Annotated in this window: 56 protein-coding genes and 2 tRNA genes (2 of these 58 cut by a window edge); 26 read left to right on the top strand and 32 right to left on the bottom strand. The window is 63.6% G+C overall.

Annotated elements, in window-relative coordinates; all coding sequences use genetic code 11:
* A protein-coding gene (gene ctaD, locus C8N43_RS05035; protein ID WP_107844558.1) for a cytochrome c oxidase subunit I crosses the window boundary here: on the bottom strand, positions 1-429 show its beginning. 1,242 nt of this gene lie to the left of the window's left edge; only the first 429 of its 1,671 coding nucleotides appear in the window; the start codon lies at positions 427-429; its stop codon lies off the left edge, out of view.
* 244 nt (positions 430-673) lie between these two features.
* On the opposite strand from ctaD, the gene C8N43_RS05030 reads away from it, so the two are divergent.
* Complete coding sequence (locus tag C8N43_RS05030; RefSeq protein ID WP_107844557.1) at positions 674-1,645, top strand: UDP-glucuronic acid decarboxylase family protein; 972 nt, start codon at positions 674-676, stop codon at positions 1,643-1,645.
* Here the strand turns inward: C8N43_RS05030 and C8N43_RS05025 are convergent.
* Together C8N43_RS05025 and C8N43_RS05020 are read right to left on the bottom strand one after the other, a co-directional pair.
* Entirely contained in the window at positions 1,642-2,352 is a 711-nt protein-coding gene (locus tag C8N43_RS05025; RefSeq protein WP_107844556.1) for an anti-sigma factor, read from the bottom strand. The genes C8N43_RS05030 and C8N43_RS05025 overlap by 4 nt on opposite strands.
* Positions 2,349-2,891, bottom strand: a complete 543-nt coding sequence (locus C8N43_RS05020; protein ID WP_107846243.1) for a sigma-70 family RNA polymerase sigma factor — start codon at positions 2,889-2,891, stop codon at positions 2,349-2,351. The genes C8N43_RS05025 and C8N43_RS05020 overlap by 4 nt, the downstream gene beginning before the upstream one ends.
* Before the next feature lie 375 nt (positions 2,892-3,266).
* Here C8N43_RS05020 and C8N43_RS19555 point away from each other — a divergent pair, with 375 nt between their 5' ends.
* Both C8N43_RS19555 and C8N43_RS19550 read left to right on the top strand, forming a co-directional pair.
* Positions 3,267-3,416 (top strand): hypothetical protein, encoded by a 150-nt coding sequence (locus tag C8N43_RS19555; RefSeq protein ID WP_158269913.1) that lies wholly within the window; start codon positions 3,267-3,269, stop codon positions 3,414-3,416.
* Between the two features lie 39 nt (positions 3,417-3,455).
* Positions 3,456-3,632 (top strand): hypothetical protein, encoded by a 177-nt coding sequence (locus C8N43_RS19550; protein WP_158269912.1) that lies wholly within the window; start codon positions 3,456-3,458, stop codon positions 3,630-3,632.
* On the opposite strand, the gene lipB is transcribed toward C8N43_RS19550, so the two are convergent.
* Positions 3,629-4,276, bottom strand: a complete 648-nt coding sequence (lipB, locus tag C8N43_RS05015) for a lipoyl(octanoyl) transferase LipB (RefSeq protein ID WP_107844555.1) — start codon at positions 4,274-4,276, stop codon at positions 3,629-3,631. The genes C8N43_RS19550 and lipB overlap by 4 nt on opposite strands.
* A 119-nt stretch (positions 4,277-4,395) precedes the next feature.
* Between lipB and C8N43_RS05010 the strand changes: the two genes are divergently transcribed.
* The gene (locus C8N43_RS05010) at positions 4,396-5,775 is read left to right on the top strand and encodes a peptidoglycan-binding domain-containing protein (RefSeq protein WP_107844554.1); all 1,380 of its coding nucleotides are present in this window, start codon (positions 4,396-4,398) and stop codon (positions 5,773-5,775) included.
* A gap of 133 nt (positions 5,776-5,908) precedes the next feature.
* Positions 5,909-5,995: transfer RNA gene (locus tag C8N43_RS05005), tRNA-Leu, on the top strand.
* 17 nt (positions 5,996-6,012) lie between these two features.
* On the opposite strand, the gene C8N43_RS05000 is transcribed toward C8N43_RS05005, so the two are convergent.
* Positions 6,013-6,966 (bottom strand): autotransporter outer membrane beta-barrel domain-containing protein, encoded by a 954-nt coding sequence (locus C8N43_RS05000; protein WP_107844553.1) that lies wholly within the window; start codon positions 6,964-6,966, stop codon positions 6,013-6,015.
* A 250-nt stretch (positions 6,967-7,216) separates the two neighbouring features.
* Here C8N43_RS05000 and C8N43_RS04995 point away from each other — a divergent pair, with 250 nt between their 5' ends.
* On the top strand, positions 7,217-7,807 hold the full coding sequence (locus C8N43_RS04995; protein ID WP_107844552.1) for a Hint domain-containing protein: 591 nt from the start codon (positions 7,217-7,219) through the stop codon (positions 7,805-7,807).
* Here the strand turns inward: C8N43_RS04995 and C8N43_RS04990 are convergent.
* The 7 genes from C8N43_RS04990 to C8N43_RS04960 are packed head-to-tail and all read right to left on the bottom strand — an operon-like array spanning position 7,773 to position 14,179.
* Positions 7,773-8,702 carry an AEC family transporter gene (locus C8N43_RS04990; protein ID WP_107844551.1) on the bottom strand — a complete coding sequence of 310 codons (930 nt, stop codon included), beginning with the start codon at positions 8,700-8,702 and terminating at the stop codon, positions 7,773-7,775. The genes C8N43_RS04995 and C8N43_RS04990 overlap by 35 nt on opposite strands.
* 3 nt (positions 8,703-8,705) lie before the next feature.
* Complete coding sequence (locus C8N43_RS04985; protein ID WP_107844550.1) at positions 8,706-9,500, bottom strand: MBL fold metallo-hydrolase; 795 nt, start codon at positions 9,498-9,500, stop codon at positions 8,706-8,708.
* Entirely contained in the window at positions 9,497-10,282 is a 786-nt protein-coding gene (locus tag C8N43_RS04980) for a TatD family hydrolase (RefSeq protein WP_107844549.1), read from the bottom strand. The genes C8N43_RS04985 and C8N43_RS04980 overlap by 4 nt, the downstream gene beginning before the upstream one ends.
* Positions 10,283-10,292: 10 nt before the next feature.
* Positions 10,293-11,429, bottom strand: coding sequence for a DNA polymerase III subunit delta' (locus C8N43_RS04975; RefSeq protein WP_107844548.1), 1,137 nt, complete (start codon positions 11,427-11,429; stop codon positions 10,293-10,295).
* A complete protein-coding gene (gene tmk / locus C8N43_RS04970) occupies positions 11,426-12,052 on the bottom strand; it encodes a dTMP kinase (RefSeq protein WP_245912904.1) in 627 nt (208 codons plus the stop codon). The genes C8N43_RS04975 and tmk overlap by 4 nt, the downstream gene beginning before the upstream one ends.
* Complete coding sequence (locus tag C8N43_RS04965) at positions 12,049-13,218, bottom strand: D-alanyl-D-alanine carboxypeptidase family protein (RefSeq protein WP_107844547.1); 1,170 nt, start codon at positions 13,216-13,218, stop codon at positions 12,049-12,051. Before C8N43_RS04965 ends, tmk begins: the two co-directional genes overlap by 4 nt.
* A gap of 22 nt (positions 13,219-13,240) precedes the next feature.
* Complete coding sequence (locus C8N43_RS04960; RefSeq protein ID WP_107844546.1) at positions 13,241-14,179, bottom strand: SPOR domain-containing protein; 939 nt, start codon at positions 14,177-14,179, stop codon at positions 13,241-13,243.
* A 199-nt stretch (positions 14,180-14,378) separates the two neighbouring features.
* On the opposite strand from C8N43_RS04960, the gene C8N43_RS04955 reads away from it, so the two are divergent.
* Positions 14,379-14,468, top strand: a tRNA-Ser gene (locus C8N43_RS04955).
* On the opposite strand, the gene C8N43_RS04950 is transcribed toward C8N43_RS04955, so the two are convergent.
* A complete protein-coding gene (locus C8N43_RS04950; protein WP_107844545.1) occupies positions 14,469-15,284 on the bottom strand; it encodes a CE1 family esterase in 816 nt (271 codons plus the stop codon).
* Between the two features lie 92 nt (positions 15,285-15,376).
* On the bottom strand, positions 15,377-16,387 hold the full coding sequence (locus C8N43_RS04945; RefSeq protein ID WP_107844544.1) for a LacI family DNA-binding transcriptional regulator: 1,011 nt from the start codon (positions 16,385-16,387) through the stop codon (positions 15,377-15,379).
* Positions 16,388-16,568: 181 nt separating this feature from the next.
* Between C8N43_RS04945 and hisD the strand changes: the two genes are divergently transcribed.
* The 6 genes from hisD (at position 16,569) to C8N43_RS04915 (ending at position 21,879) form a co-directional block, all read left to right on the top strand.
* The gene (gene hisD, locus C8N43_RS04940) at positions 16,569-17,876 is read left to right on the top strand and encodes a histidinol dehydrogenase (protein ID WP_107844543.1); all 1,308 of its coding nucleotides are present in this window, start codon (positions 16,569-16,571) and stop codon (positions 17,874-17,876) included.
* Positions 17,877-17,880: 4 nt separating this feature from the next.
* Positions 17,881-18,642: an SDR family NAD(P)-dependent oxidoreductase gene (locus tag C8N43_RS04935; RefSeq protein WP_107846241.1), complete on the top strand. Its 762-nt coding sequence runs from the start codon at positions 17,881-17,883 to the stop codon at positions 18,640-18,642.
* Complete coding sequence (locus C8N43_RS04930; protein WP_107844542.1) at positions 18,639-19,619, top strand: zinc-dependent alcohol dehydrogenase; 981 nt, start codon at positions 18,639-18,641, stop codon at positions 19,617-19,619. The genes C8N43_RS04935 and C8N43_RS04930 overlap by 4 nt, the downstream gene beginning before the upstream one ends.
* A gap of 91 nt (positions 19,620-19,710) precedes the next feature.
* Positions 19,711-20,217: a sulfopyruvate decarboxylase subunit alpha gene (comD, locus tag C8N43_RS04925; protein ID WP_107844541.1), complete on the top strand. Its 507-nt coding sequence runs from the start codon at positions 19,711-19,713 to the stop codon at positions 20,215-20,217.
* A complete protein-coding gene (comE, locus tag C8N43_RS04920) occupies positions 20,214-20,768 on the top strand; it encodes a sulfopyruvate decarboxylase subunit beta (RefSeq protein WP_107844540.1) in 555 nt (184 codons plus the stop codon). Before comD ends, comE begins: the two co-directional genes overlap by 4 nt.
* A 4-nt stretch (positions 20,769-20,772) precedes the next feature.
* Positions 20,773-21,879 (top strand): alpha-hydroxy acid oxidase, encoded by a 1,107-nt coding sequence (locus C8N43_RS04915; protein ID WP_107844539.1) that lies wholly within the window; start codon positions 20,773-20,775, stop codon positions 21,877-21,879.
* 10 nt (positions 21,880-21,889) lie between these two features.
* Here the strand turns inward: C8N43_RS04915 and C8N43_RS04910 are convergent, their stop codons facing one another.
* From C8N43_RS04910 to C8N43_RS04900, 3 genes are read right to left on the bottom strand one after another with little or no spacing between them, the layout of a single operon-like run.
* A complete protein-coding gene (locus C8N43_RS04910) occupies positions 21,890-24,214 on the bottom strand; it encodes a hybrid sensor histidine kinase/response regulator (RefSeq protein WP_146174159.1) in 2,325 nt (774 codons plus the stop codon).
* Positions 24,202-24,519: a DUF1653 domain-containing protein gene (locus C8N43_RS04905; protein WP_107844537.1), complete on the bottom strand. Its 318-nt coding sequence runs from the start codon at positions 24,517-24,519 to the stop codon at positions 24,202-24,204. Before C8N43_RS04905 ends, C8N43_RS04910 begins: the two co-directional genes overlap by 13 nt.
* Positions 24,516-26,240: an adenosylcobalamin-dependent ribonucleoside-diphosphate reductase gene (locus C8N43_RS04900; protein ID WP_107844536.1), complete on the bottom strand. Its 1,725-nt coding sequence runs from the start codon at positions 26,238-26,240 to the stop codon at positions 24,516-24,518. The genes C8N43_RS04905 and C8N43_RS04900 overlap by 4 nt, the downstream gene beginning before the upstream one ends.
* Before the next feature lie 447 nt (positions 26,241-26,687).
* On the opposite strand from C8N43_RS04900, the gene C8N43_RS04895 reads away from it, so the two are divergent.
* On the top strand, positions 26,688-28,088 hold the full coding sequence (locus C8N43_RS04895) for a selenium-binding protein SBP56-related protein (protein WP_107844535.1): 1,401 nt from the start codon (positions 26,688-26,690) through the stop codon (positions 28,086-28,088).
* Positions 28,089-28,092: 4 nt separating this feature from the next.
* Positions 28,093-28,761, top strand: coding sequence for a hypothetical protein (locus C8N43_RS04890; RefSeq protein WP_107844534.1), 669 nt, complete (start codon positions 28,093-28,095; stop codon positions 28,759-28,761).
* 36 nt (positions 28,762-28,797) lie between these two features.
* Here the strand turns inward: C8N43_RS04890 and C8N43_RS04885 are convergent, their stop codons facing one another.
* The 3 genes from C8N43_RS04885 to C8N43_RS04875 all read right to left on the bottom strand — a co-directional run bounded on the left by C8N43_RS04885 (position 28,798) and on the right by C8N43_RS04875 (position 32,477).
* The gene (locus tag C8N43_RS04885) at positions 28,798-30,978 is read right to left on the bottom strand and encodes a xanthine dehydrogenase family protein molybdopterin-binding subunit (RefSeq protein ID WP_107844533.1); all 2,181 of its coding nucleotides are present in this window, start codon (positions 30,976-30,978) and stop codon (positions 28,798-28,800) included.
* 2 nt (positions 30,979-30,980) lie between these two features.
* A complete protein-coding gene (locus tag C8N43_RS04880) occupies positions 30,981-31,445 on the bottom strand; it encodes a (2Fe-2S)-binding protein (RefSeq protein WP_107844532.1) in 465 nt (154 codons plus the stop codon).
* 135 nt (positions 31,446-31,580) lie between these two features.
* Complete coding sequence (locus C8N43_RS04875; protein ID WP_107844531.1) at positions 31,581-32,477, bottom strand: sugar kinase; 897 nt, start codon at positions 32,475-32,477, stop codon at positions 31,581-31,583.
* A gap of 151 nt (positions 32,478-32,628) precedes the next feature.
* On the opposite strand from C8N43_RS04875, the gene C8N43_RS04870 reads away from it, so the two are divergent.
* The 5 genes from C8N43_RS04870 to C8N43_RS04850 all read left to right on the top strand — a co-directional run bounded on the left by C8N43_RS04870 (position 32,629) and on the right by C8N43_RS04850 (position 35,474).
* Complete coding sequence (locus C8N43_RS04870; RefSeq protein ID WP_107844530.1) at positions 32,629-32,937, top strand: cupin domain-containing protein; 309 nt, start codon at positions 32,629-32,631, stop codon at positions 32,935-32,937.
* Between the two features lie 16 nt (positions 32,938-32,953).
* Positions 32,954-33,778, top strand: a complete 825-nt coding sequence (gene kduI / locus C8N43_RS04865; RefSeq protein WP_107844529.1) for a 5-dehydro-4-deoxy-D-glucuronate isomerase — start codon at positions 32,954-32,956, stop codon at positions 33,776-33,778.
* Positions 33,775-34,503 carry a 2-dehydro-3-deoxy-D-gluconate 5-dehydrogenase KduD gene (kduD, locus tag C8N43_RS04860; protein WP_107844528.1) on the top strand — a complete coding sequence of 243 codons (729 nt, stop codon included), beginning with the start codon at positions 33,775-33,777 and terminating at the stop codon, positions 34,501-34,503. The genes kduI and kduD overlap by 4 nt, the downstream gene beginning before the upstream one ends.
* Positions 34,504-34,682: 179 nt before the next feature.
* Positions 34,683-35,006: an ArsR/SmtB family transcription factor gene (locus tag C8N43_RS04855; protein WP_107844527.1), complete on the top strand. Its 324-nt coding sequence runs from the start codon at positions 34,683-34,685 to the stop codon at positions 35,004-35,006.
* A gap of 3 nt (positions 35,007-35,009) precedes the next feature.
* Entirely contained in the window at positions 35,010-35,474 is a 465-nt protein-coding gene (locus C8N43_RS04850; RefSeq protein WP_107844526.1) for an SRPBCC domain-containing protein, read from the top strand.
* A 153-nt stretch (positions 35,475-35,627) separates the two neighbouring features.
* Here C8N43_RS04850 and C8N43_RS04845 read toward each other — a convergent pair whose 3' ends face one another.
* From C8N43_RS04845 to C8N43_RS04815, 7 genes are all read right to left on the bottom strand, one after another.
* Positions 35,628-36,140 (bottom strand): peroxiredoxin family protein, encoded by a 513-nt coding sequence (locus tag C8N43_RS04845; RefSeq protein ID WP_107844525.1) that lies wholly within the window; start codon positions 36,138-36,140, stop codon positions 35,628-35,630.
* A gap of 10 nt (positions 36,141-36,150) precedes the next feature.
* Entirely contained in the window at positions 36,151-36,894 is a 744-nt protein-coding gene (locus C8N43_RS04840; RefSeq protein WP_107844524.1) for an SDR family NAD(P)-dependent oxidoreductase, read from the bottom strand.
* A 21-nt stretch (positions 36,895-36,915) separates the two neighbouring features.
* Complete coding sequence (locus tag C8N43_RS04835) at positions 36,916-39,240, bottom strand: DUF4962 domain-containing protein (RefSeq protein ID WP_107846240.1); 2,325 nt, start codon at positions 39,238-39,240, stop codon at positions 36,916-36,918.
* Between the two features lie 88 nt (positions 39,241-39,328).
* Positions 39,329-40,891 carry an extracellular solute-binding protein gene (locus tag C8N43_RS04830; protein WP_107844523.1) on the bottom strand — a complete coding sequence of 521 codons (1,563 nt, stop codon included), beginning with the start codon at positions 40,889-40,891 and terminating at the stop codon, positions 39,329-39,331.
* 29 nt (positions 40,892-40,920) lie between these two features.
* Complete coding sequence (locus C8N43_RS04825; protein ID WP_107844522.1) at positions 40,921-41,802, bottom strand: carbohydrate ABC transporter permease; 882 nt, start codon at positions 41,800-41,802, stop codon at positions 40,921-40,923.
* 13 nt (positions 41,803-41,815) lie between these two features.
* Positions 41,816-42,769 carry an ABC transporter permease gene (locus tag C8N43_RS04820; protein ID WP_107844521.1) on the bottom strand — a complete coding sequence of 318 codons (954 nt, stop codon included), beginning with the start codon at positions 42,767-42,769 and terminating at the stop codon, positions 41,816-41,818.
* Positions 42,766-43,869, bottom strand: coding sequence for an ABC transporter ATP-binding protein (locus C8N43_RS04815; RefSeq protein ID WP_107844520.1), 1,104 nt, complete (start codon positions 43,867-43,869; stop codon positions 42,766-42,768). Before C8N43_RS04815 ends, C8N43_RS04820 begins: the two co-directional genes overlap by 4 nt.
* Positions 43,870-44,060: 191 nt before the next feature.
* Between C8N43_RS04815 and C8N43_RS04810 the strand changes: the two genes are divergently transcribed.
* The 6 genes from C8N43_RS04810 to C8N43_RS04785 all read left to right on the top strand — a co-directional run bounded on the left by C8N43_RS04810 (position 44,061) and on the right by C8N43_RS04785 (position 50,370).
* Positions 44,061-45,311, top strand: coding sequence for an enolase C-terminal domain-like protein (locus C8N43_RS04810; RefSeq protein WP_107844519.1), 1,251 nt, complete (start codon positions 44,061-44,063; stop codon positions 45,309-45,311).
* Positions 45,305-46,624 carry a hypothetical protein gene (locus C8N43_RS04805; RefSeq protein WP_107844518.1) on the top strand — a complete coding sequence of 440 codons (1,320 nt, stop codon included), beginning with the start codon at positions 45,305-45,307 and terminating at the stop codon, positions 46,622-46,624. Before C8N43_RS04810 ends, C8N43_RS04805 begins: the two co-directional genes overlap by 7 nt.
* 41 nt (positions 46,625-46,665) lie before the next feature.
* On the top strand, positions 46,666-47,349 hold the full coding sequence (locus tag C8N43_RS04800; protein WP_107844517.1) for a GntR family transcriptional regulator: 684 nt from the start codon (positions 46,666-46,668) through the stop codon (positions 47,347-47,349).
* A 173-nt stretch (positions 47,350-47,522) separates the two neighbouring features.
* On the top strand, positions 47,523-48,503 hold the full coding sequence (locus C8N43_RS04795) for a TRAP transporter substrate-binding protein (RefSeq protein WP_107844516.1): 981 nt from the start codon (positions 47,523-47,525) through the stop codon (positions 48,501-48,503).
* Between the two features lie 70 nt (positions 48,504-48,573).
* Positions 48,574-49,086, top strand: coding sequence for a TRAP transporter small permease (locus C8N43_RS04790; RefSeq protein ID WP_245912903.1), 513 nt, complete (start codon positions 48,574-48,576; stop codon positions 49,084-49,086).
* A gap of 3 nt (positions 49,087-49,089) precedes the next feature.
* The gene (locus C8N43_RS04785) at positions 49,090-50,370 is read left to right on the top strand and encodes a TRAP transporter large permease (RefSeq protein ID WP_107844515.1); all 1,281 of its coding nucleotides are present in this window, start codon (positions 49,090-49,092) and stop codon (positions 50,368-50,370) included.
* A gap of 226 nt (positions 50,371-50,596) precedes the next feature.
* Here the strand turns inward: C8N43_RS04785 and C8N43_RS04780 are convergent, their stop codons facing one another.
* The 5 genes from C8N43_RS04780 to C8N43_RS04760 all read right to left on the bottom strand — a co-directional run.
* Positions 50,597-51,397, bottom strand: coding sequence for a class I SAM-dependent methyltransferase (locus C8N43_RS04780; protein ID WP_158269911.1), 801 nt, complete (start codon positions 51,395-51,397; stop codon positions 50,597-50,599).
* A gap of 422 nt (positions 51,398-51,819) precedes the next feature.
* Positions 51,820-53,184, bottom strand: coding sequence for a TRAP transporter large permease (locus tag C8N43_RS04775; protein WP_245912902.1), 1,365 nt, complete (start codon positions 53,182-53,184; stop codon positions 51,820-51,822).
* Complete coding sequence (locus tag C8N43_RS04770; protein WP_107844512.1) at positions 53,148-53,777, bottom strand: TRAP transporter small permease subunit; 630 nt, start codon at positions 53,775-53,777, stop codon at positions 53,148-53,150. The genes C8N43_RS04775 and C8N43_RS04770 overlap by 37 nt, the downstream gene beginning before the upstream one ends.
* Before the next feature lie 116 nt (positions 53,778-53,893).
* On the bottom strand, positions 53,894-54,994 hold the full coding sequence (locus C8N43_RS04765) for a TRAP transporter substrate-binding protein (RefSeq protein ID WP_107844511.1): 1,101 nt from the start codon (positions 54,992-54,994) through the stop codon (positions 53,894-53,896).
* A 150-nt stretch (positions 54,995-55,144) separates the two neighbouring features.
* On the bottom strand, positions 55,145-55,300 hold the end of the coding sequence (locus C8N43_RS04760; protein WP_107844510.1) for a TerC family protein. Its footprint extends 513 nt past the window's final position; the window shows 156 of its 669 coding nt (coding positions 514-669); its start codon lies off the right edge, out of view — the gene reads right to left on this strand; it ends in the stop codon at positions 55,145-55,147.

Below are 55,300 nucleotides of genomic sequence, written 5' to 3'. Positions count from 1 at the left end.
AGCCAGCGAACAGCCAGCCACGTACATCCAGTAGGACAGGTTGTTCATCCGCGGGAACGCCATGTCAGGCGCGCCGATCTGCAGCGGCATGAAGTAGTTACCGAAGCCGCCAAACAGCGCCGGGATCACCACGAAGAACATCATGAGAATGCCGTGACCTGTGATCAAAACATTCCAAAGATGCCCGTTCGGGGTACAATCGGCCACGGCCGCGGCGGTGAAGCGCGCGCCTTCGAGGCACATGTATTGCACACCGGGCTCCATGAGCTCGAGGCGCATGTAGACGGTGAAGGCCACCGAGATGAAGCCCATCAGGCCTGCGGTGAAGAGGTACAGAATACCAATGTCTTTATGGTTGGTGGACATAAACCAACGGGTGAAGAACCCCCGCTCGTCGTGGTCATGTCCCTGAATGGCTGCGTCGGCCATGCGGTTCTCCCGTTTTTTGGTCGTCGGTTCGCCCGGAACCCGCCTGCAGCGCAGACTCATCCCGGCCATTTGACGCCCTTACTAAAGCGCCCGTGAGGCCTGCACAATGTTCCAACCTGCCGCAGGGGTGGAAAAAATGTCGCTGTCTGATTTCCCGCTTTCCTGGCGCGGTGTGGCTTGTAGTATCGCGGCCGAACCCGGAGTAGATATCTTACAAACTCCCCAGCAAAGGCAGCGGTCGCGGATGGCAAGGCTTTACGACACACGCAAACGCATTCTGGTCACCGGTGGCGCGGGATTTGTGGGCTCGCACCTGTGTGACCGGCTGCTCGCGCAAGGCCACGAGGTGCTGTGCGTCGACAATCTGTTCACCGGTTCGAAGCGCAATCTGGAGCATCTGCACAACCACCCGCGCATGGAGTTCATGCGCCATGACGTGACCTTTCCGCTCTATGTCGAAGTGGACGAGATCTACAATCTGGCCTGCCCCGCCAGCCCGGTGCACTATCAGCACGACCCGGTTCAGACGATCAAGACCTCCGTCATCGGCGCGATCAACACGCTGGGGCTGGCCAAGCGGCTGGGATGCCGGATCCTGCAGGCCTCGACCTCCGAAGTGTATGGCGACCCCAAAGTGCATCCGCAGACCGAGGATTACTGGGGCCATGTGAACCCGATCGGCGCGCGCTCGTGCTACGACGAGGGCAAGCGCGCCGCAGAGACCCTGTTCATGGACTACCACCGCCAGAACGGGGTGGAGGTCAAAATCGCGCGCATTTTCAACACCTACGGCCCGCGCATGCATCACGCAGACGGGCGGGTGGTGTCCAATTTCATCGTGCAGGCCTTGCGCGGCGAGGACATCACCGTGTTCGGCGAGGGCGATCAGACCCGCTCCTTTTGCTATGTCGATGATCTGGTGACGGGGCTGATCGCCTTGATGGAAAGTCCTGACGGCGTGACGGGACCGATCAATCTTGGCAATCCGGTGGAGTTCACCATCAGACAGCTTGCCGAAGAGGTGATCGCCCAAACCGGCAGCGGCTCGAAGATGGTGCAGCGCCCATTGCCGTCGGACGATCCGCAGCAGCGCAAGCCCGATATCTCAATGGCGCGGGCCGAACTGGGGTGGGAGCCGTCGGTGCCCCTGAAGGACGGGCTGACCCATACAATCGACTACTTCACGCAGCATTTGCGCGAGATAGAGCTGATTTAGATCTCCGTCACCCCACCCACGGCGAGCACGGCTCCCGTTGGCGCACCGGTCGGCGATCCGCCCGGCGGCTCGTCCGAGATTGCGAGCACCAGCCCCGCGACATCACCCGCAACTGCGTCGGGCAAACGGGTTCGCGCCTTTTCGCCTGCGGGCAGTACGCACAGCGAGACCGGCGGGGTGTCCCCGGCGATGGCCCAAAGCTCCAATACCCGGTCCGGGGCGGCGGCGCCCGCGGTGCGGGTCAATTGCAGATCACCGGTGCCCGCATCATAGACCGCCAGCAGGCGCAGGCTGCTGTCTTCGCTGGCGATTTCCGAGACGAAGAGCGCGCCGCGCTCTGTCTGCGACGGGGCGACGGGCGCTTGGTGCGTCACAAGCAGGATCGCAAGCACCGCTGCGGCGAAGGTAGCCCCCAGGCTGGTGGCACGCCAAAGCGACAGGCCGTCCCACAGGGAGCCGGGTGTCTGCGCTACGCCAAACAGATCGCTCATCAGCTTGCCCTTGAGCTTGCGCGACGGGCGTTCGGGCGCGATTTCATCTGACAGCGGTGCAAAATGCCCGACGGTCTCTGCCACGAAGGCTTCCAGCCTGCGGTCGTCGAACATACGCACCTCGAACGCGGCTTCTTCCTTGGCGGGCAGAAGCCGCAAGGCATATTCGGCCGCAAGAACGCGGTCGTCATCGGTCAGGGGGGCGGTGGTGCTCATTGGGTCATACACTCTCTGAGACTGATCAGGCTGCGGCGCAGCCAGGTGCGCATCGTATTCAGCGGCACGTCAAACTGCGCCGCAAGATCGGCGTAGCTGAGGCCTTCCAGATAGGCGCCCCGGACGGCAATGCGCTTGTCCCCGTCCAGCTTCGAGAGGCAGCCCGCGATCTGGGAGGCATCACTGGACGCGATGGCCGCCTGTTCCGGCGTGGGGCCGGAGGCGGGTATCGTGTCCATCACATCCGAAATGTCGCCCTCGTCCTTCGTGGCGCGCAGCCGGTCGATGGCGGTGTTTCGTGCGATTGTGATTAACCAGGTCATGGGGCTCATTCCGTTTGAGGCGTATCTATCGGCGTATCGCCAGACCTTCATGAACGTCTCTTGCAGGACATCCTCGGCGCTGGCCTTGTCCTTCAACACACGAAGCGCGGTGCCCAAAAGTTTCGCGGAGGTCGCATCATAGAGGTCGGAAAACGCCGTGCGATCGCCCAGAGCAACCCGCGAAATCATCCGTTCGATGTCTGAAGTGTCAGTCATTTCAAAAGCTTCCGTCTTATTGTTCAACAATATTTCCAACGCGAGGATTTTTTCCGGTGCTCGGGGCTTTTCCCTTGAGGCGAGGTCAAGAGGCGCCGGAATGGCGAGGCTGGATGACGCTCGAGCCCGTTTCGATCAGTTCGTCCCAAAGTGTCTCGCTGCTCCATCGTGAACCTAGCCGGTTTCCGACCGCTCATAGACGTTGCATACGGCCAGTTGCTTAAGAAATTGGAAATATTGAGATTCTTAAATCGATTGAAAACAATTGGTTATCACAAAGTTCGGAAAACTCGCGGGTATCGCTGAAACTCATGGCTCGGCCGCTTCGTGTGTTCGGTCAGGGGCTGGAAAGACCAAACGACACGGAGACCCATGATGACCAAACTGATCCAGAACGTGGCCGAGATGCTTGCACCGGCCCCCGCAGCCCAGATGCCGCCCGTGCAGATTGAGGTGACGCAGCTGACGCGCCGCGAGATGGAAGATCTGTTCGCCCGCGAACTTGGCCGTATTCGCTTACACTGACCCCAGTCCGACCCCATGCAAGATATCGAGAGACCTCCCATGAGCCTTCTTGAAAAAGCCCGCCTGAACCGCCGCATCGCCCTTGAAGGCAAATCGTCCGGGCCCCGCACGCCCCGCGATGTCCGCCCGGTCCTGAAGGTGATTCTTGGCGGGGCGGCGCGCGCGCGGCAGCCTTCCGACTTCGATCCTGATCTCGGGATGCGCCTTGCGGCCTAGCCGAAGACCTCTTCGAAGCTTTGTTCGAGGGCGGCGTCGAGATCGGCCATGGTCACCGGCAGGCCGAGATCGACAAGCGATGTCACCCCGTGATCGGCGATCCCGCAGGGCACGATCCCGCTGAAATGGTCAAGGTCCGGCTCCACGTTGATCGAAAGCCCGTGGTAGCTGATCCATTTGCGCACGCGCACGCCGATGGCGGCGATCTTGTCCTCTGCCACGGTGCCGTCGGCAAGCGGCGGCTTCTCGGGTCGTGTGACCCAGACGCCGACGCGGCCTTCGCGGATTTCGCCGGTCACGTTGAACCTGTCGAGCGTGGCGATCACCCATGCTTCCAGCTGCTGGACGAATTTGCGCACGTCACGCCCGCGGGCGTTCAGGTCGAGCAGGACATAGGCCACGCGCTGCCCGGGCCCGTGGTAGGTGTATTGTCCGCCCCGGCGGGTCTGAAACACGTCAAAGCGGTCGGGGTCGACCAGATCGGCCCGGTTGGCCGAGGTTCCGGCGGTATAGAGCGGCGGGTGCTCGACCAGCCAGACGCATTCCGGCGCATCGCCCGCATGGATCGCAGCCACGCGGGCTTCCATCCAGTCGACGGCCTGCGGGTAGCCCGTCAGCCCCTCTGATCTGATCCATTCCACCATAAAAACTTGCCCTGAGCGCCCAAAATCTGGGCAGTTCTCACGCCTTTTTCCCTAGGTCAACTTGCCACACCCATGCTAGCCTGCGGCTAGATTGAGTATAGCGTATTCGGAGGAAATGCATGTTTTTGAAAAACTTTACAATGGCTTGTGCCGCCGCGGCCCTGATCTCGGTGCCGGCGAGTCGGGCGCAGGCGGACGGGCGTGATTTCGCCGCGGGAATCGTCGCGGGCGTTGTCGGATCGGCCATCGTGCGCAACGCAGGCAAGCAAAAGCGCGTCGTGCGGCAGAAAACCTACACCAAGAAACGCGCCACCGTGCCGTCCTATGTCCGGCAAGAGCGTCGCGATATCCAAAACGCGCTGAACTACTTCGGCTTCCCTGCGGGGACGCCCGACGGTGTGCTGGGCAAGCGGTCCCGCGCCGCGATCTCGAACTACCAGGTCCACATGGGCTACCCGGCCACCGGGCAGCTGACGGACTACGAGAAGAACTTCCTGCTGCAATCCCATAACCGCGCCCTTGCGGGTGGGGCGGCGACCAACCAGGCGATTGCGGCGAGCCCCACCGGGCCGCGCGGCCTGCTGATCACCTATCGCAACGAGGCGGCGGGCATCGTGCCCACGGCCCCGGCGGCGCCGGTGCCGACCACCACCGTGGTCGTGGCCCCGCAGCCGCAGCAATTGCAGCCGCAGGTGCTCAACGGCACGACGACGACCACGACGACCGTCACCGCCGTAGCGGGCGCGGCAGGAGCAGCAGCCGGTGCAGCCACGGCCCCGAGCGGCCTGCCGACCTTCCTCGGCCAGACCACGGCCGTTTCGCTGGCGTCTCATTGCAATCAGGTCTCGTTGCTGACTTCCACCAATGGCGGCTTCGCTACGGCGGACACCATGGTTGATGCGAACTTCGCCCTCAACGAGCAGTTCTGCCTCGCGCGCACTTACGCGGTCGCCGATGGCGAGCAGCTGGCAGCGAAAGTTCAAGGCGTGACCAAGGCCCAGATCGAAAGCCAGTGCGAAGGCCTCGCCCCTGCGCTCAAAGAGCATGTCGCGGCCCTGTCGCTGAAGCCGCACACCGCGGTGATGCAGGACGTCTCTGCCTTTGTGCTGCAAAGTGGCATGTCGCCCGCGCAGCTGACGGGCACGGCCAAGATCTGCCTCTCGGTGGGCTACACCACGGACAACATGGATGTGGCGCTCGGCTCGGCCCTGCTGCTGACCGTTCTTGGCCAGCAGGTCTATGGCGAGCTGATGGGGCATCACCTGTCGCAAGGCTTCGGAGCGTCCAAGCGGGCGGACCTGTCGCTGGCATGGTATGACATGGCGCTGACTGCCGTGGACAACGGCGCTGTGGCGGTTTTTGCCCCGGGTCAGCCCGAGCGCGGCACGCTGCTGCGCAAGGCGTCGATGAGCCTTGGTACGAATGGCGCGGCACTGAACGGTGGTCAGGCCACGGTGCAGCCCGCATCGGCCCTGCCGATCTTCAAGGTCGACCAGTAAGACATCACCGCGCATTGGCGCGGTTCGGGCCGGGGGAGCAGCGCTTCCCCGGCCTTTTTCGTGGGCCGCACTTTTTTGGCTTCACAAGGGCAGGGGGGCAGGCTATCACGCGCTCCACATCCCCCGATGATTTGCGGTCGTGGCGGAATTGGTAGACGCGCAGCGTTGAGGTCGCTGTTCTGTAACAAGAGTGAGGGTTCGAGTCCCTCCGACCGCACCAACCCCCGATATCTGAAGTCAGAACTGCCAGATGTAGCTGGCATTGGCCCCGACGGTTGTCGTGCCCTCGGACGTGTGGGTCGCATCCGCGCCCAGCGACCAGATGCCGGTGTCGCCCAGTATTGTCACCCCCGCGGTCACCCGCGGCGCGGTGAAGCTGGAGACCGTGCCGAACCCGTCATCGCTGCGGATATAGTCCAGCTCAAGCCCTGCCGTCGGAAGATACGTGCGCCCGCCGCGGTCCACCGGGTTGAAGAAGGCCGTCGCCCCGATCGTGGTCACAAAGCTTTCGATATTGCTGGCCGCGTAGCCTGTGCCGCCGCCATCGGTGAAAGCGGGCAGGTCCTCGCGCGAGGAGGCGACGGACAGAAACGGCGAGATTTCGGCCGCCTGCAACGGGAATGACGTGCTGATGGTCAGGTTACCGAAGAGCTTGTCGCCCGAAAAGCTGCCGCCATCGACGTCGTAATCCGGCTCGCCATAGGCGATGAAGCCGTCGAGGGCGATCCGCTCGCTGATCTGCGCCGAGAAGTAGGGACCGATGGAGAACCCGTCCGCTCCGACCCGCTGCCCCGTGGGCAGGGTCACGGTGGAGGTGTTATAGCCGCCGATCAGGCCCACCAGCACGGTGCCGGAGCCCAATATCGCATCTGCGCCGAAGAGCAGGCTCGTCGAGTCCCCCGAATACGTGCCGTTGATCTGCTTGCCATCGAGCGAACCCCAGGCAGAGCTGAGTCCGCCCCAGGTCGGCGCCTCGTTGCCCAGCGTCGCGTCCTGGCGCACGCCCGGTGCGCCCCCAAGCGCGCGGCGACGCTTTGCGATGGCATCGCGGTAGTGCTGGAATAGGGCCGGTGCGGTGCTTTCCCCGGCTTCTGACGGGGGGCTGACCAAAAGATCATTGGTCGATTGCGCCGCGGCTGCGAGCGGAAGGATGGCGAGAAGCGGCGAAAGGGTGAGTGCTGAAATACGCATGGGACCACCTGTCAATGAACAATGTGACTTAGGGTAACCCAGACGCGCGAAAACGCCTAACTGCGGGGCGGTTGATTGGCGCTTTCCTGCCTAGGGCCGGGTCGCACCTATCGTCGCGACAGGGGAAACAGAGCTTTTCCCGCAAGGGCGGATTTGCCTCATTCCTGCCTTATTTCATCGCCCTTGCCGCCCGATTGTGGCGGTAGGGATTTGTTCATTATTACCCCAGATAGTTGATTGGTCCTCTGCCATGTCTTCTCGCACCGTCCACATCTCGCCCCAAACCACGCTCCAGACCCGGCGCCATCTCAGGCCGGTGCCGTGCTTCGCGATGGGGACGCATATTCTGACGCCGATGGGTGACCGGCTGGTCCAGGACCTGCGCCCCGGTGATCTGGTGGAGACGCTCGATCATGGCGCGCAGCCAGTGCGGGGCACGAGCATGCGCAAGATCGAGGCCGATGGGCCGGACGCCCCGATCCGCTTCCGCGCGGGCACGTTGAACAACGAGCATGACCTGTGCGTCACTCCGGGCCACCGCATCCGCTTTGCGGGCTGGCAAGCCGATTTGTTGTTCGGCGAGTGGGAGGTGCTGGTGGAGGCCCGTGACTTCGTCAATGGCACCGACGTGACCCGCGAGGTGGTCGGCCCGGCGCGCTACCTGGCGCTGAGTTTCGACGCCCACCACATCATCTTCGCCGAACGGGTCCCGGTCGAGAGTGCGCAGCTGCGCGCGCCCACCGGCAAGCTCGCCTTTCCGCCCCTGCGCGAGCACGAGGCGCAGGTGCTGCTGCGCAGCTACCCCACTAAGGCAAAAGAGCCAGCCAGGCCCACAGGGTAAGCACCGAGCCCGCGGTCGAGATCAGCACCGCCGAGGCCGCGACGCGTTTTGCGACCCCGTACATATTGGCAAACACGTAGGCGTTGACGCCGGGCGCCATCGCGGAGATCAGCACGACCGAGCGGAAGGCTTCGGTGCTGAGCGCCGTGGCGCTGGCCATGCCCCAGGTCAGAACCGGCTGAACCACCAGCATCAGCACGCAGATCATCACCACGGGGCCGGTATCGCCTTCGATCTTGTAGCGCGCCAGCACGCCGCCCAGCCCGAAGATTGCGGCGGGCAGGGCCGCGCGGATCATCAGGTCGACCGCGTCGGTCAGCACGCCGGGCAGGGTGATCCCGCTCAGATTCACCGCAAAGCCCAGCAGGATGCCGATGATCAGCGCGTTGTGGGTGATCGCGCGCCAGACGTTGCGGGCCGTGGCCCACAGCCCGCCGCCCTGATTGCGCACGACCTCCATCACGGTGATCCCGATGCCGTAGCAGATCGGCGCGTTGACGGCGATGATGGCGTAGTTGGGCTGCAGCGCCTCCGGCCCATAGGCCCGCTCGGTGATCGGCAGGCCCAGCAGCACCGCGTTGGAGAACAGGCAGCAAAAGCCGATGGCGACGCAATCTTCCCACGGTCGGGCGAACAGCACACGCGCGCCGATTGTGCCAAGCCCGAACCCCGCCAGCGCGGGGCCGTAGTAGCTGGCGATCAGGCGCGGCTCGAAATAGGCGTCAAGCTCCAGATCGGCGATGCCGCGAAACAGCAGGCAGGGGATGGCGAAGCTTTGGGTGAATTTCATCAGCGCATCGGCGCCCTCGTCGGAGAACAGCCCCTGCTTGACCGCGACAAACCCGAAGCCAATGACCAGAAAGACCGGCAGGATGACCTCGAGCAGGGCGCCCATGATCTACGCGTCGACCTCGATCACCATCCCGTCATAGGCGGGGGTGATGTGGTCGGCGGTCTCGGCCTCCAGGGTCGCGTAGTCCAGATCGATATGCATGTTGGTGATCACCGCGCGCTTGGGCGCGAGCTTCTCGATCCAGCCCAAGGTGCGGTCGAGATGGGAATGGCTGGGGTGGGGTGCGCGGCGCAGGGCGTCCACGATGAACGTATCGAGCCCCTGCAGCGCGGCCCAGGTTTCGTCATAGAACTCGGCCACGTCGGGCAGATAGGCGGTGTTGCCGATCCGGAAGCCAAGCGCATCGATCGAGCCGTGATTGGCCTTGAACGGGGCCAGCGGGATGGTGCCGCCGGGGCCGTTGACCTCGACCAATCCCTTGATCGACTTCAGGGTCAGGATCGGCGGGTAGGGCGAGCCTTCGGGCTGCACGAACGCGTAGCCGAAGCGCGAGATCAGGTCGTTGGAAGTGTCCCCATCGGCCCAGACCCGCAGCCGCTCGCGCATGTTGAAGACTATCATGCGAAGATCATCGAGCCCGTGCACGTGGTCTGCATGGCTGTGGGTGTAGACGACGCCGTCCAACCGGCCGACCTCTGCGTCGAGCAGCTGCTGGCGCAGGTCGGGGGAGGTGTCGATAAGGACCGTCGTGGTGCCGTCCGGCCCGATCTGCTCGACCAGAAGCGAGCAGCGGCGACGCCGATTGCGCGGATTGTTCGGGTCGCAATCGCCCCAATGCCCGCCCAGGCGCGGCACGCCGCCCGACGAGCCGCAGCCGAGTATTGTGAAGCGGCGCTTCATGCCGCTTTCCAGAACAGCCGCGCGAAGTTGGCCTGCGTCTGGGCCGCGAAATCTGCGTAATCCATCCCAAACGCCTCTGCCGCGATGCGGGCGGTGTGGGCGGTATAGGCGGGCTCGTTGCGCTTGCCGCGATGGGGCGGGGGCGCGAGGTAGGGGGCGTCGGTCTCGACCAGGATGCGATCGCGCGGAGCGGCGGCGAAGATGTCGCGCAGATCCTGGCTTTTCGGGAAGGCGGCGATGCCGGACATGGACAGGTAGAACCCCAGATCGAGCGCCGCCTGCGCCAGCTCGGCCGAGGACGAGAAGCAATGCATGACGCACGTGTACGCGTCCTTGGCGTACTCTTCGGCCAGGATGCGGGCCATGTCGTAGTCGGCGGCGCGGGCATGGATGATGAGCGGCAGTTTGGTCTGGCGCGCGGCTTCGATATGGATGCGCAGGCTTTCCTGCTGCCGGTCCTTGCTCTCGACCGTGTAATAGTAGTCCAGCCCGGTCTCGCCGATGCCCACCATCTTGGGGTGCTGCGCAAGCGCGACCAGCTCGTCCACGGTCGCCATCGGCTCGTCCGCGGCGCTCATCGGGTGGGTGCCTGCGGCGTAGAAGACCGATGGGTGGGCCTCCGCGATGGCGCGCACCTGCGGCTCGAGCCGCAGCTTGGTGCAGATCGTGACCATCTTCGTCACGCCCGCGGCATGGGCGCGCGCGATGGTGTCGGGCAGCTCGTCCGCGAAATCCGGAAAGTCCAGATGGCAGTGGCTGTCGGTGATTTCGGGCGTGCTCATCTCTGCCTCGTCAGGCGGCAGTCTTGGCCGCCGTCTCGTTGATGGTAAGGACCATATCTAGGACCAGCGCGGCAGGGTCAAGATTGACCGCGCGCCCATGCTGCGCGCGCGCGGACAGATCGGCAGAGATCGTAGCCCAGCGGCGCGCGGCGTCCGCGTTGGGCGACAGGCGGGCGAGGGTCGCAAGTTCGCCTCTCGCGGCCTCGCTCAGCGGCAGACCCAGCCCCGCGCGCGCCAGGCGCGCCAGCAGCACGTCCACAAGTCGCAGCATCAGCTCGAACCGCGCCTCCTGACCGCGCGCGGCCGCCTTTTCGCCAAGCGCGATGGCGGCGGGGCGGTCGAGATCGGGCATGGTGCCGATCAAGGCGACCAGCTCGCCATAGACGTCGAGCCCGCCCAGATGGATCATGCGCAATGCCTCGCCCACGGATCCACCGGACAGTTCGGTCAGCGCCGAACTTTGCGCGGCATCGTCGGTACCCGCGGCACTCAGCGCCTGCGCCATATCCTGCGCGCCAAGCTGGGTGCAGCGCAGCTCGCGGCAGCGCGAGCGGATCGTCGGTAGAAGCCGAGAGGGCTGGTGGCTGATCAGAAACAGCAGCGCATCGGCCGGCGGCTCTTCGAGCACCTTCAGCAGCGCGTTGGCGGCAGAGACGTTCATCTCGTCGGCGGCGTCGACGATGACGATGCGCCGCCCGCCCTCGGTCGCGGAGAGCGAGAAGAAGCCCTTGAGCTTGCGCACCTCGTCAACGGTGATCTGCTGCTTGAACTTCTTCTTGTCCTCATCGTAGGGCCGCCGCAGCACGAACAGGCCCGGCTCCGACCCTGCGGCCATGCGGGCGGTGATCGGATGATCCGGTGCGATGTCGAGCGTCGTGGGCGGCGGCGGCGCGCCGAACATGTCATCGTCGCGGGCAGGGGGATTGGCCAGCAGGAAGCGCGCGAGCCGCCAGGCCAGCGTGGCCTTTCCCACCCCGCGCGGACCGGTGATCATCCACGCGTGGTGCAGCCGGTCGCCTGTGAAGGCGTCCAGAAACGCAGCCTCGGCGGCTCCTTGGCCGCGCAGCTCGCGGGTTTCGCGCGGGTGGGGTGCGCCGTCGATCTGGTCGGACTGCGGCAGCGCCTCGTCTGCGGGCACGACGCTCATCGCGCGGCCATGAACTGATCCACGACGCGCGCGATGTCCGCGCCCACCTCGGTCGCGCCGCGGGTGCCGTCGATGACACGTGCGCGGTCGGGGAAGTCCTCGGCCAGCCGCAGAAAGCCCGCGCGCAGCTTGCGCTGGAAGTCGATGCCGAACTCTTCGAACCGGTCTTCGCCGGAGCCGCGGGCAAGGCCGCGGGCCAGCGCCGCGTCCGGGTCCATGTCGATGATCAGGGTCAGGTCGGGCTCGCGCCCGATCATGCGGGCGTGCAAGTCATCCACAATGCCGCGCAACGCGCCGCGGGTGGCGCCCTGATAGACGCGGGTGCTGTCGGCAAAGCGGTCCGAGATCACGATCTCGTCGTTCTCCAGCGCGGGCTGAATGGTGCGTTCCAGATGATCTCGGCGGGCAGCCGTGAACAGCAGGATCTCGGTCTCGGCGGACCAGCGCCCCGGCTCGCCCTCGACCAGAAGGCGGCGGATGTCTTCGGCTCCGGGCGAGCCGCCGGGCTCGCGCGTCAGGCGCACGGTGTGGCCCTTGGCCTCCAACCGACCTGCCAGCAGACGCGACTGGGTTGACTTGCCAGAGCCGTCGATGCCTTCGAACGTAATGAAAATTCCGCTCAAAACAGTAAGGTCGCCTGGCCGGTCAGCTCGCGCAGCAGGGTTAGGGCGGCAGTGCGCACGCGGACCATAAAGCCGCCCGCGCTGACGCTTTCCGTGGCGACCAGATCATGGGTCGCATCCCCGATGCCTGGGACCGACACGATCAGTTCAGCCAGTTTGTCGCCCGCCTGAATAGGGGCCTCCAGCGGGCCGCGATAGGTGATCTTGGCCGACACGCCGTCCTTGCCCAGCACGGGGATCAGCACTTTGACGTCCTCGGTGGTCGCCAGCCCCACCTTGGCGACGGAGCCCATCCAGACCTCGGCTTCGGTCATGATCACGCCTTCTTCTGCGACCTGATGCTCGGCGAATTGGCGAAACGCCCAATTGGCGATGCGCTCGCTCTCCGACGCGCGCCCGTCTTGTGTATCAAGGCCGGAGAGCACGAAGACGATGCGGCGGGTGCCCTGCTTGGCGGAGCCGACAAGACCGTAGCCTGCTTCCTGCGTATGGCCGGTTTTCAGACCATCCGCGCCGATGTTGAGCTTCAGCAGCGGATTGCGGTTCAGCCGGTTGGCGGGTGCGCGGCCGTCATAGTCGAACGCGGTTTCGGCAAAGTAGCCGTAGTATTGCGGAAAGACTGTGATCAGCCGCTTGGCGAGGATCGCAAGATCACGGGTGGACATGCGCTGCCCATCGGCGGGCCAGCCATTGGCGTTGGCGAAGGTGGAGTTGGTCATGCCCAGCTCTTGGGCGCGCTCCGTCATCATCTGGGCGAAGCCGCGCTCGGTGCCGTCCGGGGAGATCGCCTCGCCGAGCACGGTGGAGGCGTCATTACCCGACAGAACGATCACACCGCGGATCAGCTCTTCAACCGTCGGGCGGTCCCGGGTGGTCAGAAACATCGTCGAGCCGCCATAGGATTGCGCCTGCTCGGACACCCGCAGGCTTTGATCGAGCGACAGGCGCCCGTCCTCGAGCGCCTCGAACACCATGTTGAGCGTCATCAGCTTCGACATGGACGCAGGCGGCAGCCGCATGTCGGCGTTTTTCTCCATCAGCGTCAGATCCGTCGACAGGTCCAGAACAATGGCCGATTTGGCCGATGTTTCAAAGGCCTGCGCGGCGAAGCTGATGTTGAATGCGGTGAGGAGGGCGGTGATGAGCGTGGCAGCGCGAAGGCCCATGGTGTCTCCTTTGGTGTGGTCTCTAGTTGGTCACGAAGTAGGCGTCGTTGAAGCCAAGCGCCTTGACCTTCTTGAGCAGTGTAGCACGTTCCGCGCTCGAGGTGGCAGGGCCCACGATGACGCGGTGGAAGGTCTTGCCCTGGCTTGAGCCCTTCTTGACGGTCGGCAGGATGCCGGAGCCGCGCAGGGAGGTGGCGGTGTTGTCTGCGTTCGCCTTGACCGAGAAAATGCCGATCTGGATGAACGGCTTGGCCAGGCTGCTGGTCTTGCGCGTGGGCGCAGGCGCGGGCGTCGCTGCGGCTGCGGCGGTCGTTACGGTCTCGCGCGGCAGGGGTGCTTCAGTCGTGCCGGGCGCAAGCGCCTCGGATTTGGCGATGGCGGCCTCTGCCTTGGCGATGGGGTCGAGCGATTGCGCTTCGATTGCATCGGGGGCTGGCAGGGCTTCACTCCCCTCGGGGTCCGATATCGGGGCCGAAGCGGCGGGTTGTGCGACCGGCACGGTTTCCGTGCGCAAGGCCACGACGCTCATCCGGGTGGGCTGGCCCGCGATCAGGCCCAGCGACTCCGCGGCGTCCGAGGACAGCTGCAGCTTCGGGCCTGGGTTGTCGCGTTCGCGGCGGAACAGCGCGCCGATAACGGTCTTGTTGTTGGACAGGTTGCGGATCACGACTCGCTCGGGGTCCTTGACGCCCGGATAGGCGACCCAGACGCCGCCCAGGCTCGGGCGTCCATCCCACAGGCCGTCCTCGTTGGCCTGGAACACGTCCGGCGCCTCGACCTCGCGCTCGATCAGATTGGCGCTGCCCAAGCCGCCTTCCGCCGGGGCGCTCGCCGCGCTGTCGGTGTCTTTTTTCTTCAGAAAGTCAAAGCCCTGGCCGTCCTCGCACGCTGCCAGCAGCGCCGTTGCGCCCAGCAGAATAACCGCCCGGCCGACCCGCGTCCTGATCAAGTGAATGCCCATTTCTATGCCCTCTGCCCGCCGCATCCTTGGGATGCTGTTATCGGCCCCCTGTTTTTGAGGTACCGTGTTTTTCGGCACATTAGTCAATAAAGCCGATTTTGCAAAGAGTCCGCGTGGGGCGTCGGCAAAAATGTGCGTGATTGCTTTGCGGTCATTGCGCTTTCAGAATCGAGCGGCGCCCGCTAAACGACACCGCGTCGGAGGAGTGGCAGAGTGGTTTAATGCACCGGTCTTGAAAACCGACGTAGGTGAAAGTCTACCGTGGGTTCGAATCCCACCTCCTCCGCCATCACGACCCGCGACGATTGCCTTCCAAAAACGCGCGGGCGCGCGCGGTCCAGCCTTGCGGCAATCCATGCCCGCCATCATGCACATCAAGCCGCACGGGCGCGCCGTTGCAGGACGCGTCCCAAAGGCGTGTGCGAAAAGTCGTGTCCATCTCGATGGCGTCCGGGTTGGTCCGGCATCCGTTCGCTGCCCGCGCGCGTTCCAAGATGTGCCACACGCTGCCCTGATGCCAGTCGCGGATGGCGCGGCCCTCGAACGGGACCTGCCCATCGGCGAAGCCGTGTATCTGCATCACCGGCAGCCCTTCGAGCCCTGCGCAGTCCGTCGGGTTCGGGCGACGCAGCGCGCCCGCGACGCTGACCATACCCGCCAGCCGCGCCCCTTCTTCGCAGGCCAAAAGCCACGCCATCGAGCCACCCGCCGAGAAACCGCCCGCGTAAACGCGTGAGAGATCGAGCGTCGCCCGGGTGCCAGCCGCCTCCAACGCCGCGAAGGTGAAGGCGACGTCATCGCGCGGCGCACCCGCGCGGGCAGGGTAGGAGCGCGGACCGTCAGCGCGGCGATATCCGTTCGGGGCCAGCACAGCGAAGCCATTGCGCAGGAAATCCCGCTCCAGCCCGCCGCCCCGATGGATCGACGCGCCATTGCCGCGGTGGCCGTGATACCAGATCAGCACCGGATGCGGGCCGGGACCGTCGGGCAGGCGCAGGTGGTAAGACCCGCCGTCGATCTCGCAAGGCGCTTCGGGGCCGCAATCCTGCGCCGCTGCGGGCAGGGCAAGAGAGATGGCGAGAGTTTTGAACAAAGAGCGGAGCATGGACGGGACCTGAAATTAAGGGGCGGTTGTGCGGCACCGTCGCGCCTCGCGGTGCGTGGGTCCAGTCACGATTTCGTCTTGCCCGCGAGGGGTCAACCGCCGGGCGGCGCTAAAGAGGCGCGCAGGCGCAGCTCTGTCGCTAGCTCCACCGAGGCGGGGATGCGCTTGTCTTCCACCATCTCCACCAGCACGCGCGCGGCCGCACGCCCCATGTCGCGGTGGGGCACATGCACGGTGGTCAGCGCGGGCGACGCGATCGTGGCGATCTCCAGATCATCGAACCCGGTGATCGAGACGTCGCACGGGACCTCGAGGCCGAGCTTTGCGGCGATCCCCATCGCGCCCACGGCCTGCACGTCATTGCCGCAGATCACCGCCGTTGGCCGGGGCGTGCGCGCCATCAAATCCTCAAACGCGGCGGCTCCGGTCTCGATCCCGTAATGCGTTTCCATGATCGGCACGGCGTCGGGGTCCATCCCCGCCGCGACCACCGCATCGCGCAGCCCCGCGACCCGTGCGGTGGCGCGGTCATTGCCGGCGCAAATGCCCGAGATCATCGCAAGCCGCCTGTGGCCTTGCGCGATCACTTCCGCCGTCACGGCGCGCATCGCCGCGCGGTTGTCGAACCCGACAGAGGGCAGGCGCGCGGTGGCGTCGAAAGACCACGCGACCAGCGTCGGGATGTTCTGCCGGGCTAGGAAGTCATAGACCGACGGGTCGCGCTCGTGCCCGATCAGCAAAAGCCCGTCCGCGCCGCGCGAGACCAGCGCGCGGATCTGCTCTTCCTCGATCTCGGGCGTGTAGGCGGAGCTTGCCACCAGCAGCGTGTAGCCGCTTTCGTGCAGGGCCTCTTGGAACGCCTGCAACCCGCGCGCGAAGATGGCGTTATCCATCGTCGGGATGATTGCGCCCATTGTGAAGCTGCGCTTGGCTGCCATGACGCGGGCGGCGAAATTCGGGGTGTAGCCCAGTGACTTGACCGCCTCCATCACCCGCTCGCGGGTTGCCTTCACCACCCGGTCGGGCGTGTTCAGGCACCGCGAGACGGTCGCGGTGGACACACCTGCCTTCTTGGCGACGTCATCAAGGGTCGGGGCGGCCATTCTTTCAGGTTTTCCGATGCGAAAATTCAATCTGGCTAAAGCCATAGCAGTAAATTCGCACGAATGCAGGCGAAAAATGTAAGCGCTTGCATTTATCATCAAACGCGCGGATATCTAGCACAAACGAATCTGGCGCAGCTTTGCATTCGATCACGTAGACCTTTGATAAAGGACCCCGCCCATGACCCGTGAATATCTCAAGAAAGCGACGCTGACGGCGAAGTCCGACGCCTCCGAGGTGCATGAGACCGTGCAAAACATCCTCGCCGATATCGAAACCGGCGGCGATGCAAAGGCGATGGAATACGCGGCCAAGTTCGACCGCTACGAGGGCAACGTGCTGCTGACGCGCGAAGAAATCGAAGCCGCCGCCGACCTGGTACCCGAGAAGCTGAAGGCCGATATCCGCTTCGCCCATGACAATGTGCGCCGCTTTGCCGAGCTGCAAAAGGGCACCATCGGCGATGTCGAGATGGAGATCAGCCCGGGCTTCGTCGCGGGCCAGAAGGTGATCCCGGTGGATGCGGCGGGCTGTTACGTGCCGGGCGGGCGTTACTCGCATATCGCATCGGCCATTATGACGGTGACCACGGCCAAGGTCGCGGGCTGCGGCCACATCACCGCCTGCTCGCCGCCGCGCCCCGGGGTGGGCGTCGCGCATGCGATCATCTATGCGGCGGATATCTGCGGCGCGGACAAGATCATGGCGATGGGCGGCGTTCAGGGCGTGGCCTCTATGACCTACGGCCTTTTTGGCCTGCCCAAGGCCAACATCCTGGTGGGGCCGGGCAACCAGTTCGTGGCCGAAGCCAAGCGCATCCTCTTTGGCCGCGTCGGCATCGACATGATCGCGGGCCCGACCGACAGCTTGATCCTGGCCGACAGCTCTGCTGACGCACATGTCGTCGCGACCGACCTCGTGTCGCAAGCGGAGCATGGCTACAACTCGCCTGTGTGGCTGGTCACCAATGACCGCACCTTGGCCGAGAAGGTGATGGAGCTGGTCCCGGGCATGATCGACGATCTGCCCGATGTGAACCGTGAAAACGCCTTCGCCGCGTGGCGCGACTATGCCGAGGTGATCGTCTGCGCCGACCGCGAAGACATGGCGAAATGCTCCGACGAATACGCGCCGGAGCACCTGACGGTGCAGGCCGAAGATCTCGATTGGTGGCTCGAGACGCTGACCTGCTACGGCTCGCTGTTCCTTGGTGAAGAGACGACCGTGTCCTATGGCGACAAGGCCACCGGCACGAACCACGTGCTGCCGACCTCTGGTGCGGCGAGCTACACGGGTGGCCTCAGCGTGCACAAATACATGAAGATCGTGACGTGGCAGCGCGCCACCCGCGAAGGCTCGCGCGACGTGGCGCAGGCCACCGCACGCATCTCGCGCCTCGAAGGGATGGAGGGCCACGCCCGCGCCGCCGATGTGCGTCTGGCCAAATATTTCCCTGGCGAAAACTTCGACCTGTCCGCCGATGGCTGACGCCATCCCCGATCCAAGGGCGCTGTTCGACCTGAGCGGTCGCGTCGCCTGTATCACCGGGGCAAGCTCCGGTTTGGGGCGCCGCGCCGCTGTGGCCTTGGCCGCCGCCGGTGCGCGTGTCGTGGGCGTGGCCCGCCGGGCGGAGGCGTTGGCGAGCCTGACCGATGAGATCGGGGAGACTGCCGCCGCCGTGCCTGCTGATGTGGCGGATCGGGACGGAATGCCGGAGCTGGTCAAAGCTGTCTCCGCCCCCTTCGGCGCGCCGGATATCGTGATCCACGCCGCAGGGGTGAACACCCGCCAGCCTGCCGACGACGTGACGCCCGACGGATGGGACCAGACGATCGCGCTCAACCTCGCCGCACCCTTCTTTCTCAGCCAGGCCATGGTGCCGGCGATGAAGCAGAAAGGCTGGGGGCGCATCGTCAATTTCGCGTCGCTGCAGACGACACGGGCCTTCCCGGGCGGTATCGCCTACGGGGCGAGCAAGGCGGGCATCGGGCAGCTGACCCGCGCCATGGCGGAAGCCTGGTCGCGCGACGGCATCACCGCCAACGCGATCGGACCGGGCTTCTTTCCGACCGAGCTGACCGCGGCGGTGTTTGACGATCCGGACCGCGCCGCGCGCAATGCCGCGCAGACTTGCGCCGGGCGCAATGGCCGGATGGAGGATATCGACGGACCACTTCTGTTCCTGTGCTCGGACGCCTCGGCCTATGTGACGGGGCAGGTTTTGATGGTCGACGGGGGGTTCACCGCGAAATGAAGGCGCTTGTGTATGACGGGATCGAAACGCTGGGCTTCCGCGACGTGGCGGATACGGCCCCGCGCGACGGCGAGCATCTGATCCGGGTGGAGGCGTCGGGCATCTGCGGCTCCGACATGCATGCGTATCTGGGCCATGACGCCCGCCGGCCCGCGCCGCTGATCCTGGGTCACGAGGCGGCTGGCACGATCATCGGGGGGGCGCGCGACGGCATGCGGGTCACAATCAACCCGCTGGTCACTTGCGACACCTGTGCGGCCTGCACATCCGGGCGCGAGAACCTGTGCGCAGAGCGCCAGATCATCTCCATGCCGCCCCGCGAAGGGGCGTTTGCGCAGTTCGTGGCGATGCCCGAGCGCAACCTCGTCGAAGTCCCCGCCGATGTGCCCTTTGGCAAAGCCGCGCTGGCCGAACCGCTCGCCGTCAGCTGGCACGCCGCGCGACTGGCGCTCGATGCGCTCCACCCGGCCATGGAGCGCCGTGCGCTCGTTCTTGGCGGTGGGTCGATTGGCCTTGCCGCGGCACTGGCATTGCAGGCGATGGGCGTCGAGGACGTCACCATTGCCGAGCCCAATGATGCGCGCTGCGCTTTCCTGGAGAGCCGCTGCGACCAGACCGCCCTAGCGACCGCAACGGGCCAGTTCCCGCTCGTCATCGACGCTGTGGGCTATGCCGCGACCCGCAAGACGGCGTCAGAGCTGGCGCAGCCCGGCGGCGTGATTGCCCATGTGGGTCTGGGCGAGGATGCAGGCGGGCTCGATATCCGCCGCATGACGCTGCAAGAGATCACGTTCATCGGCACCTACACCTATACAGCGCAGGATTTCCGCGACACGGCGCAGGCCATTTTCGATGGCCGCCTCGGTCCGCTCGACTGGACCGAAACGCGGCCCTTGTCCGACGGCGCCGCCGCCTTCAAGGACCTGCGCGAAGGCCGCGTCGCCGCCCCAAAGATCGTACTCACCCCATGGGCGTGAGACCTGTCACCATCCGCTTGCGCGCCCTCGCGCAGGCGGCCAAATACCACGCGTCGCCAAAGGGCGCTCCAACCAGAAAGGCTTCACATCCATGAATATCGACAAGAAGATCGCTGATGATCTTGTCGCCAATGATGTCTCCTTCGTCACCACCGTGCCCTGCAAGCAGCTGGCCGGTGTGATCGACGAGATCGAGAACCGCGACGATATCTTCCACATCCCGTCAAACAAGGAAGACGAGGGCATGGGGCTGTGCGCGGGTGCCTTCATGGGCGGCAAGCGTCCGGCCATCATCATGCAGAACACCGCCATCGGGGTGACGATCAACACGCTAGCGACGCTGACGCAGTATTACCGCATGCCGCTGCCGATGATCATCTCCTATCGTGGCGAGCTGCGCGAGCCGGTGGCCTGCCAGGTCGAAATGGCGGTGCACACCAAGGCGCTGCTGGCCCAGCTCAACATCCCGACCTACCACTTCCACTGGCAGAAGGATGTCGAGGAGTTCGACAACATCCTCAAATACACCTTCATGTGCAACAAGCCGGTCGCGATCCTGACCGACGCCAACTTCTGGGGAGGCTATGGCGACCAATGATCCGTTCTGAAATCCTGAAAGAAATCGCCCCGATCCTGCGCGACCAGCTGGTCGTCTGCAACATCGGCATCCCCAGCCAAGAGCTGCACGCCATAGACGACCAGCCCACCAATTTCTACATGTTGGGCACGATGGGGCTGGCCTCCAGCATCGGTCTGGGCCTCGCCCTGGCGCAGCCCAAGACGGTGATCGCCATTGATGGGGATGGTTCGGTCCTGACGAACCTCGGCACGTTGCCCACCATCGGGAACAACGCGCCGTCGAATTACATCCTGATGATCATCGACAACGGCTCCTACGGCTCGACCGGGGACCAGCCGACTTACACTGGCAAGAAGACCGATCTGGCTGGCATGGCCCGCGCTGCGGGCTGCGACAATGTCGTGGTGGTCCAGGACGTGGACACCGGCAAGGCCCTGCAAGAGGCCATTGACGGCGGCAAGGCCACCGTCATGGTCGTCAAATGCGACAGTGGCAACGCCAAGATGCCCGTGATCACCATGGATCCGGTGGTGATCAAGCACCGCTTCATGGAAGCGGTCAAAGCCTAAGCACATGGGGGCCGCCGCGCATATCCATTCCGTGGAGGATGCGCGGCGACTCGCCAAGCGGCGGTTGCCCTGGATGGTCTTTGACTACATCGACGGGGCCGCGGGCGGCGAGGGAGGTGCCGTCCGCAACCGCGCCGCGATGGATGCCGTGACGCTCACGCCGCGCATTCTGCGCGATGTCAGCGACCGGTCGCTATCGACCAAGATTTTCGGCACAGACGCCGCGCGGCCCTTCGGGATCGCGCCCATGGGCATGTGCAACCTGTCCGGCCCCGGCGCGGACCTGATGCTCGCGCGCCTCGCCGCGCAGTACAAGGTGCCCCACGGGGTCTCGACCGTGGCCTCGACGCCGATGGAGAAGATCATCGAGGTGGCCGAGGGCCACGCTTGGTTTCAGCTCTACTTCTCCGGCGACGGGGCAGGGACGTTCAAGCTGGTCGAGCGCGCTCGCGCTGCGGGCTACCAGACCCTAGTGCTGACCGTTGATGTGCCTGAGGTGGGCCGCCGCCCGCGCGAGCTGCGCCACGGCTTCAAGATGCCCTTCAAAATTGGCCCGTGGCAGTTCCTCGACTTCGCTTTGCACCCGCGCTGGTCGCTCGGATCGCTCGCGGCGGGCAAGCCGCAGATGGCGAATTTCGAGATGGACGGCTACGCGTTCGACCGGACCGAGAGCCGCGCGCGGGCGACGTGGGAGACGCTGGCGCGCCTGCGCGAGATGTGGCCGGGCAATCTCGTGGTCAAGGGCGTGCTCGATGTTGACGACGCGCGGCGGCTGAAATCCGAGGGGGTGGATGCGATCCAGGTCTCCAGCCACGGCGCGCGCCAACTCGAAAGCGCGCCCGCGCCGATCATCGCGCTGAAGACCATTCGCGAGGCCCTCGGGCCAGAATTTCCGTTGTTCTATGACAGCGGCCTGCGGTCCGGCGAAGATGTTCTGAAAGCGATCACCCAGGGGGCCGATTTTGCGTTCTTCGGCAGGGCCTTACAGTTCGCGATTGCGGCGGGTGGCGAGCCCGGCCTGCACAAGCTTTGGGATGTTTTGAGCGACGAGCTGAGCATCGCGATGGCACAGACCGGAATGACGCGGCTGGCGCGGGAGGCCAACGGCTGAAGCCCGCGCTTTACGCTTTCTGAGCGACCCGCGCGCCCGCGAGCACGTGCCGCAGCGCCTTGGAAATTGCACTGCGATCAAAGGGTTTCGCGATGAAGTTTGCGCCCAGCTCCTCGCCGCTGCTCGAGGCCAGCTGGTTTTCAGAGAACCCCGACATGAACAGGATATTTGCGCTGGGCTGGCGTGTCTTGAGCGCGCGGGCAAAGTCTACACCGCTCTTGCCGCCGGGCAGCAGGATGTCGACGAGATACAGATCGGCCTGCGGGTTGCGATGGGTCCACTCAAGCGCCTCGGCGGCGGTGTCGGATGTCGTGACGCTGTAGCCCAGCGAGCGCACCAGCTTGGAGACGGTCTCCTGCACGTGCTGGTTGTCTTCGAGGATGTGAATATGCTCATCCTGCCCAAGCGCGATCTCCGGCGGGGTCGGATTGGCGCGCGGTGTGGCGGCCACCTCTGCGCGGGGCAGGTAGATGGACACCGTTGTGCCGCGCCCCGGGACGCTGGTGATCCGGGTGTCTCCGCGGGACTGACGCGAGAAGCCCTGCACCATCGACAGGCCCAGCCCGCTGCCCTGGCCCACGCCCTTGGTGGTGTAGAACGGCTCGAACGCCTTTTGTACCTGCTCGGGGCTCATGCCCTTACCGGTGTCCGAGAAGGCGAGGACCACGTAATCGTGGCGCTCCAGCTCCAGCTCTGTTGCGCGGGCGATCTCCTGCGCTTCGGCGTTGCGGCAGGCGATGGTCAGGGTGCCGCCGCCCGGCATCGCGTCCCGCGCGTTCAGGGCAAGGTTGAGGATCGCGGTTTCCAGCTGCGTCGGGTCCGCGTGCACTGGCCACAGGTCAGGGGCGGCCTCGAAATCGACGGTCACCGTCTCGCTGATCGTGCGCAGGAAGGTCTTCTTCATCTCTGGCACCAGCTGGTGCAGATCGACGGCCTTGGGGATCAGCGTTTGCTGGCGGGCGAAGGCCAGCAGGTGCTTGGTCAGATCTGCCCCGCGTCGCACGGCGCTCACGATCTCGGCGGTCAACTCGTCATCGGAGCCCTGAAACTCCTTAAGCAGCTCGGCGTTTCCTTGAATAACGGTTAGCAAGTTATTGAAATCATGGGCGATACCGCCGGTGAGCTGGCCGATGGCCTCCATGCGTTGCGAGACCAGCAACGTGGCCTCCAGCGCCTTGCGCTCGGTGATGTCGGTCAGAAGGCCAACGGAGCGGATGGCCTTGCCGTGCTCGTCGGTGACGCATTTGCCCTGACAGTGATACCAACGGGCCTCGCCGGACTTGGTTACGAAGCGCATCTCGTGGGTCAGCGGCCTGGTGGGATGGGCCAGATGGTCGACGATCTTGGCCTCATAGGCCGCGACATCCTCTTCATGCAGGACGCTCGCGATCCGGTTGGCGCGCAAATGTTCGGTGAATTCTCCGCGCTCATACCCCAGCGCCTCGGTAAAGTTGGGCGACAGGAACAGGCGGTCCTCGACCACGTCCCAATCCCAGATTGCAGCGGTCTGGACGGCCAGCTCGAACCGCTCCTGCGAGATGCGCAGCTTGTCGGAGCTTTCGGCGACCGCGTGCTTGAGCCTTTCCTTCTCGCTCTCCTGCAAGGCGCGCAGGCGGACCCGTTCGGAGACATCCTCTTCCGTCAGGACGGTGACCGCATCGCCATTGACCGGGTCGCGTCCCATTCGGGCGGACAGCGCATGGGTGCGCAGACCGGCGGCGGTGCGCATCTCGGCCTCCCAATGGGCCAGCTCGTTGGAGCTTCCACAATTGAGCACCTTCTCGGCCAATGCAGGATCCCTGAACCGCGCCTGCAGCTGGGTCAGCCCGTCGTCGGATGACCCCGGCGCGCCGTAGCAGGCAAGCGCCGCCGGGTTCTGGGTCAGGACCTGCCCCTCCATCGAGAAGGTCGTCATCATCAGCGACGTGGCCCGTGCGGCCTCCAGCAGCCGCCACGTGTCGTCATTCGCATCGCGGCCCAAGAGCTGGACCAGTTCGATCAGGATGCCTTTGTAGGTGCCTTCGATCTCCACGGGCTGGAAGGACAAAATCACCGTCTGCGGCTCGCCTGAAGGGTAGAGCGTCCAGGTGTCATTGATCTGTCCATCGTCGGAGGCCAGCTCGACGATCTGGCGCAAGCGCTCGCGCACCGTCGCGCTGTCGGAGGAGAAGTCGCGCAGGCGCAACTCGTCCACGGACCCCGCCTTCCAAAACGCCAATCCTTGCGAATTGGCCCACCAGATCCCGTGCCGGTCCACATCGAAGATCCAGACCGGTGTCGAGAGCTTTTGCAACTGGCGCAGGTCCTGCGGACCCGCGAAGTTCAATCTTGCCAAACCACGTCTCTTTCCATTCTGCCTGGCCCGGGGTCCGGGCCGCGGGCTCGGGTTTGCACCGTGGTATCATCCAAAGGAGCAAAACGCCCATCATAAAATTCGGCGTGGTCGCGCACCCAGACCGTGCCATCGGGATCATCATAGATGACAACGGCGCTGCGGTCAGCCTCGAGCACGCCGTGGTGGATCACCCGGTAGAGCCCGCCCTTCTTGTGCCGATGGGTGGCTTGCCACGCCTGATCAGAGGTGATGGCGTGGGGGGCGGGCCCCCACACGCGGCTCAAAAGGGCCCGCAGACCGCTCATGCCGACAGCACCGATCCGGTGACCGCGTTGGGGCGGTAGGTCGTGCAGCCCTTGCAGCCGGTGGCATAGGCTTCGCGGTAGATATCCGCGAAGTCGTCGAACGCGATATCCTCGGGGCAGTTGACCGTCTTGGAAATCCCGCTGTCGATCCAGGTCTGCGCCGCCGCCTGAATGCGCAGATGATCGGCAGGGGCCAGTTGGGACACCGTGACGAACGCCTCCGTCAGGGGCGCGTCCCTGCCATGGATGCGGTGGTAGAGTGCGACGGCGTAATCCTCTATCACCTGACTGGAGATCGAGCCGTCGGCTTCGGTGATCTTGCGCGTGTAGGAGGTCGAGAAGATCGGCTCGATCCCAGAGGAGACATTGCCGCCCAGCATCGACGTGGTGCCGGTCGGCGCCACCGTCGTCAGGGTCGCATTGCGCAGACCGTGGGCCTTGATCGCCGCGCGCACGTCGGGGTCAAGCTGGCGGATGCAGTCCTGCGCCATGTGCATCTTGGCGTCATAAGCCGCGAAGGCACCGCGCGTCCGGGCCAGCTCGGCGGAGGCCAGATAAGCCGCGTTCGACAAGCTGCGCATCCATGTATCGACCAGCGCCACCGACGCATCGCTGCCATAGGGCACGCCCAGCATGATCAGCGCATCGGCCAGCCCGGTGACGCCAAGGCCGATGCGGCGCTTGGTCTGCGCCTCGATCCGCTGTTCCTCGACCGCGTAGCGCGACACGTCGAGCGTGTCGTCGAGCAGGTGAACGGCGACGCTTGTGAGCCGCTTCAGCTCTTCGAGGTCCATCCTTGCGGCAGGGGTGAACGGGTCGCGCACCAGTTTCGCCAGATTGATCGAGCTGAGCGGGCAGGTGCCATTGGGCGGCAGCGGCTGCTCGGCGCAGGAATTGGTGGCGCTGATCGTCTCGAGGTAGTTCAGCGGGTTCTTGGCATTGATGCGGTCGACGAAAAGGACCCCGGGCTCTGCGGCATCAAAGTTCTGGCGCATGATGGTCTGCCACAGTGCGCGCGCTTTGAGGCTGCGCACCGGCGCCCCGTCCCAGACCAGCTGCCAGTCGGCGTCCGCCTCGACCGCTGCCATGAAGGCGTCAGAGATCAGCACCGACAGGTTGAAGTTGCGCATCCGGGTGGGGTCGGACTTGGCGGTGATGAAATCTTCGATATCGGGGTGATCGACCCGCATCGTTGCCATCATCGCGCCGCGCCCCATGCCGGTGACCAGCATACGGCAGATTGCATCGCAGATATCCATCGCGGCCAGAGGTCCGGCGGCGGGGCAGTCGAGCCCTTTGACCAGCGTGCCCTTGGGTCGCAGCGTGGAGAAATCGAAGCCAAGCCCACCGCCCATCTTCATGGTCAGGGCGGCCTCCTTGAAGACATCCATCATGCCGTCGACGCTGTCGGGCAGGGACTTCATCACGAAGGTGTTGGACAGCGTCACGTCCCGCGCGGTGCCCGCACCCGACAGGATGCGCCCGGCGGGAAGCAATTTGAACTCATCCATCGCGTTGTAGAACAGCTTCTCGACGCCGGGGCGGTCTTGCGGGCGCTCCGCCTTGGCCAGCGCGCGCGCGACACGCAGCCAGGTGTCATGGACCGAATAGTCGACATCTCTGGCGGCGGTCTTGTACTGATATTTGGCTTGCCAGATCTGCTCGGCGATGGGCTGCTGGAAAACGGTGGATGATGGGGTGAATTCAGACGGATAGTACATTTTGGTTCCTCAAGATGACGTTTTGGATTCCCCAATGGCAATTGGAAGACAGCGCAAGCTCTCGAAATGTGCGCGGGGATACATTCAGATCAGGGTTCCGCCGTTAAGAATTGGTTAACGAATATGGCAGAGTGGCCAACCGAGCCGATTTGCGGGAAAAAACGGCCGAAAACGGTCGAAATTCGCTCGTTTGAGGTGGCGGACCGCGATGGGCGGGCGCGTTTGTGTTTGGCCGCCGACTCGCTTTTGGGCGGTCACCGCAGCCGCCGGGGTTTCTTTTTATTGCTGCGAAAGACATTCGTCGTTTAGGCTTCCCCAAGGGAAAGCGTCGGGGGGGAAGTCAGGCGGGGCGATTGATCGGTCCAAGGTCTGAAACACCGCCTCCCCACGCCCCCGCAATGACGACCCGGCCAACGGGCGCATCCATTTTCAAGGGAGAGATACACAATGAACCTAAGGCCCGATCCGACCTTCCACGCATCGCCCAAGCTTGCCATGCAGGCCCCGGTGGAGAATTTCGCCTTCACCGTCATGCTCAGCCCCGATGGCAGCAAGCCCGACGGCATTGCCGTGGTGGACCTGAAGCCCGGGTCCGACACGTATGGCGAGATCGTCCATCAGGTGATGGTGCCTAATCTGGGCGATGAGTTTCACCACTTTGGCTGGAACGCGTGCTCATCGTCGCTGTCGCCGCTCACGGGCCACGCTTTCCTCGAGCGCCGCTACCTGATCGTGCCGGGCATCCGCTCCAGCCGGGTCTACGTGATCGATGTGAAAGAGCCGCTGAAGGCCAAGATCCACAAGATCATCGAGCCCGAGGAAGTCTTCGAAAAAACCGGCTACTCCCGCCCGCACACGATCCATTGCGGCCCTGAAGGCATCTATGTCTCCACCCTGGGGGGCGGTGGCGAGGACGGCACCGACGGCCCGCCAGGCATCTTCATCATGGATTGCGAGACCTTCGACGTCATCGGCCGCTACGAGATGGACCGCGGCGAGCAGGACAAGCACTACGATTTCTGGTGGAACCTGCCGCAGGACTACATGGTCAGCTCCGAATGGGGCCTGCCGCCACAGTTCGAGAACGGCGTCGTGGCTGAGGACCTGTTGTCCAACAAATACGGCCACAAGATCCACTTCTGGAACCTGCGCGCCCGCAAGAACATCCAGACCATCGATCTGGGCGAGAACCACCAGATGGCGCTGGAAATCCGGCCGGCGCACGACCCGACCAAGTCATACGGGTTTTGCGGCGTTGTGGTGGATACGACAAACCTGCAAGGCTCGATCTTCACGTGGTGGCGTGATGATGATGGGACGTGGCAGGCCAAAAAGGTCATCACCATCGACCCGCGCCCCGAAAAGCCCGAGAACCTGCCGCCGCTCCTGCAAGGGTTCGAGGCCGTGCCGCCGCTGGTCACCGATATCGACCTGAGCCTGGACGACAAGTACCTCTACGTGGCCTGCTGGGGCCTGGGCGAGATGCACCAATACGATGTCTCCGACCCGATGAACCCGACGCTCGCCGGCAAGGTCGAGCTTGGCGGTATCGCTCGCGGCACCAAGCATCCGTCGGGCGGCGAGTTTGCCTACGGCCCGCAAATGGTCGAGGTCAGCCGAGACGGCAAGCGGGTCTACTGGACCAACTCGCTCTATTCGACATGGGACGATCAGTTCTACCCCGACGACGAGGGCGGGCAGATGGTGATGGCGAATGTGGGCGAGAATGGCGGGTTGGAGTTGGACAAGGACTTCTACATCAACTTCCCCGACGGCTACCGTTCCCACCAGATCCGGCTCGAGGGCGGGGACTGCTCAACCGACAGCTTCTGCTATCCGTCCGTCTGATTAAGTGGAAGATGTGACATCTGTGGCGGCCCTTTGGTGGGCCGTCATTTTTTCGGGGCTCTACCACGGCATCAACCCCGGCATGGGCTGGCCCTTGGCGGTCTCTGCCGCGCTGATGGAGCAGAAGGCGCGGGCGCTCCCGCGCGCGTTGGCGATGCTGGCGCTGGGCCATTTTCTGGCGATGATCGTGATCTTGCTGCCGTTCTCGCTGATGCTGGTGCTGGTGGAGTACGAGACACAGATCCGCATCGGCGCGGGCGTCATCGTCATCGCCATGGGTGTCTACCTGCTGATCAACCGCCGCCATCCGCGCTTTTTGGCGCGGGTGCATCCCGCGCGGCTGGCACTGTGGTCGTTTCTGGCCGCCATGGCACATGGGGCAGGGCTGATGCTGGTGCCGATCTTTTTGGGCATCTGCGCCATCGGGGTCGATGAGGTGGATCACCTCGCCGCCGAGAAGCTGATGGGCAACAACGTCGGCACGGCGTTCATCGTCGCGGCCTTGCACACCTTCGCCATGACGGTCGCAGGCGGCGTGATTGCGGTGATTATCTATCTCTGGCTGGGGCTGAAATTTCTGTCGAAGACCTGGTTCAACCTCGACATCATCTGGGCGCTGAGCCTGATCGTCGTGGGCGCCTTTGGCATCTACACAGCCTACAGCGGCCATTGAGGGACCCCGGGCGCATAGACCCGGAGCCCCAAGTTCTTACACGAAGGACACGCCGTTCTCGTTCATCGGCAGGCTGGCGATCCGCAGGTCGCTGCTGGCTGCAATCGCGTTGGCCAACGCCGGGGCGGCAGGCGGCGTGCCGGGCTCGCCGACGCCCGTGGGTGCCTCGGCAGATGGCATCACATGCACGTCGATTTGTGCGATGTCGCCAATGCGCAGCGGCTCGTAGTCGGGGAAGTTGAACTGGTCCACCGCGCCGCCCGTCAGCGTGATCTTGTCGCGCATGACGTGGCCGATGCCGTAGCCGATCCCGCCTTCCATCTGGGCCTTCACGATGTCGGGATTCACGGCGATGCCGCAATCGACCGCGCAGGTGACCTTCTCGATCTTCACGCCGTCCTCGGGGTTGCCGGAGATTTCCACGACCTCCGCCACATAAGAGCCGAAGGATTTGTGCACCGCTACGCCCTGACTGTGCCCGGCTGGGGCGTTGCCCCAATCGGCCATCTCGGCGGCCTTGCGCAGCACGGCGGCCTTGCGCGCCTGATCGGGCGCGTCGCCCGACAGGTAGCCAAGCCGGAACTCAACCGGGTCTGCGCCCGCGGCCTTGGCGGCCATGTCCATCATCACCTCCATCACATAGGCCGTGTGGGTGTGACCCACCGCCCGCCACCACAGCGTGCTGGTGGCCTTCTCGGTGTCGGTCAGGCCGAAATGCGCGGTCGGGATCATGTAGGGGCTGTCATATGTGCCCTCGACCGAGGAATGGTCGACCCCGTCATGCACCGCGAAGCTTTCAAACGGGGTGCCTTTCATGATCGACTGGCCCGCGACGCGGTGATCCCAGCCGACGATCTCGCCGCTCTCGTTCAAGCCGATGCGCACCTTGTGACCAAAGGCCGGGCGGTAGTAGCCAGAGCGCAGATCATCCTCGCGCGACCACACCAGCTTTACCGGCCGGGTGCGATCGGTCATCACGAAGGCAAGCCCCGCCTCGACCTGATAATCCGCCTCCGGCGTTGTGCGGCGCCCGAACGAGCCACCGGCCAGCATCGTGTTGATCTGGATCTTCTCCATCGGCAGCTCGAAGATTTGCGCCAGCGCCATGTGCGGCCCGGTGGGCATCTGCGCGCCGTCATGCAGGATCAGCCCGCCATCGGCGGTCTGCTCGATCGTGCAGTTGAGCGGCTCCATCGGGGCATGGGCGAGCAGGGGGAAGTAGAACGTCTGCTCCACCACCTGCGCGGCGCTGTCGATGGCTGCATTGACCGCCGCCACGTCGGCCTTGTTGACGTTGTAGGTGGGCTCTGCGTCCAGAGCGGCGCGGATTTCCGCCTCGATCTCATCGGAGCTGCGCGTCTCGGCGGCGGAGGTGTCCCATTCGATGTCGAGCATCATGCGGGCCTGCATCGCGGCCCACGTATTCTCGGCGTAGACCGCAACGCCTGCCTTGTTGGGCAGGACGGCGGACCGGATGTAGCCCTTGATGTCCTGCGCGCCGCTGTCATCGACGCTGACCGCCTGCGCGCCGCGCTGCTCGGGTCGTGCGATCATCGCGATCATCTGGTTGGGCAGGTAGACATCCATGGCGAACATCGCCTCACCGTTGCCCTTGATGGCACTGTCGAGGCGGCGCACATCGGGGTTGCCGATCAGCCGGAACTCGGACGGGTCCTTCAGGCGCGGCTCTGCCGGGGCCTCAAGCTGGGCGGCGGCGGCGACAAAATCGCCCATCGGCGCTTGCGCATCGGGGCCGCGGACCACGCCGTTCTCAAGGCTAAGGGTGGAGACATCCGCGCCCCAGTCATTGGCGGCGGCCTGCAGGATCATCTCCCGCGCGGCGGCGCCCGCCTTGCGGTACTGCTCGAACGAGTTGGCCATGGCGGTGGAGCCGCCCGTGCCCTGAAACGGGCCAAACAGCAGGTTGTTGTAGACTTCCGGGTTGGAGGGGGCGAATTCGTAGTCGACCTGATCCATGGTCAGGCCGATCTCTTCCGCGATCAGCGTGGTCAGGCCGGTGCTTGGGCCTTGGCCCATCTCGAAATGCTTGACGATGGCGGTGACGGAGCCGTCCGCGCCGATGCGCACGAAGGGATTGAGTTGCGTGGCTTCGCCCGCAGCGGCAATCGCGCCGCTGGGCTTGACGCCAACGAACAGAACGGCGCCCGCAGCGGCCGCGCCTTGGAGAAATCCGCGCCGTGATGTGGACAGGGTCATGATCAGGCCTCCAGAATTTCAGATGCGCGCTGGATGCCAGCACGGATGCGTTGATAGGCGGCGCAGCGGCAGGCGTTGCCGTGCATGTAGTCGTCGATCTCGGAGGTCGAAGGCTTGGGGTTCTCCGCCAGAAGACCCACCGCGGACATGATCTGCCCGGATTGGCAGTAGCCGCATTGCACGACGTCCAGCTCGACCCAGGCCTGCTGCACAGCGGCCCCGATCTTGGTGTCGGCCATCGCCTCGATCGTGGTGACCTCCGCGCCTTCGACATCGTCGATATAGGTCTGGCAGGAGCGGACGGGCTGGCCATCCAGATGCACCGTGCAGGCCCCGCACGAGGCCACGCCGCAGCCGAATTTCGTTCCGGTCAGTTGCAGCTCATCGCGCAGCACCCAAAGAAGCGGTGTGCCCGGCTCGGCCTCGACCTCCCGGGTCTCGCCGTTGAGTTTCAGGGAAATGGCCATGGGTCGGGATCCTCCTTGCTGACAGGGCACGATGAAATCGCTCAAGTGTACCGATCAGTATAGGGCAAGGTGACGTTAGGGCGAGGTCACAGCATCCTTACCCCGTTCACAATCGCGTCCCGGGCAGATCTCCGCCTAAATTTTGACCAACGCGCCGCGGGCTTGGATGACCTTGGCGGACACCCCGGCGGCAGTCTCGATCAGCGGGGCAAGGGGCGCGTCCATCGCGAAATGCGCCAGGATGCCTGCGTTGAAGCTGTCACCTGCGGCCGTCGTGTCGACCACCTGTGCGACCGGGGCAGGGGTGAAGCTGCCCTGCGCGCCCTGATGCAGATACACGATCGCGCCCTCGCCGTTCTTCACGATCACCGTGCGCGCCCCGGCGCCGGCATAACGGTCAAGGGTCGCCTGCGGGTCCGCATCGCCAAAGAAGCTCGCTTCATCCTCGAACGAGGGCAGGGCGATGTCGCTGAGTGCCGCCGCCTCCATGACCGCCGCGCACATCGTGTCGGTGTCGGGCCAGAGGCGCGGTCGCAGGTTGGGATCGAACGCCACCAGCGCGCCGCCCGCCCGCGCGGCCTTGAGCGCGGCAAACAGGTTGTCGCGCCCGGGGCCTTCCAGCACGGCAAGTGTGATGCCCGAGACATAGACGATATCCGCGCCGTCGCACGCGGCGCCAAGCGCCTCCAGATCATGGGCCAGTTCGCGGGCCGCCGACTGCCCACGCCAATAGGCAAAGCTGCGCTCTCCGTTCGCCAGACTGATCATGTAGAGCCCGACGGTCCGCGTATCGCAGCGGCTGATATAGTCGGTCCCGATCCCTGATTTCGCCAGATAATCCGCCAGTCGGTCCGACATGTCATCGCGGCCCAGCCGCGTGATGTAGTCGACCTCCAGCGCGGGGTTCAGCCGCTTGAGATACCAGGCCGTGTTCATCGTGTCCCCCGCGAAGGCGAGTGTGAACTGGTCCGCTGGGCCCGCCGGGGCGAGCTCCACCATGGGCTCTCCGATGGCTGCGATGCGTTTGGGCATGGGGGCGGTCCTCGACGGTTTTTGGCGATGCGCGCGACAGGGAATCCCGTGATTGACGCAACTGGTATACTAGAATATCAATTTTGCACGAGGCCGTGAAGACCTCTGGCACACACGCGCTCGGTTCGATCCAACTGACAGGAGTTCTCCTATGCCCGACTTCCCACCCGTGCAAGCCGACGAGGGCGTAACACGGCAAGTGCTGGCCGACCATCCCGACCTCATGGTGGTCTCCTTCCGCTTTGAAGAGGGGGCAGAGGGCAAGCTGCACAACCACCCGCATATCCAGTCGACCTATGTCAAATCCGGCCGCTTCCGCTTCGTGATGGACGGCGAGGCCACCGAGATCGGCCCGGGCGACAGTTTCGTCATCCCGACCATGGTAACCCATGGCTGCACCTGCCTTGAGGCGGGCGAGTTGGTCGACTGCTTCACCCCGCGCCGCGACGATTTTCTCTAACCAAGGACGCCTCTCCATGCTCAAGACCGAAACCCGCTACGCCATTGATCCGGCCTCCGCCAAGGCGCTGGATACCGAAGGGCTGCGCAGCCATTTCCACGTCGGCGACCTGTTCGCCAAGGGCGAGATCCGCATCGTCTACAGCCATTACGACCGCCTGATCCTTGGCAGTGTGGTGCCCGCGGGCAAGACGCTGACCCTCGACAAGGTCGCGGAGACCGGGACCGCCACCTTCCTTGAGCGACGCGAGATGGGCATCCTGAACATCGGTGAGGCGGGCGAGGTCTCCGTCGGCGGCGAGACTTACACGCTGGAGCGTGGCGAAGTGCTCTACATCGGCATGGGCGCAGGCGCGGTGGACTTCTCCGGCGCGGGCCGTTTCTACATCCTGTCGGCGCCTGCCCACCGGACATGCCCCACGAAGCTCATCAAGCTCAGCGACGCCCGCCGGGTCGAGCTGGGATCGCGCGACACCGCCAACGAGCGGGTCATCATCCAGTTCCTGCATCCAGAGGTTTGCGAGAGCTGCCAGCTTTTGATGGGCTACACGCAGTTCCAGCCCGGCTCGCTTTGGAATACCATGCCCGCCCACCTGCATGACCGCCGGATGGAGGCATACCTGTATTTCGATATCGACAAGGACCAGCGCGTCTTCCACTTCATGGGCGAGCCGTCCCAGACCCGCCACATCGTCATGGACAACGAGGAAGCCGTCATCTCGCCCCCATGGTCGATCCATTGCGGCGCGGGCACCGGGTCCTACACGTTCTGCTGGGCGATGGCGGGCGACAATGTCGACTTCACCGATATGGATATGGTCGACATGGGCGATTTGCGGTGAGTGCCTTCTCGCTCGACGGCAAGACCGCGCTGGTCACCGGGGCCAATACCGGCATCGGGCAGGCCATCGCTGTGGCGATGGGCCGCGCGGGCGCGCATGTGATCTGCGCGGGCCGCTCGTCTTGTGCCGAGACGGTCGGCCTGATCGCCAGCGCCGAGGAACTGGCACTGGACTTCGCCGACCCGATGGCGGGCACAGGCATCTTCACGGATCGCACCGTGGACATTCTGGTCAACAACGCAGGCATCATCCGCCGCGACGACAGCACCGACTTCTCGGAAGACGATTGGGACGCCGTGATGGACGTGAACCTCAAGGCACTGTTCTTTACGTCGCAGGCTTTCGCCAAGGCCGCTTTGGCCGCAGGCCGCGAGGGCCGTATCGTCAACATCGCGTCGCTTCTGTCATTCCAGGGGGGCATCCGGGTGCCGTCCTACACGGCGTCCAAGCACGGCGTGGCAGGGCTGACGAAGATCCTCGCCAATGAATGGGCCGCCCGCGGCATCGGCGTGAACGCCATCGCCCCGGGCTATATCGAGACGAACAACACCGAGGCCCTGCGCGCCGATCCCGAGCGCAACAAGGCGATCCTCGACCGTATCCCCGCGGGCCGCTGGGGGCAGGCCGATGACATCGCCGAGACGGCCGTCTTCCTATCCGCGCCCGCGTCGAAATACATCCACGGCGCTGTGCTGAACGTCGACGGCGGCTGGCTGGCGCGGTAAGCGGAGGTCAGGCGTTAGGGGGCTGCTAAGCGGGACGAAGCCGTCGTTCGTAGCCGCTACACGAACGACCGCTTTGTTGAGCCGATGGCTCACAGCTACCTACTCTGTAGTAGCCATTAAACTTAACCAATTAGCAAAGTGTTGTTGACGCTTGGCCGTCGCCGCTGTAACTTAACCAAATGGATAACCATTTACATGCGCAGTTCCACGCTCTTGCCGACCCCACACGATTTGCGGTCGTGGAACGCTTGCTGATAGCCCCTGCCAGCGTCAGCGAACTGGCTGAGCCGTATGACATGGCTCTACCGGCATTCACAAAGCATCTCGGCGTTTTAGAACGATCAGGTCTTATCACGAGCGAGAAAATCGGTCGGGTTCGAACGTGCTCGATCAACCCTGCCGCAATGAGCCAGATCGAAAAATGGTTCTCTGATCGCCGCGCACTTTGGGAAGCGCGTCTCGACAAGCTTTCCGAACACCTCACACACACAAAAAAGGATTGACCAATGGAAATTCACCACGAAACCGTGACACTGGAAAAACCGCTACCAGCTTCGCCGGAGGAGGTTTTTCAGGCTTACACCGACCCGAGAGCCCGTGAAAAATGGTCCGCGCCTGACAATACGACTGAAATCCGAATTCTGGAAAGCAATGTCAAAACAGGCGGATCGGAAACGGGTAAGTGCGGTACTCGCGGTCAGGAACTGAACTGGCGCATGGATGTCGCCTACCATCTCGTTGAGAATGATAGACTCATCACTTTTACCGAGGAGCTCTGGGACGGTGACAACATGCTGACCGTTGCTCTCATCACGTTTGACCTGAGCAAAGCGCCAGATGGAACAACGATCCTGCTCCTTACAGATCAAATAACATCGTTTGTCGGGGAAGGCGGTGTCCAGGGTCATCGTGACGGCTACACGAAAGCGCTCGATAACCTGGCTTCGATGCTTGGGGAAAAAGTCGAGTAATTGGGTATCTGAGCTGTTCCTTCACTGCTCATGGCATCTGGCAATGATGCTATGAGCGGTCATTCGGTCAAGATGCAGCATTGTTCAGTCTGGGCTCCAAGCAGACCTTCGAGACCTCGCCAATCCAGCAACCGTTCACGTGGGCCTGTCCCGCTAAGCCGTCCCTCGCGCTGGGCGGTTGTGGGCGATGTTGAACTTCATGCCGTCCAGCAGTTCCACAAGGTCCGGCCGCGCGGCGGGGCCGTTGGAGATGCAGACCACCTGGATCACCCCGTCGGGGCGCACGCAGAAGACGCCGGGCTCGGCGAAGCGGCGGTCGGTCTCGTCGGGCGACAGCGGGTCGGAGACATAGAGCCCCAGCGCGCGCATCTGCGTCTCGCTCAGATCAAAGCCCAAGGGGAAGGTCCAGCCGAACTCGGCCACGTCGGCCTCGACCTTCTCCAGCGGGTCGGCGGAGACCACCGCGATATCGAACCCCGCCGACTGCCAATCCGCCTGCAATCCTTCGAACGCGCCAAGGTATTTCTTGCAGCGTCCGCAATGCTTGCCGCGGTAGACGATCAGCAGCGTATGGCGCTCGCGCGCCCCGCCCACGGTGATCTCACCGCCCCCAAAGCGGGGGAAGCTCAGCTCGGGCATCTGCCCGCCGGCGTCGGGTTTGCTCATGGATATCCCCTTAGCTGAACAGCATGCCGCCATTGATGTCGATGCTGGCCCCGGTCACGAATGCCGCCCCGTCGGAGGCGAGATAGGCCACCAGATTGGCCACATCCACCGGCGCGCCCTCGCGCTTCAGCGGCGTGTTGCCCGCCACCATGGTGCGGACTTCGGGCTTGGTGAAGACGTTGTGGAAATCGGTGTCGATCATGCCGGGGCAGACCGCGTTGACGCGGATATTCGGGCCCAGCTCTTTCGCCAGACCGCGGGTCATGGTCATCACGGCCCCCTTCGACGTCGCATAGGCCACGGCACCCGGCCCGCCGCCATCGCGCCCGGCCTGCGAGGCGAGGTTCACAATCGCGCCCTCGCTCATATGGGCAAGCGACGCCTTCACCAGCAGGAACACGGATGTCAGGTTCAGATCCATCACGGCGTTCCAGTGGTCGAGGTCCATCTCTTCGATCCGCTTGCGCGCGACCAGCCCGCCCGCGTTGTTAACCAGCACATGCAGCCCGCCCAGCTCGGACACGGTGCGTTCGACCAGCGCTTCGACATCGGCCTGTTTGGTCAAATCGCCCTGCATGGCGAAAGCGTTGCCGCCCATCGCCTTGATCTCGGCCACGGCGCTGTCTGCGCCCTCCGACGAGGAGTGGTAGTTGATCGCAACCGCGCAGCCGTCTTCGGCCAGCCGCATCGCGCAGGCCCGCCCGATGTCGCGGCCACCGCCGGTTACGATTGCTACTTTGTCTTTGAGTGTCATGGGGGTGTCCTGTCTGAGAAATTAGCGGCCAACGTCGAACGTCTTCGGCACGGTGACCTTGAAGCTGCGCTCGTCGGCGTCGGTGAAGTAGAGATCGCAGTCGTAGCCCTGATCGTCGAGGAAGCTGAACACCCGTTGCGGGGCCTTCAAACTATAGGGGACGAGCAGGGTCGCGATGCGGTGGCGGATGGCCTTGGGGAAGGTGGCGTGCAGGCATGTGCTGACGGGCAGACCCTCGTATTCCGACGGGTCCACGTCCGGGAAGCCGGTTTCCTGATCCAGAGTGGGCGCACCCGCCTCGGACCAGAGGAACTGGCCGTAGAAGCCCGCGCGCTCGCCGGTGTAGCGGAACGTGTTGGCCCCCAGTTGCATCGGCGCGTTCGCGTGCAGCAGCCAGTCTACCGAAACAGGCGTCTCGGCATCGACCGCGTCCACAATGACGAAGAAGCTGTTGTTGACGAAATAGACGTCCCTTAACACGCGCGACACTTCGGGGCTGAGCGAGCGGTAGGCCTCGGTCGCGTCGCCCTGGAGATAGATGTGATCGCCGCGATCCTCGCAGGTGGTGATCGTGCCCGTAGCGCGCATCGCCTGCGCCTTGTCCTTGCCTGCGTACTGGCCCTTGCCATTGATCAGGATCGCGTTTTTGGACCGGGTCTGGCGCCGCCAGTTCTGGTGCATGGTCGAGTTGAAGGCCACGTAATAGCCCGACTGGATGGCCAGATCCTCGCCGAACCCCGCAAGGCAAAACGCGTTCTGATCCCCGTGGCTGTGCGAGATCGAGCCATAGGGCGACGACTTCATCACGAATTGGATATGGGCGTCGGGGTCGTCCATCTTGTGCTGCAACGCGACCCAGCCGATGCCCTTGAACCAGCGCATCACCGGCAGCTCCGACGGCGAGGTGGCCTCGACCGTGCCGAAATCGTGCTGGTAGACCATCTCGTCGAAATTGAAGTCCCACCAGCCCCAGTTGTAGAACTCCATCTCGGTGCCCGCGTCGTTGCGCTTCACTTCGTCGTAGTACCAGGTGTAGGCCCCGTTGCCGGTGACGCCCGCGAACTGGCGCAGGTTGTAGCCGATCTTCAGGCAGGGCAGGTCGCCCATGGTGCTGTCATCGCCAAAAGTTGCGCGTCGGGTGTCGGGGGCCTTGGTGTATAGTGGGAAGTCGCCGGTGGCCTGAAAGAACGGCCGCTTGTAGAGATCGATGCCCGCGAAGCTGCGGATCATGTTGGCCGCATCGATCAGATAGGCCATGCCTGTCATCCAGTAATGCGGGCCTTCCGCCCAGCCGCCATCGCTGTCGCCCCAAGGCGAATAGACGGTGGACAGGAACTCGATTGAGTAATCCAGCCAATCGCGCGCCTCGTCTTCCTCGTCCAGCAGCGCGATGCAGGACGGCACCAGTACGGCAGAGACCGCGCGCACGGCGTGGCTGTCGAAGGGGAAGAGGTGGATATTGGCGTGCTTGATGATGTGATCTGCCGTCTCGCGGGTGCGCGCCAGCAGGGCCGCGCGGACCGTGTCGCGCTCTTCGCCTGTCAGCTCGTCGTGGAGCCAGTCATAGCCCCACGCCAGTGCCAGGTTCACCCGGAACGCCCATTCGTCGGTGTAGCTGCGCGAGGTTGCGCCTGCGGGGTTCCAGCTGGCCGCTTCCAGCAGCCATTCCTTGGCCCGCGCGATCATCGCCGCGTCGCCAGTGACCTTGCCGCCCACGGCGAGGTGGCGGATGGCATAGATCAGCTCTTGGCAGGCAATGTACGTCGCGCGCCAGATGGGCGCGGTGCGTTCGTGGTTGGGGTAGCCCGCAGGCTCTGTCATCACGTCGCGCTCCATCCACGGGGCGACGGATGTCTCGTAGAAGGTGTCCCAAGCGCAATGGCCGGGGTCCTTGGTGACGTCCTTGCTGAATTGCTTGAGCAGTTTTGGCGACAGCCACAGGCGCGGGTGGGCCATGTCGGCCTTCGCGTAGCGCTCGGATCGCGACGCCAGCGGCGTCTCGGGCAAGCCGTCTGCCACGATGAAGCTGCGCACACTGCTCCACGCGCTGGTGGGCGCGCCGGACGCGTCGCAGGTGGCGTAGCACCAGTGGTATCCGCCGGGCGCGAGCGCCGCGTCGGGGGTGAAGAAGTTGAGCGGCAAGGGGGCGAAGAGCTGCGTCTTGCCCTTGGGAAATTCGGGGTCGGTGGAGACGCGCAGCACGTAGTGCGCCTCGGCCTCGATGACGGGAAGCCACGAGAAGCGCGGCGGGTTCTCGACCACGTCGCAGGACGCATCGGGCGCGTATTGGATGTTCAGGCGGCCCGCTTTGGGCTCGTCGAGGGCGGGCAGGGTGCCGGTGGGCATGGCGCGTGGGCTTTCTTGGAGCGAAAAGAAACGCAAGGGGCGCAGCGAGTTCATGCCGCGCCCCTCACTTGGGAGAACCGTTCAGGCCCTAGCCACCGTACTGGCGGTCATAGGCGGATTGCATCACGGCGAGGACATCTTGCAGGCCCATCTTGTTGAGGGTCGCCGTGTAGTCGTCCCAGTCGGCTTCGACATCGCCCTGACCCAGGATCCACGCTTGCTGGCGCTCCAGCATGTAGTCGCGGATCGAGCCCCAGTTCTTGTCGTAGACCTTCTGTTCGTCCGGGGTGAACGCCACGCCGAGGAACTGATCGATCAAGTAGTCGCCTTCATCGTAGAGGGCGATCCCTTCGAGCGCGTATTCGTTCGACCACTGGATTTCGTAATTGTAATCCTGGAAGTAGCCGCGCGCCTGAAGCTGTGAGCCGATCTCGTAGAGCTGGTTGTTCACCGGCTTGGTGTTGTTGAGGAACTCTTCCTTGAAGATCGGCTTGCCGTCGACCATGTCGTACTGCTCGCCCTCGATGCCGAAATTGGCCAGACGGCGGCCTTCCTCGGTGAACCAGAAGTCGAAATACTTGATCGTTTCGACCGGGTGCTCGTTGGTGTAGCCGATGGCCCAGCCGTCCGGCTTGATCGGGATGCGGCGGTGCTCTTCGATGCGCTTGCCGGAGATCGACGCGGGCGGCGCGATGGCCTTGATCTCGAAGCCCTCGATGTCGGCCGACAGGCGGTTGTAGCCCGAGGTCGAGGCGAACCAGTCATGGGTCGCACCACCAAGGTTCTCCGACAGCAGGTAGTCGCGGGATGACGAGCCGCGGGTGAAGATCTCGGCGTCGATCAGACCCTCCTTGTACCAACGGGCAAGGTTCTTGATCCCTTCGCGGTAGCCTTCGCCGGCATAAGGATGCGCCATCTTGCCATTGTCGACGTAGAAGTCGTGGTAGGTGTCGGAGCCGGACGAACGGCCATCCCACAATGTCACCAGACGGATCAGCTCTGGCCACTGGCGGGCGAAATAGGGAACCTCGTCCGCCTTGCCGTTGCCGTTGGGGTCCTGGGTCTTGAAGGCGCGCAGCGCGGCTTCGTATTCCTCGACCGTTTCCGGCACGTCGAGGCCAAGCTTCTCCAGCCAGTCCGTGCGCATCCAGTAGGCCCGCCCGTATTTGCCGTCCGGCAGATAGGGCACGTAGTACATGTTGCCATCCGCGGCAGAGATTGCGGATTTGATTTCTGGGCGCTCGTCCAGATAGGCCTTCAGGTTCGGCGCATGCTCGTCGATCAGATCGTTGAGCGGGATGAACGCGCCCTCGGGGCCGTACTGGTTGACGAAATCCTTCAGGCGGCTGGAGCCGACGATGTCAGGGATTTGGCCCGAGGCCAGCATCAGGTTCAGCGCCTCGGTCTTGCCGTCGTTTTCGCTGGTGCGGGTGTTGGCGCCCACGGTCGCGTCCTTCAGGCTGATGCCGGTCCACGCGCTGGCGGCTTTCTCCACCGGCCAGTTCTCGTCATAGACCGGGTAGCGCGCGTGGTTCATCTGGATCGACAGCTCAAGCGGCTCGTCCACGATCCGGAGATGGCCATCTGACAGGGCCGGGGCCGCAAGCCCCGTCGTCAGGAGCAGGCCAGAGATTAAGGTTAGTTTCCGCATAATGTTCCTCCCGTTTATGCAGGTTTGTTTCATTCCTTCACACCACCTAACATGATGCCTTTGTTGAAGTATTTTTGCAGGAATGGGTAAATCAGTAGCACTGGTATGATCGAGCAGACGATGATCGCTGCCGTCACGGTCTCGACCGAATAGGCCTGCGTGAACAGCGTGTCCGAGAATTCCTGATCGTCCGACAGCGTCGCAATCGTGTGGCGTAGGTAGACCTGCAGTGGGACCTTTTGCTGGTCCTGCAGCAGTACCATGGCCCAGAAGAAGCCGTTCCAGCGCGACACGATGCAAAACAGCGCAATCGTGGCAATCGCGGGCTTAGCGAGCGGCACGTAGACCTTCCACAGCACCTGAAACTCGTTGGCCCCGTCCATGCGCGCGGCCTCCTCGAAGCTCGACGGAATGCCCTCGAAGAAATTGCGCATCAAGATCACGTTGAACCCGTTGACCGCAAAGCCGATGATGATGCCGAAATAGCTGTCCAACAGGCCAAGATCGCGCATGTTCAAAAAGAACGGGATCAGGCCTGCATTGAACCACATGGTGAATGCCACCATCAGGTTCCAGAACCGCCGGCCATAAAGCCGTGGGCGCGACAGCGCGTAGGCACCGGGAATGATGAAGGCCAGCGACATCAGGGTGCCGCCGATCGTGTAGATGAAGGTGTTGAGATAGCTGCGCCAGAATTCCGGCTGTGCCACCACGTATTCATAGGCGGCAAAGGTCAGATCGACCGGGGTCAGCACGACGTTGCCCGCCCGCGCCTCGAACCCGGTCGAAAGCGAGATCGCAGCGATGTAGATGAACGGGTAGAGCGTCGACAGGGTGAACACGCCCACCAGGAACATGTTCATCCAGACGAAAATCCGGTCGCCGCGAGAGTAGAGGTTCATGTTTGCCATGCGTTTGCCCCCCTTACCAAAGCGATGTGTTGGAATAGCGCCGTGATAGCGCGTTGGCGGAGATCACCAGCACAAAGGCGATGACGGCGTTGAACAAACCCGCAGCGGCGGCGAAATCGTACTGGCCGGCCTGAATGCCTTGGCGGTAGATAAAGGTATTGACCACATCCGCCGTCTCGTAGGTCGCGGGCTGGTAGAGCAGGATGATCATCTCGAAGCTCACCTCCAGGATGTTGCCGATGCGGATGATCAACATGATGATGATCGTGGGCATGATCGACGGGATGGTGATCTTCCACATCATCTGCCAGCGGCTGGCACCATCCACGACGGCGCTTTCGTAAAGCGTAGGCGAGACCCCTGCGATGGCCGCGAGGTAGACGATGGACTGGAAGCCCGCCTCCTGCCAGATGCCGGTGCCGATGAAGATCGGCCTGAACCACTCGGCCCTCGTCAGGAAATACACCGGCTCGAACCCGAACCAGCCGATCACCGTGTTCACGATCCCCGCGCTGGGCGAGAAGGCGGTGATCACGATCCCGGCGATGATTACCGATGAGATGAAATGTGGAAGATAAACAATCGTTTGCGTCCACTTTTTAAACGTATGGTTGATGATCTCGTTGAACATCAAGGCCAGCAGGATCGGCACCGGGAACCCGATCAGCAGCGTCCAGAAGCTGATGATGACGGTGTTGCGCAGCGCGCGCAGGAACTGGTCATTGCCAAACAGCGTCTCGAAATGCTCGAACCCGATCCATGGGCTGTTCGCCACGCCTCTGAAGATCGAATAATCCTTGAATGCGACCTGCAGGCCGTACATTGGCTTGTAGAGAAACAGCAGCAGCCAGATCACCAGCGGCGCCAGCATCAGGTAGAGCTGCCAGTCGCGCTTCAGCGTGTCGACGATCCGCTCCACCCGGCTGGGCTGCTCGAAGCGCGACTTATGCCCGGCGCTGTCGGTCATGCCGCGCGGTCCTGTCCGGCCAGAGCCACGCCCGTTTCGCCATCGAAGATGCGGATCAGCTCGGGCGCGATGGTGAAGCCCGCGACCTCGTCCAGCGCACGCAGGTTGCCCAGAGTCTCGGCCTTGATGACGAACGGATCGCCCGCCAGCAAGGCGTGCAGCAGCGCTTCCGATCCAAGTGTTTCGACGAGGTCCAACTCGATGCCAACGGCGCCCGGAGTGCCCGCCACCACGGGAGAGGCGTATTCGGGACGGATGCCAAGCGTCACCTCTTGCCCGACCCGCGTTTCAAGATCACCCAAGGACGCTAAGGGCAGGGAATTGCCCGAGAAATGCGCGACGAACCCCGCTTCGGTCTTCTCGACCTTCGCGCGGATCTGGTTCATCGGCGGCGAGCCCAGAAACCCCGCCACAAATGTGTTCACCGGGTTCAGGAACAGCTCCATCGGGGTGCCGACCTGCTCGATCCGGCCGTCATGCATGACGACGATCCGGTCGGCCAGCGTCATCGCCTCGACCTGATCATGGGTCACGTAGATCGAGGTCACGCCGAGCCGGTTATGCAGCCGTTTGATCTCGGCGCGCATCTGGGTGCGCAGCTTGGCATCGAGGTTGGACAGCGGCTCGTCGAACAAAAACACCTTCGGGCGGCGCACAATCGCGCGGCCCATGGCGACCCGCTGGCGCTGCCCGCCCGACAGGTCGGCGGGGCGGCGGTCCAGGTAGTCGGTCAGGCCCAGGATGCCCGCAACTTCATCGATGGATTGCTTGATGGCCTGCTTGCTCTCGCGCCGGATGCGCAGGCCGAAGGCGATGTTCTCGGCCACGTTGAGATGGGGGTAGAGTGCATAGTTCTGGAACACCATCGCTACGTCGCGGTCCTTGGGCGCCACACGGTTGACCATCCGGCCATCAATGGTGACCTCGCCGTCGCTGATTTCCTCCAGCCCCGCGACCATGCGCAGGGTGGTGGACTTGCCGCAGCCAGAGGGGCCGACGAGGACGACGAATTCCTTTTCGGCCACATCCAGATCGATGCCATGCACCACCTGAACGGCGCCGTACCGCTTCACAATACTGTCGAGTTGAACCCCGGACATGCGCCCTCCCAGACGTCGCAAATCGTCACTGCGCCCGCCCAGGTGTACCATCTCTCTTCGACGAGCCCGCAGTGTGGCCCCTCGCGATCGGCTTATTTTAAAGGCGATGCAGCTTGCTTTCTAAAACTGGTATACTAGTATTTGAGAATCGGCAAACGAAATTTTCGCAAAGACTGCGTGGGCATAAGAACATGAAAATCACCTCCGTCAAAATCACGCCCGTCGCCGTGCCGGACGTGCCGCTGCTCAACACGAAGGGCGTGCATGGCCGCGTGTTCCTGCGTGCCGTGATCGAGGTGGAGACGGATACCGGCCTTGTTGGTCTGGGCGAGGCTTACGGCGCCAAGCGCACGCTCGCAGGACTTCAGGCGACCGCTCCGACGCTGACCGGGCTCGACCCGTACAACCTGCGCGACCTGCGCGCCCGGGTCGAGGCCGCGCTGCCGAATGGGGGCGGGGTGAACGCCCCCACGGCGCTCGCAGATCACCAAGTGATCGACGTGGTCTATTCGGCCTTCGAGATCGCCTGTCTTGATCTGCGCGGCAAAGAGGTCGGCCGTCCGCTGCATGACCTTCTGGGCGGCGCGGTGCGGCGCGAGATCCCCTTCGGCGGCTACCTGTTCTTCAAATATGCGACCCTGCCGGACGCCATCGGTCCGGACATCTTCGGCGAGGTCATCACCCCTGACGCCATGGTCGAACAGGCCCGTGCGCTGATCGACGAATACGGCTTCAAGTCGCTCAAGCTGAAGGGCGGCGTGCTGGAGCCAGACCTTGAGATCGAGACGATGCTGAAACTGCGCGAGGCCTTCCCCGATCATGGTTTGCGTATCGACCCGATGGGCGCCTGGACGGTGCCGACGGCCAAGCGGGTGGCGGACGCGCTGGACGGCGTGCTGGAATACCTCGAAGACCCGGTGCGCGGTATGGATGCGATGGCGGAGCTGTCCGCGCAGATCGACATGCCGCTGGCTACCAATCTGGTGGTCGTCGAGTTCGAACAGGTGATCGAGGCGGTCAAGAAGGACGCCGTACAGATCGTGCTGTCCGATCACCATTACTGGCGCGGGGCCACCGGCGCGATCCATCTGGGCGAGATGTGCCGCGCGGCCGGTCTGGGCGTCTCGCAGCACTCCAACTCGCATCTGGGCATCAGCCTGGCCGCCATGTGCCATGTCGCCGCCGCGACGCCGAACCTGACCTATGACAGCGACACGCACTACCCGTGGTACGCCCACGAGATCGTCAAGGGCGGCAGGCCCAACTTCGTCGATGGCAAGCTGCCGGTTCCCGAGGGCCCGGGCCTTGGCGTCGAGCTGGACCATGACGCGGTGGCGAAGCTGCACCAGATCTACCTCGACCAGCAGGTGATCGACCGCGATGACACGGATGAGATGCTGAAACATGTGCCCGACTACGTGCGCAAGGTGCCGCGATGGTAGCAATCGCAGGCTCCACCCCGGACCAGTTGCGGCATCAAAGCTGGCTGGTGCGCGGCACGCTCAACGGCGCGCTGGCCAAGGATATGGTGATCGGGCCCTTCATCGTGGCCTATGCCGTGCAGGTGCAGGGCCTGAGCAACGGCCAGATCAGCTGGTTTCTGGCACTAGTCCCGCTGCTGGTGCTGGCACGCTACCCGTTTCTCGCCCTGATCGCCCATGTCCCGCGGGTCACGGTGCTGCACTGGGCTCGCTACGTGCAAATCTCCTGCCTCGTGGCGCTGCTTGTGTTGCCGCCCGCATGGACGCCGCTGCCGGTCCTGATGGCCATCGGCGTGTGGTTCGTCTTCGGCAACGAGTTCCTGCAAAACGCGGTCTGGATGAACCTTGTGGCCGAGGTGTCCACCGGTCGCGACCGCGGCCGCTTTCTGGGCCGCTTGCGGATGTGGAAGCAGGCGACCGCCATGGCCTTCGCCGTGTTCGGCTTCGTGCTGGTCGGCGAAAGCCTCAGCCGCGAAGAGTTTCAAATCCTGCTATTGGTTTCCCTCGCGCTGCTTTTGAATTCGCGCTTCTGGTACGGCAAGCTGCCCGCCACGCCCCCGCCCGACAAAGAGCGCGGCGATCCGGCCCGCGCACCGATGTGGCATATCCTGACGACCAACCCGCTGATGCGCCGCCCGCTGGCGCTGAGCATCGTGGGTGCGGTGCTCAGCTGGCCTATCCTGATTGTCTATCTCGTGGGGGCGCTCAGCCTGCCGGCCAACCTGTTGATGCTGACCGTCGTGGCGCGGATGCTTGGCTCCATCGTGTCGGAGGTGTTCTGGGGCCTGCGCGCCGACGCGCTTGGGGTCCGGCAGGTGTTCTTGCAGTTCTACGCTTACGCCTTCGCGCTTTACCCGCTGCTGCTCTTTGTGCCGGACTACGCGCAGGTGGCGCCCGGCTCGATAGACTACATTCTGGGCACCGGCGTGCTGCTGGCGTTCTTCTTCGCGCGCGGCGTGCTGGACGCGGGCCACATGATGGCGGCGTCGATGTACCGCGCGCAGTTCCTCGACGCGCCGGGCGGGTTTCAGGCGATCAACATGCTGACCGCGATCCACATCGCGTTGATGTCGGCGGTGACGGGCCTCGGCGGTGTGATGCTGGTGCGCCTCGACGGGGCGGCGGTGTGGTCATGGGGGCCGGTCTGGCTCGATCCGTTCCGTCTGGTGACACTGGCCATACTGGCGCTGACGCTGGCGGCCGGGCTGTGGCTTGCCGCAGGCATCCGATCCGAATTGGCAGGACAAGCGGCGGCAGGGGATAGTGTTTCATGAGCGATTGGCCTACAGAGCGCGCAATGCAGGAGACCAAGTAGATGGCATATGTAGCTGATATCCAGGAGCGCCGCACCAGTGCGGACGTCGTGTTCGATTACCTCTACGAGCAGATCTCTTCGCTGGAGCTGATGCCCGGCACCAAGATTTCCGAGGCCGAGATCGCCTCCAAGTTCGGGGTCTCGCGCCAGCCAGTGCGTGATGCGTTCAGCCGCCTCGACAATCTCGACCTGCTGCTGATCCGGCCGCAGAAGGCCACCGTGGTCAAGAAGTTCTCGCTGACCTCGATTGCCACGGCCCGGTTCGCGCGCCTCGCCATCGAGCTGGAGGTGATGCACCGCGCGGTCGACGCGTGGGACGGCATGCTTCTGGCGGAGTTCGAGGCCAGCCTCGACGCGCAGGGGCAGGCTGTGGCCTCTCGTGATGTCGAAGGCTTCCACGCGCTTGACTACGACTTCCATCGCCTGCTGTGCCGCGCCGCCAAGTGCGAGTTCGCCTTCGAGCTGATTTCCGAGAACAAGGCGCAGGTCGACCGCCTGTGCGTGCTCAGCCTGACCGGGGCCGACAGCATGGGTGTGCTGGTCGAGGATCATAAAGCCATGCTCGCCCATCTGAAGGCGCGTGACACCGCGGCGCTCTGTGCGGCCACCCGACTGCATTTGTCCCGGCTCGATAGCACCGTCGAGACGATCTACAAGGACCACGCCTCCTACTTTTCGGACTGATAGGTCCCTGATCTGATTGAATTTTTGGGCGGGTCCCAAAAAGCGATAAATTGTGTTGATTTGCGTATTGCCATACTAGCATACTAGTTTGCAGAGACGTGACTCGCCACGGCCATCGGCCCGGCCTCGCGCGGCTCAACAAAAAACTGTTTCGATCTGGGAGGATCACCGACATGACCAAGTTTACCAAGACCGGCCTCTGGGCCGCAGGCCTGTGCGCCGCCATGGCCGCCACCAGCGCCCAAGCCGTAGAGCTGCGCGCCTGGAATATCCACGTGGAGGACTACCCGAACTCCATCGCGCTGGAGAGCTTCGCGGCGGAAGTGGCCGACAAGACCGGCGGCGAGGTCACGATCAAGCTGTTCCACAACGGCGTGCTGGGCAGCCAGCCCGACGCGATCGAACAGGTGCGCCTTGGCGCGCTCGATATCGGCCAGTTCAACCTCGGCCCGATGGGCACCTCGATCCCCGAGACCAACGTGGTCTCGCTGCCCTTCATCTTCCCGGGCATCCCAGAGATGTACGAGCTGATGGACGGCGACGTGGGCGACGCGATCTCCGCGGGCATGGAGAAGAAGGGCATCAAGGCTCTGGCATGGTATGACAGCGGCGCGCGCTCCTTCTACAACTCCGTGCGTCCGATCAACTCTCCGGCGGATGTCGAGGGCCTGAAGCTGCGTGTGATGAACAACCAGCTCTTCGTTGGCATGGTCGAGGCGCTCGACGGCAACGCGACGCCCATGGCCTTTGGCGAGGTCTACCAGTCGATCAAGACCGGCGTCGTGGACGGGGCCGAGAACAACCCGCCTTCCTACGAGAGCGTCAGCCACTACGAGGTCGCGCAGTACTACTCGCTGACCGAGCACCTGATCATCCCCGAATGCGTCTGCGTCAGCACCCGCGCGTGGGAGGCCCTGACGCCGGAGCAGCAGGAAATCATGCAGACCGCGGCGCGCAACTCCGCGCAAGAGCAGCGCGAGCTGTGGCAGGCGCGCGAGGCGTCCGCCATGAAAGCGGTCGAGGCCGGTGGCGTCACGATCAACAAGATCGCCGACAAAGGCCCGTTCCAGGAGCGCATGTCCGCGGTCTATGACGGCTTCCTCGAGGCAAACCCGGATCTCACCGAGCTGGTGAACCTGATCCGCGGCAACTAATCGGCAAGTACCGAAGCCGCCCGCGCCTGACCTTTCGGCGCGGGCGGCTTTTTCGATGGGGCAGGGACACATGATCGAGATTTTGGAAACGGCGCTGAACTGGGTGTCGAGGCTGTGCATCGCGGTGGCCTCCATTGCCCTCGTAGTGCTGGTGGTGACCTTCGGCTGGCTCGTCTTCGGCCGCTATGTGCTCAATGCCACTCCGACCTGGGTCGAGCAGCTGGCGCTGCTGCTGATCTGCTACATCGCTTTTCTGGGCGCCGCCGCAGGCGTGCGCGAGAACACCCATCTGGGCGTGACGCTGTTTCGCGACATGCTGCCGGAGAAAGCCCAAAAGGTCGTCATGATCGCCATCGACCTGATCCTCGCGGCCTTCGGCATCGTCATGCTGATCGCGGGGATGGAGCTGATGCAATTCGGCGCGGGCTCGCGCCTGCCGATGCTCGATATCCCCGAAAGCTACCGCACGCTGGCGATTACGTCCTGTGGGGGGCTGGTGGCGATCTTTGCCGGGTTGCGCGCAGTGCTGCGCGCGCTGACCTTCGGCGAGGACTGGCACCTTCACACCCATGCGGAGGGCTGATCCATGGGCCTGACGCTTCTTCTCGTCATCTTCGGCTTCGGCGTCGTCATCGGGATGCCGGTAGCCTTCGCCATGGGCATCGCCGCCGCCACCGCGTTTTGGTGGGAGGGCTTCCCGATGCTGATCACCTTCCAGCGGGCGACCGCGGGCGTGTCGGTGTTTTCGCTGCTGGCGATCCCGTTCTTCGTCTTCGCGGGCGAGATCATGCTCCATGGCGGCATCGCCGCGCGGCTGGTACGGCTGGCCTCGGCGCTGGTGGGCCACCTCAAGGGCGGCCTTGCGATGGTCAACGTTTTCTCCTCGATGCTGTTCGGCGGCATCTCCGGCTCGGCTGTGGCCGATATCTCTGCCCTCGGCTCGTTGCTGATCCCGGTCATGAAAGAGCGCGGCTACCGGCCCGACTACGCGGTCAACGTCACGGTGACCTCATCCATCGCGGGCATCGTCATCCCGCCGTCGCATAACATGATCATCTTCGCCGTGGCCGCCGGCGGGGGGATCTCGGTCTCAGGCCTGTTTCTGGCGGGCGTGATCCCCGGCATCCTGATGTGCATCTGCTTGGCCATCGCGGCCTACATCCTGTCGGTCAAGCACAACTACCCCAAGGAGGACTTCCCCGGCTGGGGCGAGGTCGGGCGCAGCGCCGCCGATGCGATCCCCGGCTTCTTCACCGCCGTCATCATCGTGGGCGGCACCCTGTCCGGCGTATTCACCGTGACCGAGAGCGGCGCATTCGGCGCGATCTACGCCGTCCTGCTGTGCACCTTCTACTACCGCTCGCTGAGCTGGGCGAAATTCATCCGGTCCGTCACCGGGGCGGTGCGCACGACGGCGATGGTGATGATCCTGATCGCGTTTGCCAGCTCCTTTGGCTACCTGCTGGCGCTCTACCAGGTACCCACCCGGCTGTCGGACGTGCTGGTGGCGATCTCGGACAACCCGATCATCATCTTGCTGATGATTAACCTGATCCTTTTGCTGCTGGGCATGATCATGGACATGGCGGCGCTGATCCTGATCTGCACGCCGATCTTCCTGCCGATCTGCAAGGGGCTGGGGATGGATCCGACCCAGTTCGGGATCATGCTGCTGATCAACCTTGGTCTGGGCCTGTGCACGCCCCCCGTGGGCACCTGCCTGTTCGTGGGCTGCGCTGTGGGCAAGATCCGCATCGAGGAGGCACTGAAGTCGATCTGGCCCTTCTACATCGCCATCCTAGGCGCGCTGATCCTGGTCACCTATGTGCCCGCCGTGTCGCTCTGGCTGCCGGGGCTGTTGAACTAACGAAAGCGCCGCCGGTAAACCCTGCTGCGTTTTTCAAGCCGTGGTGGAATAGTCCAATGTCCGTTCGGAGCCGATTCCTCCCGCAGTATTCATTATAAAGCATCCGAAGCGGCCATTTCTACGGGCAATATCGCGAGAAGCCCTTAAGACAATCCAATTGTAGGTGGCTTGGAGTTCTCAATGGCGTCGAAAATCAGGACTCAAAGCCCGAATATGATGATTGGATTCAAACCTGCGCGGACAGGATGATGGCTTCCCCGTTTCCAGAGGCGTCAACGCGTCGGCCAATCCACCCGGTCTTGGACAAGGCGCCTCGCAGCAGCGGCCTTGTGACACGCCCGGGAATGCCGAACCGGCGAAGGAACGTGCTTGCGGAGGCTGGCAACGAGTTTTCGGATTCGGTAAGGCTTTGTTCGATTTTCAGACCCGCTTTCTCTACAGCCAAACCCAAGGAGCGGACGCTGAACTGTTGCAGATGGACGGGCAGGTCCGCACTGTGCCAGTCAGATTCTAGGTGCTTAGCAAAGAAGCACCCGGCGTTCGGCACGGCAATCCAAACCCGCCCACCTTCTTTCAAGTGTTGTCGGCAAAGTCTGAGGAGAAGAATTGGCGCAGGATGATGCTCGAGAACGTGATTAAGTGTAATCAGATCGAACTTGCGATTGGCCTGACGATCATATGACTCAAAATCTCCATGAAAAACAGGAACTCCTAATTTCTCGCAGGTCTTTACACCATGTTCGGATGGTTCGATTCCGAAGACGGAACTGACGAATTCCCGAATTACGCACAAGAAGGAGCCTGAGCCGCACCCAACGTCAAGAACGTCCATGTCGTTTCGTAGATCAACGTGGCGAAAACGTTTCTCGCGCCGCGCCTGTTCGATAGCCTGATGCAATTCGCCGGTGCCATGCCCCTGTTCGTAGGCATGGTATTGCGACGAGTAACATTTCATGAGTGTGGCGTCTTCCGGTTGCGGATTGATGAACCGGTGTTCGCAGTTCTCGCAGCGCCAGACCTCGAACACTCCTTCATCTTGCCATTCCGAGCGAGCGGGATTTCCCCTGTATTCTTGGGCAACTTCCTTGCCAGCGCAAACGGGACAAGTATTTATAGATGATGTCATGTAGCGGCTCTCTCTTAATACTGGAGGATACTTGTTCGGATCTCTCTGTACTACTGTTCGGTGGTACACCAAGATTTGGGCGTGGAATATGGAGCGCTTCTAGCGGTGTTGAGGCACGGAATTCCTACAAGCAACGCAAATTACTTCGGCAACTATGAGCGGTTTCTGCTAATTCACGCCGCATAATACTGTGTCGGCCTTGTCCGCTCAGCCGCCATTTGTCCAGCGGCCAATCGAATTAACCGCTCCCCATCAAAGCGACCGGATGCAAAAAGCGCCGCGGTCTCCCGCGGCGCTTTTTGCGTCTCATGGGGCAGGCAGCGTCAGCCGCCGTACCACGTCCGTGGCAGCCACGTGGCGATGCCGGGGATCAGGAACACCAGGGTCAGACCGAAGATCTGTATGACCATGAACTGCATCATGCCCAGGTAGATATCCTTGAGATCCCATTCGGGCACCACGCCCTTCAGGAAGTAGGCCGAGAGTGCCACGGGCGGACTGAGCCATGCCGTTTGCAGACAGACCGCCACCAGGATGGCGAACCACAGCATATCGACCTCCAGCTCCAGCAGCACGGGCGCCAGGATCGGCAGGATGATCAGCACGATCGGCACCCATTCCAGCGGCCAGCCGAGGATGAAGACCAGCGCGAGGATCAAGATCACCACCATCGAGGCCGAGACGTCGAGGTTCAGCAGCAGCTCGGTGATCATGGTGGGCGTGCCCAGCCGCGAGAACACCGCGCCAAAGAAGTTCGACGCAGCCACGAGGAACAGGATCAGCACCGAGATCTCCAAGGTCTTGATCAGCGCGTCATAGAAGCCCTGGATCGAGAACTTGCGGTAGCCAATCGCCAGCAGGATCGAGCCGAACGCCCCCATGCCCGCGCCTTCCGTGGGCGTGGCAAGGCCGAACAGGATCGAGCCAAGCGCGAAGGCGATCAGGATGGTCGGCGGCACGAAGCCCAGCATCAGCTCCTTGAAGATCTTGCCGCCATCGGGCTCGATCATGTCTTCGGGCAGGGGCGGGCCCAGGCTCGGGTTGATCCAGCAGCGGCCGACCGAGTAGAGCAGGTAAAGCCCGGCCATCATCACGCCCGGCAGGATCGCCGCGGCGAACAGGTCGGTCACCGGGATTTCCAGAACCGGCCCCATGACCACCAGCATGATCGAGGGCGGGATCAGGATGCCCAGCGTGCCGCCCGCGGTGATCGTGCCCGCAGCCAGTCTCACGTCATAGCCCGACCGGTTCATGGTCTTGGCGGCCATGATGCCCAGAATGGTGACCGAGGCCCCAACGATGCCGGTTGCGGCCCCGAAGACGACCGAGACGAACAGCACGGCGATGTAGAGCGAGCCTTTCATGCGCGCCAGCATCATCTGGATGGCCGCGAATAATCGCTCCATCAAACCGGCCTTCTCCATCATGAAACCCATGAAGACGAATAACGGGACAGCCGCGAGGGTCTGCTCCATCATCGAGTTGTAGAACTGCAGCGTCATCAGGAAGATGGTGAGCTTCACGCCGAAGCCCCACGCGCCGAAGACGACGCCCAGGAAGATCAGGGTGAAGCTGATCGGGAACCCGATGAAGATCGCAAAAAGCATGGCCCCAATCATCAAGAGGCCGATAATTTCGTTAGAGAATTCCATCACACCGGCCACTTTCCACGGGTCGCGGCGTACCACGATTTCAAGATTTCCGAGATGCCCTGGATCACCAGAAACAAGACCCCGGCGGTCAGCGCCATCTTCACGGGCCACACGATGGGCGCCCAGGTGCTGTCGCCCGCGCGCTCGCCTTGCAGGAAGGACTTGGCGGAGAAGTCGTAGCCTGCCTTCAGGAAGAACAGCATCGCCGGCATGAACAGCACGATGTAGAGGATCAGGTCGATCTGCCCCTGCCGCTTCTCTGTGAAGTTGCGGTACAGGAAGTCCGCCCGGATATGCAGCCCGCGCATCAGCGCATAGGCCGCGCCCAGCATGAAGGACATGCCATACAGGATGCGGCTGACATCGTAGGCCCACAGGGTCGGGGCGGTAAAGAAGGAGCGGGCGACCACCTCGTAGAACATGCCGAAGATGATCGGCACCACCAACAGGCACGCGATACGGCCCTGCCAGTTGGAGAAATGGTCGATGGCGTAGATGGCCTTGCGGGCCAGCGGGTGCATGTCGTCGGGCAGCTCCTTGCCCACGGCACCACCGGCATCGGCGAGAAGCTCGTCACCGACATCCTCGTATTCCGAGAAGTCGATCTTGTCTTGATCTTCGTTGATCATTGGAAAATCCCTCTTGGCGAGAAAATGCCCTGGGGCGTTGATCGCCGGAGGGTCTTTTATGGTCCTGCCCGCGCGAATTGGCGGCGCGGGCAGGGGTGGTTGTCAGGCCCGAGGGCTTACTGGTTTGCCAGCTCGGTCGCGTAGGCCCGGCCAAGGTTGGCGTTGGAGGTCTGTGCGCCAGCCCAGAACGGGATCGCGGTGCGGGCAAAGTCCTTCTGGGACTGCCACACTTCTGCGAAGAACGCGTTCTCGGCGGCGTTGGTCTCCAGCGCCTTGTTGGCGGCGGCCATGTACTCGGTGAAGTAGTCAGCCGGGGTGTCGTGCAGGATCACGCCATCCTCGTTGATCAGCTTGTCGAGCGCTTTGCCGTTCTCGTGGATACGGTAGCCCATGGAGTTCATCAGCGACGCGTTGGCGGCCACCTGGATGGCCTTCTGCTGGGTCGCGGTCAGACCGTTATAGACGTCGCCGTTGATGTAGAGGTCGGCGTTCACGACAACCTGGTGCAGGCCTTGCAGGTAGTAGTGCTTGAGCACTTTCTGGAAGCCGAAGACCGAGTCAGGCTTCGGGCAGCACCACTCGGCTGCGTCGATGGTGCCCTTCTCCAGCGCGGGCAGGATGTCCCCGCCGCCCATGGCGACCGAGGCCACACCGATATCCTTGTAGGTCTGGCCGGGGATGCCCGGAGGCGTGCGGAAGCGGTACTTGCGGAAGTCTGCCATGGTCTCGATCGGCTCTTTGAACCAACCCAGGGCCTCGGGGCCGACGGGCTGCAGCATGAAGCCTTTGACGTTCACGCCCATCTCGTCCCAAAGCTGGTCATACAGCTCCTTGCCGCCTGCGTGCAGGAACCAGGACATGAAGGCGATGTTGTCCATGCCGACACCGGCACCCGCGACGGGCGAGCCGAAGAGCATGGCGGCAGGGTGCTTGCCCGACCAGTAGTGGGTCCACGCGAAGCCGCCTTCGATCAGGCCTGCGTCAACGGCGTCGAGCGTTTCCTGCACGCCCACGACCGCGCCTGCGGGCAGGATCTCGATCATGACCTCGTTGTCGGTCAGTGCTGCCACGTCATCGGCAAAGGCCTGCAGCATGACGATCTCGTCCGCGGAAGACGGGATCACCGACTGCACGCGGATTTTGGTCTCGGCAATTGCGGCCGAGGCCAGCATGGACAGGCCAAGCGCGCCTGCCGTGATGGTTTTCAAGTTCAACATAAGGTCCTCCCTTAAGGTCCGTTTGCCTTCGGTTTGTTTTAGAGGCCTGCGAGGGAAGGCGTCCCCGCAAGCCCTGTCTTCAACGGAGCGCAAGGGGGCCGTGCTGGCCCCGATGCGGTTGAATGTGGTGGAGTAAGGTCATTGTCTCCCTCAATGCCCCTTGCTCAGATCGTAACCCTCGAACCAACCCATCATGGGGCCGATCCCGGTCGTGGCGTCGAACACGCCGCGGTAGAACATCTCGCCTGCGACGTAGATAAGAACCGCCAGTCCCAACCAGCTTATCCAAGGATAGGCAGTTAGCAA

It is taken from the genome of Litoreibacter ponti (genome assembly GCF_003054285.1).
Classification (GTDB): domain Bacteria; phylum Pseudomonadota; class Alphaproteobacteria; order Rhodobacterales; family Rhodobacteraceae; genus Litoreibacter; species Litoreibacter ponti.
The sequence above is the reverse complement of the archived record's forward strand: the minus strand, read 5'-3'. Positions and strand labels throughout refer to the sequence as shown.

Excerpts from the sequence above, each read along its gene's own strand:
- C8N43_RS05030 (WP_107844557.1), top strand. The coding sequence starts at position 674 with ATGGCAAGGCTTTACGACACACGCAAACGCATTCTGGTCACCGGTGGC.
- C8N43_RS05025 (WP_107844556.1), bottom strand. The coding sequence starts at position 2,352 with ATGAGCACCACCGCCCCCCTGACCGATGACGACCGCGTTCTTGCGGCC.
- C8N43_RS05020 (WP_107846243.1), bottom strand. The coding sequence starts at position 2,891 with ATGACTGACACTTCAGACATCGAACGGATGATTTCGCGGGTTGCTCTG.
- C8N43_RS19555 (WP_158269913.1), top strand. The coding sequence starts at position 3,267 with ATGACCAAACTGATCCAGAACGTGGCCGAGATGCTTGCACCGGCCCCC.
- C8N43_RS19550 (WP_158269912.1), top strand. The coding sequence starts at position 3,456 with ATGAGCCTTCTTGAAAAAGCCCGCCTGAACCGCCGCATCGCCCTTGAA.
- lipB (WP_107844555.1), bottom strand. The coding sequence starts at position 4,276 with ATGGTGGAATGGATCAGATCAGAGGGGCTGACGGGCTACCCGCAGGCC.
- C8N43_RS05010 (WP_107844554.1), top strand. The coding sequence starts at position 4,396 with ATGTTTTTGAAAAACTTTACAATGGCTTGTGCCGCCGCGGCCCTGATC.
- C8N43_RS05000 (WP_107844553.1), bottom strand. The coding sequence starts at position 6,966 with ATGCGTATTTCAGCACTCACCCTTTCGCCGCTTCTCGCCATCCTTCCG.
- C8N43_RS04995 (WP_107844552.1), top strand. The coding sequence starts at position 7,217 with ATGTCTTCTCGCACCGTCCACATCTCGCCCCAAACCACGCTCCAGACC.
- C8N43_RS04990 (WP_107844551.1), bottom strand. The coding sequence starts at position 8,702 with ATGGGCGCCCTGCTCGAGGTCATCCTGCCGGTCTTTCTGGTCATTGGC.
- C8N43_RS04985 (WP_107844550.1), bottom strand. The coding sequence starts at position 9,500 with ATGAAGCGCCGCTTCACAATACTCGGCTGCGGCTCGTCGGGCGGCGTG.
- C8N43_RS04980 (WP_107844549.1), bottom strand. The coding sequence starts at position 10,282 with ATGAGCACGCCCGAAATCACCGACAGCCACTGCCATCTGGACTTTCCG.
- C8N43_RS04975 (WP_107844548.1), bottom strand. The coding sequence starts at position 11,429 with ATGAGCGTCGTGCCCGCAGACGAGGCGCTGCCGCAGTCCGACCAGATC.
- C8N43_RS04965 (WP_107844547.1), bottom strand. The coding sequence starts at position 13,218 with ATGGGCCTTCGCGCTGCCACGCTCATCACCGCCCTCCTCACCGCATTC.
- C8N43_RS04960 (WP_107844546.1), bottom strand. The coding sequence starts at position 14,179 with ATGGGCATTCACTTGATCAGGACGCGGGTCGGCCGGGCGGTTATTCTG.
- C8N43_RS04950 (WP_107844545.1), bottom strand. The coding sequence starts at position 15,284 with ATGCTCCGCTCTTTGTTCAAAACTCTCGCCATCTCTCTTGCCCTGCCC.
- C8N43_RS04945 (WP_107844544.1), bottom strand. The coding sequence starts at position 16,387 with ATGGCCGCCCCGACCCTTGATGACGTCGCCAAGAAGGCAGGTGTGTCC.
- hisD (WP_107844543.1), top strand. The coding sequence starts at position 16,569 with ATGACCCGTGAATATCTCAAGAAAGCGACGCTGACGGCGAAGTCCGAC.
- C8N43_RS04930 (WP_107844542.1), top strand. The coding sequence starts at position 18,639 with ATGAAGGCGCTTGTGTATGACGGGATCGAAACGCTGGGCTTCCGCGAC.
- comD (WP_107844541.1), top strand. The coding sequence starts at position 19,711 with ATGAATATCGACAAGAAGATCGCTGATGATCTTGTCGCCAATGATGTC.
- comE (WP_107844540.1), top strand. The coding sequence starts at position 20,214 with ATGATCCGTTCTGAAATCCTGAAAGAAATCGCCCCGATCCTGCGCGAC.
- C8N43_RS04915 (WP_107844539.1), top strand. The coding sequence starts at position 20,773 with ATGGGGGCCGCCGCGCATATCCATTCCGTGGAGGATGCGCGGCGACTC.
- C8N43_RS04905 (WP_107844537.1), bottom strand. The coding sequence starts at position 24,519 with ATGAGCGGTCTGCGGGCCCTTTTGAGCCGCGTGTGGGGGCCCGCCCCC.
- C8N43_RS04900 (WP_107844536.1), bottom strand. The coding sequence starts at position 26,240 with ATGTACTATCCGTCTGAATTCACCCCATCATCCACCGTTTTCCAGCAG.
- C8N43_RS04895 (WP_107844535.1), top strand. The coding sequence starts at position 26,688 with ATGAACCTAAGGCCCGATCCGACCTTCCACGCATCGCCCAAGCTTGCC.
- C8N43_RS04885 (WP_107844533.1), bottom strand. The coding sequence starts at position 30,978 with ATGACCCTGTCCACATCACGGCGCGGATTTCTCCAAGGCGCGGCCGCT.
- C8N43_RS04880 (WP_107844532.1), bottom strand. The coding sequence starts at position 31,445 with ATGGCCATTTCCCTGAAACTCAACGGCGAGACCCGGGAGGTCGAGGCC.
- C8N43_RS04875 (WP_107844531.1), bottom strand. The coding sequence starts at position 32,477 with ATGCCCAAACGCATCGCAGCCATCGGAGAGCCCATGGTGGAGCTCGCC.
- C8N43_RS04870 (WP_107844530.1), top strand. The coding sequence starts at position 32,629 with ATGCCCGACTTCCCACCCGTGCAAGCCGACGAGGGCGTAACACGGCAA.
- kduI (WP_107844529.1), top strand. The coding sequence starts at position 32,954 with ATGCTCAAGACCGAAACCCGCTACGCCATTGATCCGGCCTCCGCCAAG.
- C8N43_RS04855 (WP_107844527.1), top strand. The coding sequence starts at position 34,683 with ATGGATAACCATTTACATGCGCAGTTCCACGCTCTTGCCGACCCCACA.
- C8N43_RS04850 (WP_107844526.1), top strand. The coding sequence starts at position 35,010 with ATGGAAATTCACCACGAAACCGTGACACTGGAAAAACCGCTACCAGCT.
- C8N43_RS04845 (WP_107844525.1), bottom strand. The coding sequence starts at position 36,140 with ATGAGCAAACCCGACGCCGGCGGGCAGATGCCCGAGCTGAGCTTCCCC.
- C8N43_RS04840 (WP_107844524.1), bottom strand. The coding sequence starts at position 36,894 with ATGACACTCAAAGACAAAGTAGCAATCGTAACCGGCGGTGGCCGCGAC.
- C8N43_RS04835 (WP_107846240.1), bottom strand. The coding sequence starts at position 39,240 with ATGCCCACCGGCACCCTGCCCGCCCTCGACGAGCCCAAAGCGGGCCGC.
- C8N43_RS04830 (WP_107844523.1), bottom strand. The coding sequence starts at position 40,891 with ATGCGGAAACTAACCTTAATCTCTGGCCTGCTCCTGACGACGGGGCTT.
- C8N43_RS04825 (WP_107844522.1), bottom strand. The coding sequence starts at position 41,802 with ATGGCAAACATGAACCTCTACTCTCGCGGCGACCGGATTTTCGTCTGG.
- C8N43_RS04820 (WP_107844521.1), bottom strand. The coding sequence starts at position 42,769 with ATGACCGACAGCGCCGGGCATAAGTCGCGCTTCGAGCAGCCCAGCCGG.
- C8N43_RS04815 (WP_107844520.1), bottom strand. The coding sequence starts at position 43,869 with ATGTCCGGGGTTCAACTCGACAGTATTGTGAAGCGGTACGGCGCCGTT.
- C8N43_RS04810 (WP_107844519.1), top strand. The coding sequence starts at position 44,061 with ATGAAAATCACCTCCGTCAAAATCACGCCCGTCGCCGTGCCGGACGTG.
- C8N43_RS04805 (WP_107844518.1), top strand. The coding sequence starts at position 45,305 with ATGGTAGCAATCGCAGGCTCCACCCCGGACCAGTTGCGGCATCAAAGC.
- C8N43_RS04800 (WP_107844517.1), top strand. The coding sequence starts at position 46,666 with ATGGCATATGTAGCTGATATCCAGGAGCGCCGCACCAGTGCGGACGTC.
- C8N43_RS04795 (WP_107844516.1), top strand. The coding sequence starts at position 47,523 with ATGACCAAGTTTACCAAGACCGGCCTCTGGGCCGCAGGCCTGTGCGCC.
- C8N43_RS04790 (WP_245912903.1), top strand. The coding sequence starts at position 48,574 with ATGATCGAGATTTTGGAAACGGCGCTGAACTGGGTGTCGAGGCTGTGC.
- C8N43_RS04785 (WP_107844515.1), top strand. The coding sequence starts at position 49,090 with ATGGGCCTGACGCTTCTTCTCGTCATCTTCGGCTTCGGCGTCGTCATC.
- C8N43_RS04770 (WP_107844512.1), bottom strand. The coding sequence starts at position 53,777 with ATGATCAACGAAGATCAAGACAAGATCGACTTCTCGGAATACGAGGAT.
- C8N43_RS04765 (WP_107844511.1), bottom strand. The coding sequence starts at position 54,994 with ATGTTGAACTTGAAAACCATCACGGCAGGCGCGCTTGGCCTGTCCATG.